Origin of the sequence: Acinetobacter sp. YH12117 (genome assembly GCF_013418865.1) — a bacterium.
GTDB lineage: Bacteria > Pseudomonadota > Gammaproteobacteria > Pseudomonadales > Moraxellaceae > Acinetobacter > Acinetobacter indicus.
This window is the reverse complement of the sequence record NZ_VPBF01000005.1, coordinates 57672-113447: the sequence shown is the minus strand read 5'-3', so window position 1 is coordinate 113447 and position 55776 is coordinate 57672. Positions and strand designations below refer to the sequence as shown.

Below are 55776 nucleotides of genomic sequence, written 5' to 3'. Positions count from 1 at the left end.
TTCTTGACTCAAGCATTAATGCAGTACGATCTTCAAAGCTAAGATGATGGTATGACAATTTTATATACTCCATAAACCCTTTAAATTAATTAGGTGGTTTATGTCGCACTTCAAGTTTTACTCTGCCCGCTGATTTTAATTTGATGATCTTCTGTTATTTTAAGAAAATATTTAAATAAATAAGGGAGATGCTGTATAAAATCATCTGAATTATTTTTTAAAATATTATCTGTTATTTTTTAATGATTGCAAAATTTTCTAATCAAAATAAAGGGAATTATTTTAGCGTAGAACCGTGGTTATTTTAGTGTGTATTTTAAATAAACCTTGTGTTTAGCAAATATAGAGCGTATAAAGCTAACTCTCCTTTGCGGGGTGGAGCAGTCTGGTAGCTCGTCGGGCTCATAACCCGAAGGTCGTTGGTTCAAATCCGGCCCCCGCATCCAACTTTTAATGCTTATAGTGATTGAATATTTGTCCATAATTGTGAGAATTGGGACAGTGAAAAGTTTAAAATAATCAAATTTGATTGTGTTTTTATCCGATTTTTGAAAGATGAAATTTTAATAAAATTGAACAGCTTTCTTAAATGATCACCTAAGCTCATATAATGAGTCAGTTATGTTGAATAATGTAGAAAATTGGCAGTTGGCCACTGCAGTCAATGGTCAGGAAATTTTTGTAAAAGTAATGCCGCTGAAAAAGAAGCAGCGCTCGAGCCAAGGTTTTATCTGGGTGGAAGTCGGTAAAATGATTGAGCTTCAGTCCGGCCAGCAGGTGGAATTTAACCTGGATGGTAAAAGTTTTTATATTGCTTTAAATCAGTTATATAAATTGAATTAATTTATTTTTATTGCATTCAGAACAGAAGTCTGTATAGTGGTCCTTAACTAGAAGAATTACTATTGTTTCAGCAAATCTTTTCCCTCCGTCGTTTTTTAATATCCTTCGTAGTATCAGATTTTTAGTTTCAAAGTCATTTTCCAGTTAATTATTGGTTTATCTATGACCAATTTAAAAGTTTTTTAATACAGGATTATCTTATGTCAAATACAGTTACTGGTACTGTGAAATGGTTTAATGAAACTAAAGGTTTTGGTTTTATTCAGGCAGATTCAGGTCAGGACGTTTTTGCTCATTACAGCGAAATTACCAACCAGGGCTTCAAAACTTTACATGAAGGCCAGCGCGTTGAATTTACCATCGTAGCGGGTAAAAAAGGCGACCAGGCCAGCGGTATTACTGCAATCTAATTGCCGGTTTCGCTGCAAAAAGCTCATCTTCTGATGGGCTTTTGTTTTTTTAGCATCTGCTAAAAACAGATGTGCTGTGGTCGGTACAGATGCATAGAAATTTTGGTCAGAAGGCTTTAAACTAGCCCGGTTTTTAGCGCCGTATCCGATTTTCTCCCCTATGAAAGATTCGCTGCGCATTTTCTGTTTCCCGAGGTTCCTACATTGAGTTCACATCCTGTCATTCAAGAACTGTTTGATCGTCCTATTGAGCGAAAGCTGTGGGTGGCACCAATGGCAGGCGTCACGGATCGGCCGTTTAGAACACTGTGCAAATATTTTGGTGCAGGCCATGCAGTCAGTGAAATGATGACTTCGGACAAGACGTTGCGCATGAGCAAAAAAAGTCTGTATCGGGCCAACTTTGATGGTGAAATCGCGCCGATTTCTGCACAAATTGCCGGTTCTGATCCGGCTGATCTGGCTGAAGCTGCGCGTTATCAGGTGGCCAATGGCGCACAGATTGTCGACATCAATATGGGCTGTCCTGCCAAAAAAGTATGTAACAAGCTGGCGGGTTCGGCGTTGTTACAAGATGAAGATCTGGTCGCCCGGATTTTAGATGCAGTGGTGGAAGCAGTCGATGTGCCGGTAACCTTAAAAACCCGACTCGGTTTTTTAAACGGTCAGGAAAATATTCTGCGTGTGGCCAAGCGTGCTGAACAGGCCGGTATTGCAGCGCTGGCCCTGCATGGTCGTACCCGCGAAGATATGTACCTGAACACGGCGCGTTATGAGTTAATCAAGCAGGTTAAGGCCGAGCTGAATATTCCCCTCATTGCCAATGGCGACATCGACAGTCCGGAAAAAGCTAAAATGGTGCTGGATTATACCGGTGCAGATGCGATTATGATTGGCCGTGCGGCACAAGGCCGTCCCTGGATTTTCCGTGAAATTGCCCATTATCTGACGATCGGTGAACATTTGGCTGCACCGAGTATTGAAGAAGTCAAACAGGTATTGCTTGGGCATTTATCTGAACTTTATAGCTTTTATGGAGAATATTCAGGCTGCCGTATTTCACGTAAACATATTGCCTGGTACACCAAAGGACTGCGTTCTAGCAATGAATTCCGCCAGAATATGTACCGTGTGGAAAGCACGGCCGAGCAGTATCAGGTGGTGGAAAACTATTTTAATCAACTGTTAGAACATGGCAACATCATGAGTGATGTGCAGGTTGAACAGGTGAATCTGTTAGAAACCAAATAATTAAATATCTATCATAATTGTGGCGCATTAGAGCGCCATTTTTTATCCCCGATTTTATCCGTTTACAATCTCTACAGACCTGAACACAGGGCAACATACGCTCACTGAACACGGACAGGACTTGGACATTGCAGGGCTTGGCTTGCTCTATGCTAGGTAAGTCTTCACTTGGCAAGATGATATTCCAGTCTTGTTAATAACAATGATCCAGGGAGTTTCAACATGACCAATACTAATCGTCCTGTGACTGAATTTAGCCATAAGACCTCAACAGAATTACCACAAGAACGAAGCCAGGGTTTAAATGTCGACCCGACCGATGTGAATGCACGTCCTGATTTGGACACCAATCGTGTCCCGGATATGAATGAAGCAGGCGATCATCCTGTGGGTACTAGTGTCGGTGTATTAGGGGGGCGGCAACCGGTGCTGCCGTCGGTGCTGCAGCTGGACCAGTCGGTGCCGTAGTGGGTGGTATTGCCGGTGGTGTAGTGGGTGGATTGGCCGGTAATGAAATTGCCGATGCGATTGATCCGACTGCAGAAGATGTGTACTGGCGTGATCAGTACCAGAACCGTCCATATTATAATGAAACCCGCAGTGTTTATGCCGATGTCGACTATGACCGTGATTATCGAGGGGCCTATCGTCTGGGCTATGAAAACCGTCCTTTATATGAACAAAATGTCGATTTTGACCGGGCCGAGCCAGAACTGCGCACCAAATGGGAACAGATGAAAGGCGATTCCCGTCTAAACTGGGAAGAAGCTAAATTTGCAGCCAAAGATGCCTGGCAACGTGTCACCCGTTAAAGTATTCAAGCCATTATTAAGCCAATAAAAAAACATCTCCGCGGAGATGTTTTTTTATTGTTCTCGCTTAGTGACTGGTCATTTCCAGCACCAGTTGATTAATTAAATCACCGGCTTCCATGTCACGAATCAGACCGACATTGGCACCGGCCCAGAATGCACCGAATCCCTGTTCGCCTTGCTGGCTGGCTGCGGCATGTAACTGCTTGCCAATATCATAAGTATACGGATAGGTCGGTACCGCCGGACGGTTTGGTGTATCCACCAAACGGTGCCATTGATTGACCAGACCACGTGCCGGACGGCCGGAAATTGAATCGGTAATTTGGGTACAGCTCTGGCTAAATAAAGCCTTGCGATACGCCTCATTGGCATTGGAAGATTTACATTGCACAAAGGCGGTCCCGAGCTGCACCGCAACTGCGCCAAGGTTCATGACACGTTGTGCATGTTGACCATTCATAATTCCACCAGCCGCAACCACCGGAATCTGACAGTGCTGGGTCAGTAAAGTCACTAAATCTACCGTGCGGATACCGCCATCAATAGCGGCATTAAACAGGCCACGATGACCGCCAGCCTCTACGCCTTGGGCAATAATAATATCAATACCCGCCGCTTCAATGGCTTGTGCTTCGGCCAGATTGGTGGCAGAGACCATGGTGATAATCCCGGCCTGTTTTAGCGCCTGAATCTGATGCGCGTGCGGAATACCAAAATGAAAACTCACCGCCTGAGGGCGGGTTTCCAGCACCAGATTCAGATAATCATCATTGCTTAAAAAACTAGGATACAGATTTTTGAGCTGGGTCGGCAGCGCTACGCCATAATGGACAAAATGCGGACTTAAATAATCCAGCCAGACCTGAGCAGCAGCTTCATCCAGCGGCTCGGGTTGATGACAGAAGAAATTGACCTGAAAAGGGCAGTCGGTCAGGTCCTGGGTTTTTAAAATCTGTTCTCGGGCAGACGCCACTGAACTGGCCCCTAAACCTAGTGAACCCAAGCCGCCCTGGTTGGAAACTTCGGCAGCCAGTTCAGGTGTCGAAACACCGGCCATCGGCGCTAAAAAAATAGGATGTTTAATGCCGAGCTGTTCCAATATAGACATGCGATTTCTCCTTATTCTTCCTACACTTTGCCCAAGCTGAACAAAATTAGCAAATCATAATCATTATTTATTTTTTAAATAATCTGCCGGTTCTTACACAGCAGTTACATTCGTTGCGACAAGCTGGGTCGTGCTAACGCATCGGCTTGCTAGGCGCAACATTTTCGCTTTTTTATAATCAGCTTATCTCCTGATTTCTGCTGAAACGCATGTCTGAACGTATCCGTGAAAAACTGCAAATTTTAGCCGATGCTGCCAAATATGATGTGTCCTGCTCATCGAGTGGCAGTCGGCGCAAAAATAAAGACCAAGGGCTGGGCAATACCGGTAATGGCATCTGTCACAGCTATACCGAAGATGGGCGCTGTGTTTCGCTGCTTAAAATCCTGTTCTCCAATGTTTGCATTTATGACTGTGCCTATTGCGTGTCGCGGCGTTCCAATGATGTGAAACGCGCAGCCTTTACCGTACAGGAAGTGGTCGATCTGACCATAAATTTTTACCGGCGCAATTATATTGAAGGGCTGTTTTTAAGTTCCGGTATTTTTAAATCGGCCGATTACACCATGGAACGAATGCTACAGGTGGTGAAAAAGCTGCGGCTGGAAGAAAACTTTAATGGATATATTCATTTAAAAACCATCCCGGGCGCATCTCAGGAAATTATTACCGAAGCCGGTTTATATGTTGACCGGATGAGTATTAATCTGGAAATGCCGACCGAAGCCGGACTACAGCAGTTTGCCCCGGAAAAAAGTCATGCCGAAGTGCAGAAGGATTTGGGTATTGTCCGCGATCGCCTGATTCAACTGAAAGATGAATCGAAAATCATCAAATCGGTACCGAAGTTTGTTCCGGCCGGACAAACCACGCAGATGGTGGTGGGTGCACATAATGAAACCGACCAAGACATTATTATGATGGCCGATCGGCACTACAAAGAATTCAAGCTAAAACGGGTTTATTTTTCTGGTTATATTCCAATTAATACACAGGAAAAGGCCTTGCCCGCTGTCGGTTCAGCGCCGCCGTTGCTGCGTGAAAACCGGCTCTATCAAAGTGACTGGTTAATGCGTTTTTATGGTTTTGCTGCGCATGAACTGGTGGATGATCAACATCCCAATTTAGACCTGGATGTCGACCCGAAATTGGGCTGGGCACTGCGTCATCCAGAGGCTTTTCCGGTAGATATCAACCGTGCCGACTACCAGTTGATTTTACGGGTGCCGGGTATAGGCGTGCGTTCGGCGCAGAAAATTGTGCAGGCGCGCCGGTTTGGGCACATTCATATAGATCAGCTAAAACGCATGGGCGTGGCCTATAACCGTGCCCAGCATTTTATTCGCTGTGCCGACAGCCCGAAATTTAAAAAAGAGCCGCCAGCGCAGCAGATTCGCCAGCAGATTTTACAGTCGGGGCAATCCAAATATCAGCAGCAGCTCTCGCCACAACTGGGCTTTGCTTTTTAATGGCCACCTACTGCTTTGATGGCACGCTCACCGGCTTGCTTTGCTGTGTGTTTCGGGCATTTCGCTTTCAAGAGTTTGATGTACACATTACCGCCAATCCGCAGTCCCAGCATGGCCTGTTTGATGAGTTTATTGTCGTGTCTTCACAGGATGTGCAGGGGCGGCGGGTCTGGCAGGGCTTGAAACAGAAAATCCAGCCCGGCAGCTTGCGTCAGTTTTATCTGTGCTTTTTGTCGGAGCAGGAACAGGCCTTTCAGCATCTGTTTGATTTTTGCATTTATGTTTTTCAACACGGCCATGCGGTGGATGGTAATTATGGCCATCCGGCGGTGTTGGGCATGGCACAGTGGGCCAAGCAGGTGGGCCGGGAAAAACATCGCATGGAAGCTTTTGTACGCTTTAAAAAATGTCAGGATGGTCTGTTCTTAAGTCTGGTGCGGCCAGATTTTAATGTATTACCGCTGATCGAGCGGCATTTTAAGGCGCGTTACCAAGATCAGCGCTGGCTGATTTATGACGAACAGCGTGATTACGGCATTTATTATGATCTGGATGATGTGCATCAGGTTCAGATGAATGCCCGGCAGCTGGATCTCCAGCTGGGCAGTGGCCACAGTCAGGCCTTTAGTATCGAGCTGGATGCTGAAGAATTTTTATATGACCAGCTGTGGAAAGATTATTTTCACAGCGTCAATATTCAGGCACGGCAGAACATGAAGCTGCATATTCAGTATGTACCGAAACGTTACTGGCGCTATATGAATGAAAAGTCGCTCTAACTTTCATCCCGGCCGGTTTCATCAGTATAATGCCCGGGTTGTATCGTGGAAAAGGTAAAAGCATGAAGGGGTATGTAGGGGCTGTTTTGCTCACAATAACAGGTTTGACAGCATGTGGACCACATGAGGCAGAGCAGGTACAGGTCCAGCCTGAACAGTACCAGGTGGCCAGTGCAGAGCAGCTACAGCAGCGCTTTAGTGCCTTAAACCGTCAACTGGAAGCCGATTTTCAGCAGTTTAAGCAGCTGGAAAGTATTGCCTTTGCCCAGCAGTTTCCTTTAGATGCCGATAATCTGATGACCTTGAACCAGCATCTGGTCAGCAGTACCGCCTTAAAGCCGACCAAAGCCGGCTATTGCGATATGATGAATGGCTATTTTGCCGAGATGTATCGTCTCGGACATTATAATCTGGAACTGCTTGATCAGATCCAGCTGCCCCAGGCTCAACAGGAAAATTTAAAGCAGAATTTTGCCAATGCCGACAATTTTTACGATTTTATTTTAAACCGCTATACCAGCTATCGTCAGGTGCAGCAAACCATGAATTATGGCTGTAACCTGAAAGCGGCTTTACAGTAAACACAGCCCTAAGGTAAAAAAACCGCCCGATTTGCTTGGCGGTTTTTTTATAAAGGTGTGACATGGAACAACGAGCCAATCCAGTGTGCGAATAGCATGGCCACCACGCCCCAGACCGTGACCCGCAAGCTGCCTCTGAGCATGGAGGTGCCGGCAAAATAGCTGGACAGGGCACCGAGTAAGGCCAGCGATAAGACACCTACAATCACAATGCTTCGGTCCAGATATTCCACCGGACTAAAGACAATGGTCAGTAAAGGCAACAGCGCCCCTAAAGAAAATGCAATCGCCGAGGATGCCGCCGCCTGTACCGCATTGGCGGCAGTATTTTCATGAATGCCGATTTCATCGCGGGCGTGGGCGGCTAGGGCATCTTTGGCGGTCAGCTGTACCGCCACTTCATGCGCTAGCTCAGGCGTCAGGCCGCGCAAGGTATAAATATGGGTCAGTTCTTTTAGTTCCAGATCGGGGTTTTTACGCAGTTCTCTGGATTCCATGTGCAGATCAGCCTGCTCGATATCTTCCTGGGATTTGACCGAAATATATTCGCCGGCAGCCATGGAACTGGCGCCTGAAATCAGGCCGGCAATACAAGTAATCAGCAGGGTCTGGCTGGAAGCACCACTGGCCGCCATCCCGATCACCAGACTGGTCACCGAAATAATCCCATCATTGGCTCCCAACACCGCAGCACGTAACCAGCCCGTTCTTAAAATATAATGTTTTTCATGATGATGTGAATAACTCATAGCCCGCCTGATTTTTTATTGTATGCGGCTATCTTAACCCAGAGATGAAAAAAGCCCCAACTTTTGGGGCTTTTTGAACGGCAAGTCAGGAATTAACAGCCGGTCAGCTTTTCCGGTTGTGGGCGTTCTTCCGGGAAGAAGAATGGACGCAGTTTGACTCCAATGCCATTGCCAATAAAGGCAAATACCAGCCACAGCCAGCCATGTAAACTGCCAGAGGCAATACCACTGAAATAGGCACCAATATTACAGCCGTAGGCCAGACGTGCGCCATAACCTAACAGCAAACCGCCAACGATTGCCGCCATCAGGGAGCGTTTTGGAATATTAAAGTTCGGTGCGAATTTGCCGGCCAGACTGGCTGCCAGCAGGGCGCCGAGCATAATCCCGAAGTTCATCATCGAGGTAATATCAAACCATAACGACTCTGTCAGTGCTTTGGCATTGGCTGGTTGCTGCCAGTAGCTCCAGGAGGCTACATCAACACCCACAAAACTGGCCGATTTGGCGGCCCAGACGGCCAGCGCAGAGGTTACGCCCCAAGGACGTCCAGCCAACGCAAGAGTAGCGAAGTTCAGCAGGGTCAGGATGATACCGCCCCACACCAACGGCCACGGGCCACGTAAGAAGCGTTTCCAGCCCTGATACTGTGCAGCCGGTTCAACCTCCAGACTGCCATGACGTTTCTTTTCATACCATACGGTAACCAAGGCAATCAGGGCAAACAGCACAAAGTTCAGCAATAACGCCGGCATCACACCTAAGCTGGTGACCAGTGAAATAGGTGCCAGATGCGGCAGGTTAAACCACCAGTCTAAATGCGTGGTGGCAATCAGTGAGCCTAAGCAGAAGAATACCAGTGTTACCAGCATGCGTGCGCTACCACCACCCACGGTATACAGCGTACCAGAAGCACAGCCGCCGCCGAGCTGCATGCCAATACCAAAAATAAAGGCACCAATCATCACCGACATTGACACTGGGCTAACAAAACCATTGACCGGATTGCCAAACAGTTCACCTGCACCTAAGGCTGGGAAAAACAGCAGTACTGCCAGACCAAGCATGATCATTTGTGCACGCAGACCGCGACCACGACCTTGCTTGATAAACACCCGCCAGCTTGAGGTAAAACCAAAAGAAGCATGGTACAGGGTCATCCCCAGTGCACCACCAATCAGGAATAATAGTGCCTGGTTAATGCCCACCACCTGATAGGCGCCAATACAGCCAATAAACAATAACACCAGCGCGACCCAGATCGAGCGATTCGACCGGTCGGCTTTTGCAGCAATAATAGACATAGACAATAACAGGGAGAGAAATCAGAATCCTGAGTATTTTAGTGGAAATTTAAACTTTTAACCTGACAGAAACAGTCATTTAAGCTATTTTTAATTTTAAATTTCTAATTTCAAATATTAGTAAAATGAATAATAAAAAAGCTCCCGGAAGGGAGCTTTTAGCGAGGAAGTGAATTTTATTGCTGGGCTTCTTCACGCACGTTCGCAGCACCTTGTTCAACAGCACCGGCTGCGGTTGCAGTTGCATCTTTGGTGGCTTCCTTGGTTTCATCCCAAGCCTGACTGGTTGCCGCAGCGGCATTATCCGCGGCCTGATCTAACTCTGCAGCAGCTTCATCCGTTGCAGCATCCATTTCAGCTGAAGCTTCTTCAGCAGCACCGGAAATATCATGACCTGCCTGTTCAGCAGCATTTTCCAGATGCTCGCCAGTGGTTGCACCTGTTTCAGGCGCCTGATCACGGTTACAGCCCACTAAAGCAACGGTAGCAGCAAGACCTAAAGCAACAAGTAATTTATTCATTGTCATATTCCTTTTAATTCTATTCTCAAGGCAAATATCCACAACAGCAGTGAATATTCAAAAATATAAACCAGTTCTGATCTGGCAATAGATAACAAATTGTTGATTAAATGTAAGAAAATGAAATACAAAAAAAGCCTATAGGGTAGTGCACGCTATAGGCTTGTGGCGTTCTAGAGTTAATTCAGCAGAATTATTGCCCTGAACGGATGATGTAGTCAAAGGCAGATAAGGATGCTTTTGCGCCTTCGCCTGTAGCAATAATAATCTGCTTATATGGGACTGTAGTACAGTCACCCGCCGCAAATACACCTTTGACGTTGGTTTCGTTGCGGTCGTTAATCACAATCTCACCACGGTTGCTCAGCTCAACTGCTGTTTCTTTCAAGAAATCGGTATTTGGTAATAAACCGATCTGTACAAAGATCCCTGCCAGTTCAACCGTATGCTCTTCGTCTGTTGCACGGTCTTTATATTTCAGCGCTGTCACTTGTGAACCATCACCCACGACTTCTGTTGAAAGCGCATTTTTGATGACAGTCGTGTTTGGCAAGCTGTTCAGTTTATCTTGCAATACCTGATCGGCACGTAACTTGGTATCAAATTCTACTAAGGTTACATGCTCAACAATACCGGCCAAGTCAATTGCGGCCTCTACACCCGAGTTACCCCCACCAATGACTGCAACACGTTTGCCTTTGAATAAAGGACCATCACAGTGCGGGCAATACGCCACACCACGGGTACGGTATTCTGCTTCACCTGGGACATTCATCTCTCTCCAGCGTGCACCGGTTGAAAGCACCACAGTTTTCGATTCCAGCTTGGCACCGTTTTCCAAGGTCACTTCAACTAAACCGTTGGCGGTTTCATCTGCACCTTTAATGTCAGATACACGTTGTAGGTTCATGATGTCGACACCGTATTCACGTACGTGTGCTTCCATTTCAGCGGCAAATTTTGGACCTTGGGTTTTCTTGATTGAAGTGAAGTTTTCAATGTCCATGGTGTCCATCACCTGACCACCAAAACGTTCTGCCACGATACCGGTGTTAATGCCTTTACGTGCTGCATAAATCGCTGCAGTATTCCCGGCAGGACCACCACCAATCACCAGTACATCGAACGCAGCTTTGGCATTCAGCTTTTCCGCTTCTTTGGCTGCAGAGTTGGTATCCAATTTGGCAATGATTTCTTCCAGCGTCATACGACCCTGACCGATGTGATTGCCGTCCTGGAACACCATCGGTACCGCCATGATCTTACGTTCTTCCACTTCATCCTGGAAGAATGCACCATCAATCATGGTAGCAGTAGTGCCGGGGTTATAAATCGCAATCAGGTTCAATGCCTGCACCACATCTGGACAGTTGTGACAGCTTAACGATACGAATACATCGAAATCCGATTGGATACCCAAGTCTTTAATAGAAGCTAATACTTCATCAGACACTTTTGGTGCATAGCCCGAAGTTTGTAACAATGCCAGAATCAAAGAGGTGAACTCATGGCCCATTGGCAAACCTGCGAAGAATACACGCGGTTGCTCACCGGCTTTGGCGACACCAAAGCTTGGTGCACGTTTGTTGTTACCATCGAAGCGTGCAGTCACCTGATCAGACAGGGCGGCAATTTCAGTTACCAGTTCTTTGATTTTGTCTGATTTGTCAGAGCTATCTAAAGTGGCCACTAATTCGATTGGACCTTCAAGGCGTTCTAACAAGGCTTTTAATTGGGCTGTGGTATTTTGATCTAACATTGCTAACGTCTCCAGAGGAGTAAAATGTATTTGATAAAGACATGATAGGAGAAAATATTTAATTGGTGAAACGGTTTGTTTTTATCAAAACAATCGGTTTTTTAAATCAAATAATAAAAATCATGTATTTATGCAGAAGTTGCACATAAAAATGTATGGCTTTATCTTCTAAGATGTGGCTTGTCACTGGAATTTTCAAGAATTGACAATAAGAAAATCAAAGATTTGCTATTTGTGACTAAAACTAGGCATTATCCTGAGCAATGGCATTTAAAATTACAAAGGTGAGTATCAAGATGAGTTTAAGCCGAGGCATTTATCAGCATTATAAAGGGCAGTTGTATCAGGTGTTGCATGTGGCCACGCACAGTGAAACCGAGGAAAAGCTGGTGGTCTACCAGTGTTTATATGGTGATTATTCCATTTGGGTTCGACCACTGAGCATGTTTACCGAATCGATCAGTCTGGAAGATGATCGTGAATTACCGCGTTTTAAACTGGTTCAGGAAATGATGTGAGAGGTGAAATTGCTGCACCTCAATTCAAGGTCGCAACGAGACCTTGTTAAAGTGTAAATCGTACTCCAGATATTTTTGCACAAAAGCAGCTTTATCATGACTGCGTAGCAGATTGTTATAGATAAATTCTGGCACAGGATGATAAAGCTCTGCCAACCCATTGTTATAAAATATTTTTAAGTAGCGTGTTGAAGTATTGTATTTGCAGAAGGTTACAGTCAGGACAGTTCCCATTAGCCATTCCTCCTTTATTGTGTTTGGAATCGTTATAGTTTGACCATATGCCAAATGCAGAGCCGGATGTATTACTGATTTGTAAGAATTTTCAACTTTATCCGCGAAAGTCGAGTGTTGTGTGCCAACACTCCCGGTCAAAGCGCAGCGTATGGGGACAATCTGCACCACGGTTGCAGCAACACTAAACATTCACTGCAAAAAACTACACTCAGAAAAATCAGAATCTTCTAAGCTTAGCGGCATCTCTGTAATAAAAACAATCGACTGAGCCATTCTCATGCAACTTTTTCAGTGCAGTTATTGTCAGCATCCGATTTATTTCGACAATACCCAGTGTACCGTGTGCCAGCATTATTTAGGTTTTGATGCGCAATATATGCATATGCTGGCGTTGCAACCGGGCCCGCGAGCAGGGGAACTTGTTGAAGTGGTCACGCAAAAGGCTTACCGTTTTTGCCAAAATCATCAGCATCAGGTCTGTAACTGGATTATTCCGTTTGACAGTCCGGAGCAGTTTTGTCCGGCCTGCCGTTTAAACCGGATTATCCCGGATTTAAACCAGCCGCAATATTACTGCCGCTGGCAAAAAATCGAGTTGGCCAAGCATCGCCTGGTCTATGCCTTGCTGCGCTGGAATTTGCCTTTACTGAGCAAGCTGGAAAGTCCTGAACGTGGGCTGGTGTTCGACTTTAAGGCCAATCCGAATGATGATCGTGCTCCCAAAGTCATGACCGGCCATGCCAGCGGGGTGATTACTTTAAATATTGCCGAAGCCGATGATGTCGAGCGGATGATGGCCAAGCAGAATATGGCCGAAGTGTACCGGACTTTGCTGGGGCATTTCCGGCATGAAATTGGCCATTATTATTGGGATGTTCTGGTGGCGAACAGTGATTATCTGGCACGCTTTCGGCAACTTTTTGGGGATGAGCGCGCCTGTTATCAGCAGGCGGTGAAGGACTATTATCAGCACGGCGCACCAAGCAACTGGATGGATGCCTATATTAGTGCCTATGCCACCATGCATCCGTGGGAAGACTGGGCGGAAAGCTGGGCGCATTATTTACATATTGTTGATGTGCTGGAAACGGCAACTTCTTTTGGCATGAGTATTCATCCGCAAATTGTGCATGAAGAGCAGCATTTTATGTACTTCAAGCAACGTGAAAATCCGTATTTTTTGACCGACTTTAACGAGATTTTTCAGGCCTGGTTGCCAGTGGCTTTTGCCATGAATAGTGTGAATCGGAGTATGGGGCAGGAAGATTTTTATCCCTTTGTGATTAGTCCGAAGGTGATGGAAAAATTACAACTGATTCATCAGGTGATCCATGGTTTGCCGCCAGTTTCGGACAATCCAATTCCTGTAGATGGTTAATGCTTGATCCATCTTCAAACCCTCATCTATCATAAAACCATCCCACCTTATAAACGGCGGCATTGTCCTGTTTTATCGCCCTGTACCGTGTTACGTCCGCCCACCGGTGGTGTCGCGTTATTTTCACATTCCAGATTGCCATCGACCTGATTACGGCTAATATTCAGCGTACCCCGATTGTTTTTGAGCTGGATATTGCCATTTACACGGTTATTGTGCAGCTGGGTCAGCTTGCCGCGTTCCAGTTGAATATTGCCTTCAATGCGGTTATTGGTCGCCACCAGCTGTGCAAAACGGCCTTTGGATTCCAGATTGCCATCAATATGGCTGTTTCGGAGAATGGCTTTGGCACCATCGGCCAGCATGACATTGCCATCGACCTGCACATTAGTTAAGGTGCATTGCTTGCCAACGAAAATATTGTCGGAAATCGAACGATCTTTTAAGCTGCCGCTACACTGCACATCAGCCCAGGCCGGCAGGGACAGGGTGGTGAATAAGGCTGCAATTAATAGGGTTTTCATCGGTCTATCCATAGCGCATTTTTCAGTAGCTTAATCAACGCAGATGAAAATAAAAAGAATCTACAGCAGCTAAAATTGAGTAAAAATGTAAGCGCATCAATAAAAAAACCACGCGATCAAGCGTGGTTTTTTTCAATCAGTTTAATCTAATACAGATTAGATTTTACCAACTAGGTCGATTGAAGGAGCAAGTGTTGCGTCGCCTTCTTTCCATTTTGCTGGGCAAACTTCACCTGGGTGAGCGTGAACGTATTGAGCAGCTTTTACTTTGCGAAGAAGTTCTTGCGCGTCACGGCCGATACCACCCGCGTTGATTTCGATGATCTGGATTTTGCCTTCTGGATCGATGACGAAAGTACCACGATCAGCAAGACCGTCAGCTTCAATTAATACTTCGAAGTTTTTAGACAGTGTCCAAGTTGGGTCGCCAACCATTACGTATTGGATTTTTTTGATTTCTTCTGAAGAATCGTGCCAAGCTTTGTGCGTGAAGTGAGTGTCAGTAGAAACTGCATAGATTTCAACGCCTAATTTTTGGAATTCAGCGTAGTTGTCAGCAAGGTCACCAAGCTCAGTTGGGCAAACGAAAGTGAAGTCAGCTGGGTAGAAGAATACAACTGACCATTTGCCTTTAAGATCAGCTTCAGTTACTTCAACGAATTGACCGTTGTGGTAGGCATTTGCTTTAAATGGTTTAACTTCAGTATTAATTAAGCTCATCATTGTCTCCATGATTGAGGTTTGTTTTGAATTTCAATTAGATTATAGAAATTTGCTTTATTGCTGAAATGGTATTTTTACATTACCACCATCGGAAAAACCGAATTGATGATTGTTTAAGCCATATTCAGGCGGTGTGTATTATTATGTAGCCGAAAAATATGATGACCACATGACAATTAAAAAGTACACCTTTTTCATTCCTCATCAAACATGATGTCAAGCTCGGTAAAATTCAAGGGTAAAGCAAAAATATTTTTTATTTTTAGGCAGACTGCTTGGAAATGTTCGTCATCGTCACAATCTAGAAGCCACCGTACTCAGTTTGCGGACAGCGGATTCGCTGCAAAAGCAGACAGGCTGGAGGGTCTGTTCGTTCATTTCATGGGCGGATTCTTCCGCTGGCTGTCATTACAGCGTAAAATAGCCGATTGATATTTTTTTATTTAAATTAGGAATCTTGTTCTGTGCAGAGTCATTTAAATGTAGATCAACTCGTTATGGCGCGTGACCGTCATCGTTTAAATCGACTGCGTAAAGGAAAAGATGCAAATGAAAAACAATATTCTGAGCTATTTGAAAAATCCAATCTGAAAGTTCGGGAACGCCTGGGCCGTATTCCAAACATCAAACTGAATCAGGATTTGCCGGTCACCCAATACGCCGACAAGCTGGTTGAGGCAATTCAAAAACATCAGGTGATTATTGTGGCGGGGGAAACCGGTTCGGGGAAAACTACCCAGTTGCCGCAAATTGCCATGCTGGCCGGGCGCGGTTTAACCGGTCTGATTGGTCATACCCAGCCGCGTCGTCTGGCCGCGCGCAGTGTCTCGCAGCGGATTGCCGAAGAAGTCGGTGAAAAACTTGGTGAATCCATTTCCTTTAAAGTCCGTTTTAATGAACAGGGCTCGCAGGATTCGCTTGTCCGCTTAATGACCGATGGTATTTTATTGGCAGAGCTGGCCAATGACCGTTACTTAAGCAAATACGACACCATTATTATTGATGAAGCGCATGAACGTTCCCTGAATATTGACTTCATCATGGGTTATTTAAAGCAGCTGTTGCCACGGCGTAAAGATCTCAAAGTCATCATTACCTCAGCGACTTTGGACGTAAACCGTTTCAGCAATTACTTTAATGGCGCGCCGATTTTTGAAGTCGAAGGGCGCAGCTATCCGGTTGAGGTACGTTACCGTCCCATTTCCGAACTGAGCATTGGCGGCAGTGATGATGATGAGTTTGATGACTTTGAAGAAAACCTGCCGCGTGCAGTGGTGCAGGCGGTGGAAGAATGCTTTGCCGATGCACAGGAAAAAGGTCATCCTGAACATGCCGATATTCTGGTGTTTGCCAGCACCGAGCAGGAAATTCGTGAATTACAGGAAACCTTAATCAAGCATGGCCCGCGCCATACGGAAGTGTTGCCGCTATATGCACGTCTGGCCCTGGCCGAGCAGCAGAAAATCTTTAATCCATCGGGCGGTGGCCGACGGATTATTATTGCTACCAACGTCGCGGAAACGGCGTTAACTGTACCGAATATCCGCTATGTGATTGACAGTGGTTTTGCCCGGATTTCACGTTATAACTATCGTTCACGTGTACAGCGTCTGCCAATTGAAGCAGTTTCGCAAGCCGCAGCCAACCAGCGTAAAGGCCGTTGTGGCCGTATTGCACCGGGTGTCTGTATCCGTCTGTATTCGGAAGAAGATTTCTTAAGCCGTCCGGAATTTACCGAACCGGAAATTAAACGCACCAACTTAGCTTCGGTGATTTTGCAGATGCAAAGTCTGGGCCTCGGTTCGCTGGAAGATTTTGATTTTATCGAGCCCCCAGATCATCGACTGGTCAATGATGGTCGCAAGCTTTTGATTGAGCTTGGCGCAATGACGGAGAAGAAAGCGAATCCGTCTAAAGCGACTGACGAAAATAATAATCTCCCTCTGTCTAAAAGAGGGGTTGGGGGAGATTCCTTAACCAAAATTGGCCAGCAAATGGCAAAAATGCCGATTGATCCACGTCTGGCACGAATGATTCTGGGCGGGGCACATTTTGGTGCCTTAAATGAAATTCTGGTAATTGTGGCGGCACTGGCGGTGCAGGACCCACGGGAACGCCCGGCCGACAAACAGATGCAGGCCGATCAGAAACATGCCTTGTTCCGTGAAGCCGATTCCGATTTCCTGTTTTATCTCAAACTCTGGGATGCCTTGCTGGCCAATCGTGACTTGAGTGAAAACAAGCGCCGAAGCTTTGCCCGTAACCATTTCCTGAGCTGGTTACGTTTACGTGAATGGAAGAAAACCCATGAGCAGCTGGTCGATCTGGCACAGGGGTTAAAACTGTCTTTCAATGAAAAGAAAGCCAGTTATGAAAATCTGCATCGGGCTTTATTAACCGGACTGTTATCGTTTATTGCCAATAAAACCGATGAACGTAATGTGTTTATGGCAGTGCGTCAGCAAAAAGCGCGGGTTTTCCCGGCCTCAACCTTGCATAAGACCAATACCCCGTGGGTGATGGCTTTTGAGATGGTGGAAACCTCGCAGGTGTATTTGCGGACCCTGGCCAAAATTGAGCCGGAGTGGATTCTTCTGGCGGCGCGTGATCTGTTAAAACATCATTATTTTGAACCGCACTGGTCGAAAAAAGCCGGAGTGGTCAATGCCTATGATCAGATTTCACTGTTTGGTTTAATCATTGAACCGAAACGTCAGGTGAATTATGAAAAGGTCGATCAGCCGGCGGCGCATGAGATTTTCCTGCGCGATGCCTTGACTACCGGTAACTTGGGAATTATGCCGCCGTTCTTAAAGCATAATTTACTCAAACTGGAAGAAGTGGAGCGGGTCGAAGACAAGCTGCGCCGCCGCGATCTGGTGGTAGATGAAGAAACCATCTATCAGTTCTATGCCGCAAAAGTGCCGACAGATGTGGCCAGCCGCCGTGCTTTTGAAGACTGGCGCGCGACCGTCGAGCCGAAAGAGCCACGTTATTTATTTGTTGATGATGATGCCTTGTGGCTGAATGATCGCCCGACCACGCAGCAATTCCCGGATTATCTGCGTAATGGCGAATTGCGTCTGGCGGCCAGCTACCGTTTTGATCCGAGCCATGATGAAGATGGTGCGACGGTAAAAATTCCGGTTCAGGCCCTGCCACAGGTCGATGAAAACATCTGGTCCTGGGGGATTCCGGGCTGGCGTGAAGAGCTGATTGAAGCGCTACTGAAAGCCTTGCCGAAAGATAAACGCCGTAACCTGGTGCCAATTCCGGATACCGCGCGCAAACTGAGTGCACGAATTGATGCGACGCATCTGCGTGAGCATATTTTCAGCTTCCTGGCTTTTCAGCTGCGCGGCGATCAGATCACTGAAAAAGACTTTAGCTTTGAACGGGTCGATCAGTATTTGCTGCCGTTTATTAAAGTGATTGATGAAAAAGGCCGAGTCATCGAACAGGGACGTGACCTGAGCGAGCTGAAAGCCCGCTGCCGTACCGAAACCCATAGTCCGGTGAAACAGCTGAAAGGTGAATTTAAAACCTTCCCGGACAACTTTGTGTTTGAAGCCTCGCAAAAAGTCACTGGTGTGGTGGTCAAGCAGTATCAGGCGCTGGTACCGACCAAAGACTTTGCTGCGCTGGAACAGAAAGATGAATCGGGTGTGGTGATTCAAACCTTTAATGATCAGGCAGAGGCAATTAAACAGCATCGGGCCGGCGTGATTCGCCTGATTCATATGCAGCTGGGTGATTTAATCCGCCAGCTGAAAAAACAGATTTCTAAACCGCTGGCGCTGGCTTATTCTCCGTTGGGCGATAAAGCACAGCTGGAACAGATGCTGGTCTATGCCACCTTGCAGATGTCAATTGATGACTTGCCAGTCAACGCTGAACAGTTCCAAACGCTGCTACTTGAGGTAAAAAAATCATTCCTCAGTCATGGACAGAAAGCGCTGTTCAGCTTTAATGAGATTTATATTCAATGGCAGGATATCCGCCGTAAACTGCTGATGCTGGATGAGTCGGTCTTTGCCAAAAATATGGATGATATTGAAGATCAGCTGGACCTCATGAACCTGGCCGATTTCGTGTATAACAAGCCAGCAGACGTCTGGAGCGAATATCCACGTTATCTGAAAGCGCTGGTGCTGCGTTTGGAACGTTTGCCGAATAACCTGCAACGTGATGATGCCGCCATTGTGCAGATTGACCCGTGGATGGACAAACTGTTCAAGTTTAAAAATGACAGCCGCTTGAAAGAATTGTACTTTATGGTGGAAGAATTGCGCATCTCGTTATTCTCGCAGCCAATGAAGACCAAGATGCCAATTTCGCCAAACCGGCTACAAAAAGTATGGGAAAAGCTGGGAATCGGTTAAGATAGAGAGAATTTCAAAAAGGAGTTTTACATGGGCATTCGCATTACCGGTACGGGCTTATTCCATCCTGAAGATGTCATTACCAATGAAGAGTTAGTTGAAAGTTTAAATGCTTATGTGGAACAGTATAACTCGGCCAATGCTGACAAAATTGCAGCGGGCGAGTTAGAAGCACGCCGTGGCTCAAGTGCAGAATTTATTGAAAAAGCCTCTGGCGTGAAACGTCGCTACGTGTCAGAGAAAACCGGTCTGCTTGATCCAAACCGTTTACGTCCACATTTAAAAGAACGCGCTGATGATGAAATCTCGCTTCAGGCCGAGTGGGGCGTAATTGCAGCCAAACAGGCAATGGAAAATGCCGGTGTCACGGCTGAAGACATTGATGTGGTGATTCTGGCCTGCTCGAATATGCAGCGTGCCTATCCGGCGGTGGCCATTGAAATTCAGACTGCACTCGGGATTCAGGGCTATGCCTATGACATGAACGTGGCCTGTTCAGCAGCAACCTTTGGTTTAAAACAGGCGTATGATGCCATTAAAAGCGGTGCGCGCCGTGTCTTGCTGGTGAATGTCGAAATTACATCGGCACACAATGATTTCCGTTCGCGTGACAGCCACTTTATTTTTGGCGATGTTGCCACTGCGTCAATTATTGAAGACACCGACAGCAAAACCGGTTTTGAAATTGTGGACACTCAGTTATTTACCCAGTTCTCGAACAACATCCGTAACAACTTCGGTTTCCTGAATCTGTCTGAAAATGCCGATATTGATGACAAGCGTTTCCGTCAGGACGGCCGTAAAGTCTTTAAAGAAGTGTGTCCACTGGTTGCGAAAATGATTACCGCGCAGCTGGAGAAAAATGCGATTGCACCAGCCGATGTAAAACGTTTCTGGTTGCATCAGGCCAATGCCAGCATGAACGAACTGATTCTGAAACTGGTGGTTGGTAAAGCGGCTGCGGAAGCAGATCCGGCGTTGGTGCCAATTATTCTTGATGAGTTTGCCAATACTTCATCTGCCGGGGTCATCATTGCCTTGCATCGTACTGCGCATGAAGTGAATGATGGCGAATATGGCGTGTTATGTTCATTTGGTGCCGGCTACTCGGTGGGCTGTATCCTGGTACAAAAACACGTGGTTTAAGGGGCAGAGATTGCAGGTCCAGCATGATGCAAAATGGATCAAGACGCTGAGCGCCTTATCTAAACGCTATTTCACGCCGACCTTTTTAGGCAGTGAATATATTGATGCATCCCGACCTGCCATGTATGTGGGCAATCATTCCCTTTACGGGATTTTTGATGCCCCCGTTATTATTGATTATCTGTTCAATGAACATCAGGTGGCTGTGGTTAGTATTGCCGACCACAGCCATTTTTATTTGCCAATCTGGCGCGATATTGTCAAAAAGTTCGGCGCAGTCGATGGCCAGCGTGAATATGTGCGTGCCTTGATGCAGCAGGGCTATTCGATTCTGGTCTTTCCGGGTGGCGGACGTGAAGTGCTGAAACATCCGGGTGAGCAGTATCAATTGATCTGGAAACAGCGCTACGGCTTTTTACAGTTGGCACAGGAATTTCAGTACGACATTATTCCTTTTGCTGCCTTTGGCCCTGATGATATTTTCGAGTTTGGTTTTGATGCCAGAACCGTGGTGCAGCATCGTCTGTTTCAGAAACTGCTCAAAGTCCCTCAACTGGATAAATTATTACGTCATGGCGATGTGATTCCATCATTACCGAAACACCTGATTCCCAAGCGGGTACCTTTTTATTTTCAGTTTTTGCCACCGGTAGAGGTCGGGCAGAGATTAGGTTCTGAAGATTTGACCACGCTGCGAGAGGAAATCGCTCAGCAAATTTACCAGAGCTTAGCGCAGCTAAAAGCCCGTTCAACTAGGCATTCATCCTCATAATAGCCGGGTTGTGCCTGAGTTTAAGCCCGCATAAGTGATTTTTGATAAAAATAACGAGAAAACTTTATGAAAAATAATGCTTAGGTTAAGATGAACCATCCTTTTATTTGAAGTCTTTTGAACAGCTATGCAACCATTTGTTCTCTATAACTCAGAGCAGCGCAAAAAAGTAGAATTCGTGCCACGCGTCGATGGACAGATCGACATGTATGTCTGCGGTATGACCGTGTATGACTACTGTCATATTGGTCACGCGCGTGTCATGGTTGCATTTGACTACATCATCCGTTTCTTGCGGAGTCAGGGCTGGAAAGTCAAATATGTACGCAATATCACCGATATTGACGACAAAATTATCAAACGTGCCAATGAAAATGGCGAGAGTATTACCGCTTTAACCGACCGCTTTATTCAGGCCATGAATGAAGATGCAGAAAACCTCGGCTGTCTGGCTCCGGATGAAGCACCGCGTGCCACTGACTATATCGACCAGATGCAAAACATGATTGGCAATCTGGTTGACAAGGGCACCGCTTATCCGGCTTCAAATGGTGATGTTTATTTCCAGGTTGAAAAATTTGCAAAATATGGCCGTTTATCCGGTCGTAAACTGGAAGATATGCAGGCTGGTGCTTCAGAGCGTGTCGATGTCGAAGTAGAGAAAAAACATCCATTTGACTTTGTGCTCTGGAAACATGCCAAAGAAAATGAACCGGCTTGGCCATCACCGTGGGGCAAAGGTCGTCCGGGCTGGCATATTGAATGTTCGGCGATGTCGACCTGCTGCCTGGGCAATCATTTTGATATTCATGGTGGTGGTTCAGACCTGATGTTCCCGCATCATGAAAATGAAATTGCCCAGTCTGAAGCCTCTACCGGTGAGCAGTATGTTAATTACTGGATGCATGTGGGCTTTATTAATGTCGATGGCGAGAAAATGTCAAAATCGCTCGGCAACTTCTTCACCATTCGGGATGTGATGGAGAAATTCCATCCGGAAGTGATCCGTTATTTCATCGTGTCTTCACACTATCGTAGTCCGGTGAACTTCTCGGATGTAGCACTAAAAGAAGCCAAGACGGCGCTGTCCCGTTTCTATCATTCATTTAAAGCCTATCAGGCCGTGTATGGCGACAAGCTGTTAGAAACGCTAGATGACACATTGGTCGAACGCTTTAATACCGCAATGCGGGATGATTTTAATACCGCGGAAGCGATTGCAGTGCTGTTTGAAGTCAATAAAGAACTGAACCGCGCGGTGAAAGAAGAAAATGCCGAACAGGCAGCAATCTTCTATGCTACCTTGCGTCATCTGACCAATATTCTTGGTTTAGTACAGCACAATGTCGATGAATTCCTGAAGTCAGACATTGGCCAGGATGCACTTGGTTTATCTGAAGAACAGATTGAAGATCTGATTCAACAGCGTAAAGATGCCAAAAAAGACAAAAACTTTACCCGTGCCGATGAAATCCGTCAGTCTTTGCTCGATCAGGGCGTAGTGCTGGAAGATACCCGTCAAGGTACCGTTTGGCGTCGTGCTGATTAAATCGCCACTTGGAAGCATAAAGAGTTGACAGTTGTATGAAACTCTCTATAATGCACTTCCATATTGCGGGAATAGCTCAGTTGGTAGAGCACAACCTTGCCAAGGTTGGGGTCGCGAGTTCGAGTCTCGTTTCCCGCTCCAAAATTTTAAAAGCCTCAGTCAAATGATTGAGGCTTTTTTTATGCGCTTTTATCCAGATATGAAACATTATCCATTATCTACACTCAAACTTAGCTTAACTGCCTGAGCTAAAAAATGAGACTCATGTTCACCATCTTCCTGTGCTGTGGTTTATCAACAACAGGCGGAATCATGAAGAAATCGTGTGAAATCTTATACATTTAAAAACGTGACATTTGCATAGATATGCTAAAATTGCGAAAATTAATTTCTGCTTGAATGAAGACCGTTCAGCCCTGAACGAAGGTTAAAAATTTGAATTCTGAAAACATGTCAAACCCGATTGATTTTCAAGGTGTGGCGCTCAGTACCTTGCGTATAGAAGAACAAGCTCTGCAAACACTGGCTACACAAATTGACGAGCGCTTTAGCCGCGCCTGCGAAATTATTTTGCAATGTAAAGGCCGTGTGGTGATCACCGGTATGGGGAAATCCGGGCATATTGGCCGTAAAATGGCGGCGACTTTTGCCTCGACCGGTACACCTTCATTCTTTATGCATCCGGGCGAAGCAGGACATGGCGATTTAGGCATGCTGGTACGGGGTGATGTGCTGATTGCCATCTCCAATTCTGGCAAAAGTGATGAAATCATGATGCTGATGCCGCTCATCAAACATCTGCAAGTGCCGTTAATTACCATCAGCGGAGATGACAGCGGCCCAATGCCACAAAATGCCGATGTGGCTTTAACTTTAGGGAACATTCAGGAAGCCTGCCCACTGGGTCTGGCACCGACCTCGAGCACCACCGCAACATTGGCCTTAGGGGATGCACTGGCTGTGGCCTTACTTGATGCGCGTGGGTTTACCGCAGATGATTTCGCCCGTTCCCATCCTGCGGGTGCTTTGGGTAAACGCTTGCTGTTGCATGTCAAACACTTAATGCATACCGGCGCCGAGCTGCCAAAAGTCGCGCCAGAAACCCCAATGAACAAAGTGCTGTATGAAATTTCCGACAAGCGTTTGGGGCTGACCACGGTGGTGGATGAACAGGACACCTTATTGGGAATTTTCACTGATGGTGATTTGCGCCGTTTAATCGACAAACAGCAGGGCTTTGATATTCATCTGCCGGTGGCTGAAGTCATGATCAAGCAGCCTGCGACCATTTCTCAGGAAGCCCGTGCGGTTGAAGCACTGGCACAGTTACGCGATAAAAAAATTAATCAATTTGTAGTGGTCAATGATGCACATCAGGTGATTGGTGTGATCAGTATGCATGACCTGATTCAGGCCGGGGTAAATTAAAAAATGGCATCGTATATTTTATTGGAACAGGCACGTCACGTTGAGGCTTTGGTTTTAGATGTCGATGGTATTTTAAGTGATGGCTTTGTTACCTTAACCAATAGCGGTGATGAAATTAAAAACTTTGATATTCGTGATGGTCTGGGCATGAAACTGGTGCAGCAGGCCGGGGTGAAAGTTATTATCATTACCGGACGTACCAGTCATATTGTTGAAAAACGAATGAATGCCTTGGGCGTTGACCTGATTTATCAGGGTCGTGAAGATAAAGGCGTGGCTTTACGTGAAGCCTGTGCCCAGCTGAATCTGGCACCAGAAGACTGCCTATATATGGGTGATGACTGGCCAGATTTATCTGCCTTTGCCATTGCCGGGATGAAAGTCACGGTGCCGAATGGTCATGTTGAAGTGCGTCGTCGTGCTGATCTGGTGACTCAGGCGCAGGGTGGCCGCGGTGCGGTACGTGAAATTTGCGACATGATCTTGATGTCAAAAGGCGTATACGAACAGTTACTTGAAAAGTATACCGCGATCCCTCATTAATAAGATATTCCTCTGATTGAGTTGAGTTAAAACCCCACTTATGGATACCCGAGTTTTATATATTACTGCGATTGCAATTGCAGCTGTAAGTGGTGGTTATTACTATTACAGCGGTAAAGGCAATAAACTGGATACCGAGGGTTCCAGAAGTATGACCTATACGGCGGAGCAGATTAACCTGACTCAAACCGATGAACAGGGGAATTTATATGTTCGCGCTCAGGTTGACCGTTTAGAGCAGGATATGCAAAAGCAGACCTCTCAATTACAGAACCTGAATGCGTCGATGTATAAAGAAGGGAAAGTTGATGCCACTTTTTATGCCAAGCAGGCGCATGGCTATAATGACAATGAAAAAGTGGTGTTATCTGACCAGGTGCGTGCCACCAAAATCTTAGCGCAAGGTCAATTAGAACTGCAGACGACAGAATTGACGGGCTATCCGGACAGTCGGGAAATTGAAACCGATAAACAGGTGATGGTGCAGTCTCCACAAGCTGAATTTGTAAGCCAAGGACTGAAAGCCAATTTGAATGATGGTCAATACGAATTTTTTAATATTCGAGGAACATATGAACGTTAATCCGAAGCTTGCAACACCTCGTACTTTCCTGCAGAAAGCCGCGCTTGTAGGTTTGGCAGTATTGTCCTCAGCTACAGCTTGGGCCTTGCCTTCAGACCGGAACCAGCCAATTACCCTGGTGGCCGACCGTGCGACATTTAATGAGCGTACCGGCATTACCACCTATACCGGTAATGTGATTATCGAGCAGGGCACAATGCGCTTGCAGGCCAATTCAATTGTGGCCAATCTGAACAGTAAAAAAGAAATCAGCACTATTACCGCCAACGGCAGTCCGGCACAGTTCCAGCAAAAGACTGACCCGAATAAAGGTCTGGCCAAAGGTCAGGCGCAGAAAATTGTCTACAATGCGGAAACCGGTATTATTACCTTGTCGGGCGGGGCATTTTTACAGCAGGATGGGGCCAGCATTCGCGGCAATACCTTGCGTTATAGTATGAATAAAGGCGATATTGAAGCCATTGGTACGCCAAACAACACCGGATCATCTTCAGGTCGCGTACAGATTGTGATTCCACCATCCAGTTCAAAATCATTCCCGGGAGCACGCGATTAATGGATCAGGTCGTACAGCCACAAACTCTGACAATCAAACACCTGGCCAAAAACTACAGTAAGCGCTGGGTGGTGAAAGATGTTTCTTTCTGCATGCAAAGTGGCCAGATTGTTGGACTGCTTGGCCCAAATGGTGCTGGTAAAACCACCAGCTTCTATATGGTGGTTGGCTTGGTACGTATGGACAAGGGGGAAATTCATCTGGATGAACTGGATTTATCTGACCTGGCCATGCATGAACGTGCGCGCAAAGGCATTGGTTACCTGCCACAAGAGGCGTCAATTTTCAGAAAACTGACCATTGCTGAAAATATCATGTCGATTCTGGAAACCCGTAAAGACTTAAACAAGCAGCAGCGTCAGCAGCGTTTAACCGAACTGCTGGCTGATTTTAAAATTACCCATATTAAAGATTCACTGGGCATGAGTGTCTCCGGTGGTGAGCGACGTCGTGCGGAAATTGCCCGTGCTCTGGCTGCCGATCCGAAATTTATGTTGCTGGATGAACCTTTTGCCGGGGTGGACCCGATTTCTGTCGGGGATATTAAAGATATTATTAGCACCCTTAAAGATCGCGGAATTGGTGTATTAATTACCGATCATAACGTGCGCGAAACATTGGCAATTTGTGAGCGTGCCTATATTGTCAGTGAAGGTGCAGTGATTGCCGAAGGAACCCCACAGGAAATTCTGGAAAATGAAACTGTGAAACAGGTTTACCTGGGCGAAGACTTTAAGGTGTAGTTGGCGAAAAAACACATATAATTGTTATTTGTTGTATGTGTTTTATCCTGAAAGCGTTTTATAATTAACAAAAGTATAAAAAACTAGCTTAAAAACATTTACAATTTTAAAAATATTAGTTTGAATGACGACAATGATGGGTTGCAAGAGTTTAACAGTTCATAAAAATAAATTATTCAGGCAGACGCTACTGTGGCAGGCTTTATGGCTGAGTGGACTGCTGAGCCAGTCGCTTTATGCCGAAACGACGACTTCAGAACGGCAAACGCTTCAACAGAGCGTGGCGCGTTTATTTACCCCGCAATCTGACCAGAATTTTACTCGTGTCCGTATTAGTGAACTGAGCCAGTTTCAGCTCGATACACAAAATATTCAGGAAATGCCCCGGGCAGTACCAGTATCATCTGTTTCAGAAACAGCGGCATCAGCCCGATCCTCTGTGCAACAGCCTTTAAGTTTTAATGACACCATTCGGACCGCTGTTCAGCGTCATCCTGAAATTTCCCAGGCCATTTCCACTCTGGCAGCCCAGAATGCCAGTATTGATGTGGCGAAGTCCGGTTATTATCCGCAATTATCTGGTGGTATTTCTACAGCAGACCTGACCAAAGGCGAGCGCGGCCGTCAGCTGCTGAGCCTGAATGCCACGCAAATGCTTTATGATTTCGGCAAGGTCAAGAGTAGTGTCAATCTGGAACAGGCCCGTTTGGCCGCAGAGCAGGCCAATGTGCTGGTCAGTATTGATGATATTGCTTACCAGACTGCCAATGCCATGATTAATATCAAACGCTATCAGGAAATTACCCGTATTGCCGAAGAGCAGATTCAGGGGATTGCCCGCATTGCGGAAATCACCAATTTACGTGCTGAGGCTGGAATTAGTACCCAGGCCGACCCGATTCAGGCCCGTTCCAATCTGGAAGCTGCGGAAGCCAATTTAATTGTGCAGCAAACCCAGCTGCGCCAATTTCAGCAAAAGCTGCGTACCCTGGTCGGGTTTGAGGTTCATCAGCGCAACTGGCAGATTCCAGAGCGGCTGGTTAAAGAAGCGCAATTATATTCAGAGCCGGTTTTTCAGCAGATTCCCGGGCTAATGGCGGCTCAGGCTGAAGTTGAAGTGGCCAAATTACGCAAGCAGCAATCACGTTTAAGTGCCTATCCTACTTTAAATGTGAAAGGCTCTGTAAGTCAGGCCATCAATGGTCGTAATCCAAATAACAATGAAGATGATGGCCTCTATAACTCGATCATGCTGGAAGCGAATAGCAACTTTTATCAGGGCGGCGCAATTGCGTCACAAACCCGGGCGGCCAGTTATGCAGAAGAAGCGGCCAAGGCACGGGTCAATAGTGTGTATTTAGAGGTGCTGGACGAAACCCGCATGCTGCGTGAAGAAATCCAGAACAAGCAGCGCCAGATGAATATTCTGGTCAAGCGTCAGGCCACCACCATTCAGACCAAAGAGCTGTATCAGGAACAATATAAATTAGGCACACGCTCAGCCGTCGATTTACTGAATGCCGAACAGGCAATTCATAGTGCCGCCCAGGAAATTGAAAATACGCGTTTTGATATTTATGCCGCCATTGCGCGTTATATCTCCATTACCGGACGGACACGCGATATTTATGATTTAAACCATATATCCATTCAGGGGTTTGAAGTTCAGCCATGAGTACTAAAATAAATTATCAACCGTGGCTTCAAGCAGTGCTGAGCATTGCCAAGCATTACCGGATTGAACCATCCGCAGAACGTATCCGCTTGCAGCTTGACTGGAATCCGAACCAGAACATTGATGATATTTTAAATCTGATTGCCCGTCAGGTGGGCTTAAGTCTGCGTAAAACCGACTTTAGCGCCGAGGTGATCAATCCCTGGCGTTTGCCGATACTGGTTGAATTCCAGGATGGTCAGGTGGGCGTAATTGACAAGGTCGATGCCGAAGGTAACTTGAGCATTCAGTTCAGTGGTGATCAGGGTTTGTCACAAACGCTGGCCAGCGATACTTTGGCGGAGCATGTGCGGCATGTCTATATCCTGCGCCCGGAAAAATCGGTTCCCGATGCGCGGGTAGATGAATATGTCAAACCCTATGAAGATAACTGGTTCTGGTCAATTGTGCTACGGGACTGGAAACGTTATATCGATGTAATGTTTGCCTCCCTGATGGCCAATATTCTGGCACTGGCCACCATCCTGTTTTCGATGAATGTCTATGACCGGGTAATTCCGGCGCAATCGGTTCCAACCTTGTGGGTATTGGCAGGCGGGGTGCTGATTGCGGCCATTTTCGAGTTTAGTTTAAGGGTCGCACGGATTTATCTCTCCGATATTGTCGGCAAGCGCGCTGATCTGCGTATTTCAGACCGGGTCTATGGGCATGCGCTACGGATTAAAAACAGTGAACGCTCCAAATCGACCGGGACCTTTATTTCACAAATCCGTGAACTAGAAGGGGTGCGTGAACTGGTGACGTCGACCACCATTTCTGCAATCGCTGATTTGCCTTTCTTCCTGCTGTTCCTTGGCGTGTTCTGGGTGATTGGTGGGAACCTATTCTGGGTGATGCTGATTGTGGTACCGCTCATGATTATTCCGGGCATTCTGGCGCAAAAGCCTCTGGCTAAACTGGCCAACGAGGGGATGCGTGAAGGCGCAATCCGCAATGCCATGCTGGTGGAATCGGTACAGGGCATTGAAGACATCAAGTTATTACGCGCCGAAGCCCGCTTCCAGAATCAGTGGAATCATATGAATGAAGTTTCCGCCGATATTGCCATGCGTCAGCGTAAAATTGTCGGTGTCATGACCGCCTGGACCCAGAAAATTCAGGGGCTGACCTTTGCGATTGTGGTGCTGGTGGGATGTTTTGCGGTGATGGATGGGGAAATGACCACGGGTGCTCTGGTGGCCTGTTCAATTTTATCTTCACGGATGTTGGCGCCAATTTCACAGATTGCCGGCGTACTGGGCCGTTTGCAACAGGCCAAAGTGGCGAAACAGGGACTGGATGAATTAATGAAAAAACCGGTTGATCAGCCGGAACATAGCCACTTAATTCATCGTCCGGTGTTAAATGGTCATTATGAATTAAGCGGGGTCAGCTTTAAATATGGCGAAGATGATGCCAAACCGACCTTGATGGTGGCCAAGCTCGAAATTAAAGCCGGTGAAAAAATTGCTATTCTGGGCCGGAATGGTGCCGGGAAATCTACCTTGTTGCAGCTTTTTTCCGGCATGCAAACCCCGAATCAGGGCAAAATTAAACTCGATGGCGTAGAACTGGGCCTGATTGATCCTGCTGATGTACGTCGTGATATGGGCCTCTTGAATCAGAATGCGCATCTGTTTTTTGGCACGGTACGGGAAAACCTGACTTTGGGTGCACCATTGGCCAATGATGACGATATTTTGCAGGCACTTCGAATTACCGGTGCGCTGGCCTTTGTGCAGGAAAAGAAAGAAGGGCTGGACCATCTGATTCTGGAAGGTGGTGTGGGGTTCTCTGGCGGCCAGAAACAGGCCTTGCTGCTGGCACGTTTGCTGCTACGTCAGCCGAATATTTTATTGCTGGATGAACCGACGGCTGCAATTGATGATGTCTCCGAGAAACAGCTGATTGATCATTTGAAAATGTGGCTTGGGCACCGGACTTTGGTGGTGGCCACCCATCGCCGTGCAGTGTTAGAGCTGGTGGACCGGATTATTGTGGTCAATGATGGAAAAATTGTGATGGACGGGCCACGAGATCAGATTCTTAATCAGTCTGCATCTCAACCACGTCAGATGGCAGGAGCGAAGTCATGAGTGAACAATTAAGCAAACGTTCAATGCAGGTGACCGAGCTGGAGCCACCTTTACCTAAAGCCAGTCTGTTTATCTGGATTATCTGTATTGGACTGGCAGTTTTGCTACTCTGGGCCTGGCTGTTCAAGCTGGAAGAAGTATCCACCGGCACTGGTAAAGTGGTGCCATCTTCGAAAGAGCAGGTGGTACAGTCTTTAGAAGGCGGGATTCTCACCACCTTGAATGTCCGTGAAGGGGAAATTGTCAATCGGGGTCAGGTGCTGGCCCAGCTGGACCCGACCCGGTTTGCTTCTAATGTGGGTGAATCGGAATCTTTACTGGTATCTTCCTTGGCCACTTCGGCCCGGTTACGCGCTGAAGTAAATGGCACGCCTCTGGTTTTTCCTGAAGAAGTGCTGAAAGAGCCAAAACTGGTACAGCAGGAAACTGCTTTATACAATTCGCGCCGGGCCAACTTAGAAGAATCGCTGGCCGGTTTACGGCAGGCTCTGGTGCTGGTCGAGCAGGAATTGCGTATGACTGAACCCTTGGTGGCCAAAGGTGCGGCCAGTGAGGTGGAAGTGCTGCGTCTGAAACGCGAGGCCAATGACCTGCGTAACCAGATGAATGATATTCGTAACCAGTATTATGTCAAAGCGCGTGAAGAGCTGTCCAAGTCCAGTACCGATGTACAGACCCAGCAACAGGTGGTACGTGGCAAGTCCGACACCTTGAACCGCACAGTCTTCAAGTCGCCGGTACGGGGTGTGGTCAAGGAAATTGATGTGATGACCATTGGCGGGGTCGTACCGCAAAATGGCAAGTTAATGACCATTGTGCCTTTAGATGAACAGCTGTTAATTGAAGCGCGGATCTCGCCGCGAGATATTGCATTTATTCGCCCAGACCAGGAAGCACTGGTCAAAATTACCGCCTATGATTATTCGATTTATGGCGGTTTAAAGGGTAAGGTCACGGTGATTTCACCGGATACCATCCGTGATGAAGTCAAGCAGGACCAGTTTTATTATCGGGTCTATATCCGGACTGATACCGATAAACTGACCAATAAATCTGGCCAGCAGTTCAGTATTACCCCCGGAATGGTGGCCACGGTTGATATTAAAACTGGTTCTAAAACCGTACTGGATTATCTGATTAAACCGTTTAACAAGGCCCAGGAAGCATTACGCGAGCGTTAATCGTCAACTCAACATAACCTCCCAGTTTGGGAGGTTTTTTATTGCCAAAATTTGCCTGAAAATACGTTATAATTTCAGAGATTATTGCATTTTAGCTGTGTTATGCCATTTACCATTGCCTCCCTTGTTCGCTTTGAAGAAGATATTAAAAAGAGCCGTTTTGAGGCCATTGCCGTACCGGTAGAAAACGAACAGGCGGTTAAAGATTTTCTGGAAGCCAACAAAGACCTGACCACTACCCATCAATGCTGGGCATGGAAAATTGGCCATCAGGTGCGTTTTAATGATGATGGTGAACCTTCTGGCACTGCCGGCCGACCTATTCTGGCTACCATTGAGGGCAATGAGCTGACCAATGTGCTGGTGCTGGTCAATCGCTGGTATGGCGGGATTAAACTTGGCACCGGTGGCCTAGTGCGTGCCTATGGCGGTTGTGCCGGGCAATGCCTGCTGCTGGCAGAAAAAATTGAACTGATTGAAAAGAAAAAAGTCGAGTTTCAGTGCCGGTTTAATGAATGGGCCATTTTTCAATATGAACTGAATAGCCAGAATATCGAGTTTCAGGAACAGTACGGGGCAGATGGCGTGCAGGTCAATGCCTTATTACAGGTGCATCAGATTGAGCCTTTGGCCTTAAAAATTCAGGACGTTACCCGTGGCCGGGAACAGCTCAAAGTCATGGAGGAGCCAGCAGATGACTGAACATGATCCTTTGCTGAAATATCGGGAACAGCATAAACATCGGCTGAATTATATGCCATGGTTGTACTGGTCGCTGAAACCGAAAAACCGGGTTTGGGCCGAAGCCTGGCAAAAAGACTATCAGGCCTATTTGATGGAGATGGAAACGGTAGAAATTGGCGAGAACTGCTTTATTTCACCGTTGGCACATATTTTTGCCGAACCGGGACGTAAAATTATTATTGGGGATAATACCTTTATTGCCGCAGATTGTACCTTGCATGGCCCGTTGGACATTGGCAGTGAAGTGGCAATTAATCATCATAGTATTCTAGATGGTGGCCGGGTCGGCATTAAGATTCACGATCAGGTGCGTATTGCCGCCTATTGCCATTTATATGCCTTTGATCATGGCATGGATTTGGCTCAGCCGATTTACCAGCAGCCGGTGCGTTCGCAGGGCATCGAAATTGAACGCGATGTCTGGCTGGGTGCTCATGTCGGCGTTAAGGATGGTATTAAAATTGGCGCCCATGCGGTTGTCGGCATGCACAGTATGGTCACCAAAGATATTGAAAGCCGGGCCATTGTCGCGGGGAATCCGGCACGTTTGATTCGTTATCGTGATTAATCTCATACATAGCTCTCTATCTTCAAATGTCTGTGTTTTATTTACATTTTGTCATGTCATCCGCTGAGGACTTATGCTAAGTTTTAGATAACAATTAAAACGAAAGCCTGGCAGACAGGCAACAAGAGAGGCGACAATGAAACGAGTAATTGCCTGTATTGATTCTTCACCCTGTATCAATGCACTCGCGGAAGCCGCAGCGTGGATAGCCAAGCAGACCCAGCGGGAACTGGTGCTGTTACAGGTGCTGGACTATTATCCGGCCAGTTATCACTTAGGTGAAATTAGCGGGGTCATTGGTTTTGAAAGCAATGCCATGTTATTGAAGGAACTGGCCGAGCTGGAACAGAAGCAGAGCGACATTGCGCTGGAATATAGCAATAATCTGCTGCGTCATATTTCCGAGATGGTGCAGCAAAAATATAATATCGTGCCGACCCAGATTCAGGAAAAAGGCGATTTTCTTGAACAAAGTTTTAATGTCTTGCAAGAAGATGATATTGCGGTCATCGGCCGGGTTGGGGAGCGTTCCGCCGAACGCAATAAAGCCCTGGGCAGTAACGTCGAAAACTTTATCCGCGGGGCCAATTGTGCCGTTATGACCGTGGGCGAGCAGTTTAAGCCGCCAACCCGTTTTATTTTCGCTTATGAATATTCACCAACCTGCTTAAAAATCATGAAGCGCATCACCCAAAGTGATTTGCTGCGTCTGCTGCAATGTCATTTGCTGTATGTGGGTGATCATCCGGAAATATTAAATGAACCGACCCAGTATTTAAAAGCCGCTGGTTTAGATGTGGTGGTGGAATATCGTTATGGAGATGTGGCGGAGAATATTCTGGATTATCAGCGTGAACATGGTATTCAGCTAATTTTGCTTGGGGCCTTTAGCCACAGCAAAATCCATCAGTTTTTCTTAGGCAGTATTACCACCACCATTTTCCGGAATTCCAATGTGCCGTTACTGGTGGTGAAATAAAGCCCAAATATCTTACACGCATCTGATGAATTACTGTCCAAGGTTATCCGCATTTATTGTGGATAACTATATGGACAGTATATGTAAGTTTATAAAAAATAAAATAAATATTATTTTGTGTGTTTTTTGTTCTGTTTGGGCCTTATTTAACGATGGCCAAGGCAAAGCCATCATGCCCTTTGCTGCCTACCGTTTGTAAGGCAGTTGAAGACAATAAACGTGGATGCTCCTGCATTAGCTTAAACATCTCGCGAATGCCTTCAATGCTGGGCTTGTGATTGTCCGGATTGATGATGTCACCGGCGCGAATTACATTGTCCAGAAAAATTAAGGTGCCGGAGCGTGACAGATTCAGGCTCAGTTCCAGATATTCCGGATAGCTCTGTTTATCCGCATCAATAAAAATAAAGTCAAACGGGGCAGTATCAGCTGGCAGGCTTTTTAAAATATCGGCGGCGCGGCCCACACGCAAATCAATAGTCTGTTTCAGCTTGGCCTGATCAATATTTTCCTGTGCCACGGCGGCGTGTGCATCACGACCTTCAATAGTCAGAATATAGCCATCTTCCGGCAAGGCACGCGCCAGCCACATGGTGCTATAGGCAGCAAAGGTACCAAGTTCCAGAATACGTTTACAGCCGTTCATCTGAATTAACATCTGTAACAACATGCCCTGGTTGGGCGCAACAGCAAGGTGATCCGGATACCCCCGATCATCGGTATGTTTTAAGGTTTGGGTCAGAATCGGATCTTCAGGAATTAAATGTGTTTCGATGTAGTGGTCGAGGTCGGTCCACATTTGTTTCATAGTCGGGGGCACCTTTGTTGCAATGCATGCATTTTAAACTTTTCCCCCTAGAGTGCAATTTTTATCGGGAGAGTTGCAGAATTAATAGACATAAAAAGAGGTGCCGCAGCACCTCCGTATTCAGATCCGGATTTATTCGTAATAGCACATTGACGAATAGCGGCTTAAATCCGGTCCCCAGGTACGATAGCCCTGCGTATCAATATGGATTTGCCCTGAAGCATACAGTCCCAAGCCCATATTCAGGCTTTGACCATACTGGGTCCAGAACTGGCACAGTCTGAACTTGGTATTTTCAATAAAGGCATAATCTTGCGGCTGTGGAAATTCCGGCCCAATCCGGAAATCAATAGCGGAATTATATAAATGCCGTGAGGAACTGGCACCACCAGCGCACTGGTTCAGCGGTAAATCGCGATAGACTGAAGTGACTTCAAAATCGGTCAGGACTTTGGAGGCAACCAGATATTTAAAGACTTTTAAGGTTGGAATCTGATTGCGCCATAATTCGCGGTTGGGCACCATGTATTGCGAGCGGCCACATTTTTGCCAGTCACGTGCGGTGCGCAGTAATTCAAAACTTGGAATAATATTGCCGACGCCTTCAGCATTCAGGAATTTTTCATATTCGCGGACCTGGCGCAGGTTATCGGTCACGGCAATCCAGCTGTTATAGGCATAGGGCACCACTTTTGGTGCGACCTTGCGTTCATAGCTGATTTTTTCTTGTGGGATATAAATCCGTTTTCCATCAGGCGAATGAATCGTTTTCCCTTTCTGCGGTGTGGTTGTACATCCGAGCATGATCAGGGGCACGATGCTGAGCGAGAGCACCGCCTTGAGAAATTGCGTCATTATGCAAATCAAACGTTTACTAAAATCCTAAGCATTCTAATCTAAAAGCTTCGGTAAAAATTGAAAATATTGCAATCAAATGTGTGTTTTAGGTATAAAAAAAGATCAGCTTTTGCTGATCTTTTTAAAATTACTTTTCTAAGTATTGTAATTTGTCCGGCTTGCCATTCCATTCTTCACGGTCAGCAGGCTGTTCACCAATTTGCGTGATATTTGGCCATTTTTCTGCCAGTTCAGCATTCAGCTCGATAAATACTTCCTGACCTTCTGGTAGCTCATCTTCCGAGAAAATCGCATTGGCTGGACACTCAGGTTCACATAGTGCGCAGTCGATACATTCATCCGGGTTAATCACCAGGAAGTTTGGACCTTCATAGAAACAATCTACAGGGCATACTTCTACACAGTCTTGATATTTACATTTAATACAGTTTTCAGTGACAACAAATGTCATGGCGACAGCTACCTAAAAATATGGTTCTAATAACTAAGCTGTATTTTAGGCAAAAATGATGTGAACTAACAATTGCTTTTACTGATATTTGATATAGACAGTGCTACTAAATTTGATAAAAGTGCTATAAAACCATCAAAAAAACTTATAAATGAAAAAGACTCTCAAATGAGAGCCTTTCCATATATGAGATTCAAGTCTTGAATCAGGTGTTTAGCTGCTCTTTCAGGGCATACAATTGTTCTAGAGCCTGACGTGGAGTGAGATTATCGACATCCAGTTGGCGTAAGGCTTCGAGGGCCGGTGATGGTTTTTCAACTTCGACAATCCGTTCAATCACTTCAGTTTCTACCACCGGTTCACTGAATAAATCATGCTGGACCGATTTTTGTACCGACTGATGTGACTGCTTTTCCAGAATCTTCAGGCGATTTTGTGCTTCTTTAATCACATTGGCAGGAATACCGGCCAGTTTGGCCACCTGCAAACCATGACTCTGGCTGGCCGGACCCTGCTGGACTTTATGCAGTAAAATCAGGTTGCCATTGAGTTCTTTGGCCGTAACATGATAATTATCAATACCTGATTCTTTGCCCAGCTCGGTCAGCTCGAAATAATGCGTAGCGAACAGGCATAAGCATTTGATCCGTTTGGTTAAATCCAGCACACAGGCCCAGGCTAGGGACAGGCCATCATAGGTACTGGTGCCACGGCCGACTTCATCCATCAGCACCAGTGACTGATTGGTGGCATGATGCAGAATTTGCGAGGTTTCGGTCATTTCCACCATAAAGGTTGATTTACCGGTAGACAGGTCATCGGCCGAACCAATCCGGGTGAAAATCCGGTCAATCGGACCTAGCACCGCAGCTTGAGCCGGCACATAACTGCCACAATAGCCAAGCAGGGCAATTAGTGCGGTCTGGCGCATAAAGGTCGATTTACCGCCCATATTCGGCCCGGTAATAATTGCCATACGATGGTTAAAATCCAGTGTGGTGTCATTTGGGGTAAATGCGGTTTTGCTCAAGGCTTCCACCACTGGATGACGGCCGGCGACAATCTTGACTCCAATTTCCGGTGAAAATTCCGGACGGGTCCAGTTTTTCAGGCGGGCCTGATGGGCAAAGTTGGCCAGCACATCAATCTGGGCAATGGCGCTGCTCATCATCTGCAAATTGCCAATGTCCTGACGCAGCTCATCCAGCAGCATTTCAAACAGCATTTTTTCCCGTGCCAGCGCGCGTGATTCACTCGATAATACTTTGTCTTCAAAACTTTTCAGTTCTGGGGTGATATAACGCTCGGCATTTTTTAAGGTCTGACGGCGAATATAATGCTCCGGTGCCTGTTCAGCCTGCGCACGGGACAGTTCAATATAGTAGCCACTAACGCGGTTATAGCCAATTTTAAGCGTGTTGATGCCAGTACGTTCACGCTCCTGAATTTCCAGATCAATCAGGAACTGGCCGGCATGATCACGGATTTGACGTAACTCATCCAGCTCGCTGTCAAAGCCTTCGGCAATGACATTACCATCACGCAGCAACACCGGTGGCTGTTCCACAATGGCCGCCATTAAACGCTGGTAAAGGCCCTGAAAATCGCCCAGTTCTTCATTCAGCTGTTGTAAATATTTGGATTGGCCGGCACTGACAATCGGCTGCACGGCATGACGTAAATACGGAATCTGGGCACAGGCCTGACGCAGCTGCACCAGATCACGTGGGCGCGCACTGCCTAAAGCGACCCGGCTCAGCACACGTTCAATATCACTAATTTCTTTCAGTACCAGACGAATTGGTGCATCGTGATAACCGGTTAAAATCGCTTCGGTCGCATCCAGCCTTGCATCCAGCAGTGCGGTATCACGTAGCGGTTGCATTAAGGTGCGGCTAAGTAGACGACCACCCATCGCGGTCTGGCAGTCATTAATCAGCTGAAACAGTGAGGTGCCGTGTTCAAATAAAGGTTCAATCAGTTCCAGATTACGCCGGGTCACCGGGTCTAGCGCAATAAAATCGCTACTTTGTTCCAGCTGAATCGAGCGGATATGCGGCAACGCCGTTCTTTGGGTTTCTTTGGCATAGTGAATCAAGGCGGCGGCGGCGGCTTTGGCCAAAGGCAAATGATCAATCCCAAAGCCAGATAGGGTAGCTACGCCTAGCTGGTCACACAGGGTTTTCTGGGCATTATTCAGGTTAAAATCGACATTTGGACGTTTGGTAACCGGGCAATCCAGCTGTTTTTTAACAGACTCGATGATATTCGGATCGACAATATCTTCATCGACCACAATTTCGCTTGGCATGAGACGCGACAGTTCAATCGCCAGCTGTTCCGGTTGATACTCCTGCTGCTGGACCTTGAAAATACCGGCACTTAAATCTAGCAGTGCAATCCCGATCTGGTTCTGCTGTAAACAGAGCGCGACCAGATTGGAAGATTGATAGCTGTTGAGCAGCGCATCGTCGGTGAGTGTGCCGGGGGTAATAATCCGTACTACGCCACGTTCCACCGGGCCTTTGCCAGTTACCTCGCCAATTTGCTCGCAGATCACCACAGTTTCGCCTTTTTTGACTAGTCGCGCCAGATAACCTTCGGCAGAATGATAGGGCACGCCGGCCATCGGAATTGGCTGGCCATTGGCCTTACCGCGATGGGTCAGGGTAATGCCTAACAGTTTGGCCGCCTTGTGCGCATCATCAAAAAATAATTCGTAGAAATCACCCATTCGATAAAACATTAAAGAATGTGGATGTTGCATCTTCACTTTTAAATATTGTTGCATCATCGGGGTATGCGAAGATAAGTCAGCCACAATTTCTTGCATGTTCATGTACATTCAGTTCCTTCAATTAACGCATGGGTGTTGGAATGGCTTTCACCGCGTGGATGTCATTTGGGCCAGCTGGAGCAGATAAAACATCGTGTTTAAATCCTGCACGTCGATGCTGTTGACGACCCAACAAGCGCTTCATCTTAACAAATTTAGCTAGGCGGAAAAAACCGATTCTGGAAAATCTGTGCTGAAACTGAGCAGCTTATGGCGGAGAAAATTAAGCGAGCAATACAGCTGATGAAGATTGCAGCAGAGAAGACCAGGAAATATGGAAAGCAGCGTTGCAGCAATGCGCTCGAAGCAGCAGGAGAGGCACTCTATACTGGGGTAAAGAACAACATGAAGATGAGCCCATGATGCCCAAATTCTATTATCAGGCTTTGCCAGTACAGGTGTATTTTGGTGCGGGGGAAGCCAAGCGCACGCAGGATATTCTCAAGCAGGCCGGTTATCACAAGATTCTGCTGATTGCCACGCCCGGCCAGCAGAAGGCCGCTGAGCAGCTGGCCCGGCAACTCGGTGATTTGACCGTTACGGCTTATGCACATGCGGTAATGCACGTGCCGGTAGAGGTGGCACGACAGGCGATTCAGGCCGCCCAAGAATTGCAGGTGGATTGCTGTCTGGCGTTTGGTGGCGGTTCGGCTATTGGTTTAGCCAAAGCCATTGCTCTGAACACCCATCTGCCAATTGTGGCAATTCCGACCACCTATGCGGGCAGTGAAATGACCCCAGTATATGGTATTACGGAAAATCAGCTGAAAACCACCGGCAAAGCTGCACAGGTGTTACCGAAAATCGTGATTTATGATCCAGCGCTTAACCTGAATCTGCCGGCAGAGATTTCTGCCTGTTCGGGCATGAATGCCATGGCGCATGCAGTGGAGGCCTTGTATGCAGAAAATAAAAATCCGGTGATTAGCCTGATGGCGCTGGAGGCGATTCGTTGTCTGGCCACCGCTTTACCGGAACTGGTACAGCATCCGAACGATATTCAACTGCGTGAACAGGTCAGCTATGGCGCGTGGCTGGCTGGGATTTGTCTGGGTTCGGTCGGTATGGCGATTCACCATAAAATCTGTCATAGCCTAGGGGGCACCTTTAACCTGCCTCATGCGCAAACCCACGCGATTATGCTGGCCTATTCGGTGCACTATAACCGCCATGCCGATGTACAGGCGATGGATCAACTGGCCGCTGCACTGGGTGTTGACAGTCGGGAGGAGCTGGGCCGCTTTATCTATCAATTAAACCAGCGCCTGCAGATTCCTCTGGCTTTAAAAGACTTAGGGTTACCGGAACACGCCCCGGCGGACATTGCCCGGATGATTTGTGATTCGCCGTATTATAATCCGCGTGAATATGACGATGATGAATTAAAGCAGCTGTTGCTGCAGGCTTATGCCGGTTTGCCTCCTGCCACACTTTAATACATAGCAATATGTAGCCATCTTCCAGAGATAAAAAAACCGAAGCGGTTGAAGGCTTCGGTTTTTTATTGGCAGGTTAAGGTTTATATAAACCCAGCTCCTGCAAGTGTAAGCGTAAAATCCGGCGCAGTTCCAACACTGCTTCTGGAGTTTCCTGAATCGAGTGGCCGCCGGTAATAATTTTTTCAGACTGGGCCTGTTTCAGATGCGCACTTTCATAGGCCACAATATCATCGGTGATGAGAGCAGGGTCGTTACTCTGACTGGTATTGCCCATAATACTATGATATTTCAGTCCTTTACGTGGCTGAATATCTTGAGTTAAGGCAATAAATTTGGACTGATGGCTTAAATCGCTCGGGCCATTTTGAATCAGGCCTTTATCCAGCTCATTGACCAGATCTTTCAGGCTCGGATCTTCATTTAACAATGAATCGGTGGCCGCATTTAAAAATGCCCCCGGTAAACGGATAATTTTACGCGCCACTTTGGTAAACCAGCGGTCGGCATATTCGGTGCCGCGGTGCGGAGCGGCCAAGAAAATCGCCCGGTTAAAGTTAGGAATATCCTGCATAATCAGGCGCTGCTGAATCACGGGAATGCGGCGGTATTTGGCCAGTTGCCGGCCACTCATCATCGACAGGGCTTCTTTGGATACATCGGCATCACTGACCAGGAGTCGGGCAATAATCCCGCCCATACTGTGGCCGACCAGCACCGCATCTTTTTTTGCTGCGGCTTTAGGGTTGACCTGCTGGAAGGCTTGGGTCAGCAGGGCATGAATCTGGAAACGGCTTTCAATAATTGGCATATTGGTCGAATAAAACACCTGCCAGACCTGATAATGCTCGCGTAACACTGGATCACCCATAATATCGTTGGTTAAGCGAATCCAGGCTTCCGGACTACTGGCCAGACCATGCACCAAAACCAGCACTTTTTTATTCGGATTATATGGTTCCAGAAAATATAAATGCGGCATGGTCAGCTTGTCATCACGGTCAATCAGTGACAGATAAGCCGATTTCAGCAGATTATTTTCCGCCAGCCACAGTCCATAAGGCGCAGAAAAATTAGCCGCCAGCGGATAGTTTTTATTGGCAATGCGGGCCTGTTCATATTTATAGGGATCATAGGCGCGCAGGCGAAAATCCTTGTTCAGGATATCCTCTACATTGCCAAACTGCTGCGGTTCAGCCACCAGGGTTGCCGCCAGATAACGGGCCTGATGGATATTCGGATTCTGATTGTTTGGATAACGATGGCTTAAAGGATCAATAATATAACGGGCTTTCTCTGGCTGATCTGCGCGCTGCTCCGGCAGAATGACCAGAAATTCCGAGCCAAAACCATCACGACGGGTAATGGAACGTAAACCTGAAAAGTTCAGGTCATAGGTGGCTCTTAACTGCTCGATTTTTTGCTGTTTTAAGGTCGGAAAATAATTGAAGTCAATATGATAGGTGTTTTCACCGACCTGAATCTGGCTGGCCACTACATCTGGTTGATAGCGCAGGGTATAGCTGGACACCAGTTTGGCAATGGCCTGATTATAAAAGTCGCGGATTTGTACCTGACGGTTGTCAAAAATCCGGTCTTGTGGTGCCCGTTCGGTTTTGAACATATAGGCATAGCTATAACGGATACTTTTATCCAGCATAAACAGCTGCTGGTCGAGGCATTTTTGATAGTTCTGCTGCTGTAATTGCTGTTTTTCTTCAGACTGGTGTTTGCTTAAAATTCCGATTTTACAATTGGAAGAATCGGCCAGTTGCATGGCTTTGGCCAGATAAACTTCGCTGGCAGTGGACAGCAGCTGTTCATCCAGAATTTCCGGAATCTGCTTCAGTTCATCAATACACTGTTTCGGGTTTTCGGTACAGATTTGCGCTTCACGGCCAGTCATGGACAAGACATTGAGGCTGGCCTCGCTCAAGCGGTCACGAGATAAAATACTTTCCCGTTCGTTGGCAATGCTGACATTTAATGCTTGCTGTTTAACACTGACCGTTTGGCAGCCAACGAGAATGGAACTGCTGAGCGCGGTGGCCAGCATCATCTTATACGTCATAGTGGTCATGTGAATTCGCATCGTATTTTATAAGTTTTTTTTAATCATACTGAATTTCTTGGTTTTTTCAATTGACAAAAAAATAGGCCATCTAACATGACCTATTTTTTCTTGCACCGGGCTTAAGCCTTCGGTGTCATGATTTGCCAGACATTCCAGCGGCCCTGTTTTTCAATTTCAGTAATTAAACGGTCTGCCACAGCTGCTTCTTGCGGATACTTGATCTTGTAGTTTTTCAAGGTCTGTACCGCATTTTTCTTTTGCTCTAAAGCAATATAGTTGTTGGCAGCAGCCAGATAGGCTTCCTGTACGCCGGCTTTCATGGCTTTATCTAAATAAGAAATTGCTTCACGATGACCGCCACCTTCAGACAGGGCAAAACCAAACCAGAAATTGGCTTCGGCATCTTCCTTGTTAATTTTCAGGATGCGCTGCGCATAAGCCAGAGAACGGGTGGTATAAATTGAACCCAAGTCCAGGTTACGTGCCATTACGCTGGCTTTAAAGGCACGAATCAGCACATCAAAAGAGGCATTTTCCTGTACCGCCAGGCTGTCCAGTTGTTGGGTGACTTCTTTGAGTTTAGCTTCAAAACCGCGGCGTTCCTGACGGTCAGTAAAACGTGGTGGATAGTGACGTGCTTTACCTTCGACCATCTGTAAAAAGTCATCAATTTCGGTGATGTCAATTTCATTTTCACCGGCCAGCACCGCAAACTTCAAGCTGCGCTGGTTGTTGTTGATGGTCGGAATAATCAGACGGTTGGTGTCTAAAGTAATTTTTTTCGATGGATTATCCGGGGCAGTTACTTCCATTTTAGTCACTGGCTGGGCCGCAGCCTGTTGCAGGTTCAGTTCAAATGGAGGAGGTGCATCATAATTAAACGGATTTAAAGCATAAAATGGAGGGGTCAGATCAGGCTCGGTAAACACAATTGGTGCATTGGCTGGGTTTTGTTGTTTTGGTGCAGTGGAACAGGCTGAAACTAAAGTGGTCGCAATCAGAGCAAATGCCAAAGGCTTAAGCGTCATAATATTCATCCGTTAATTTATTTTAAAATGGCTGAGCATGTTCGTCAGTCTAAAAAATCTGTGACGAACATGCAAGAGAAGGCAAGAAGTTTGCTGTTACCGTGTTGTTAAGCTTTGGACTGGCTGCTTTGTGCTTCACATTCACGGCGCACATCTTCAATAATTTTTAATTCTTCAGCACTAAACGGCTGTTCGTTTTGCTGCTGCTTTTTAAAGCTTGGGTCGAGTAAAGACAGACGCTGGCATAAGGTATTCATGCGTTTTTCATTGTGCTGAATACGGTCTAGCAAGACCCGCATGCCGTCTAGAATCGGATCGGACTGATCCTGGGTGGCCGCATAGGGCTGGAAACCGATGCTTTCAGCATAGTCACGGCGACGTGCTTCGGCTTCATCTTTCGGCTGATCTTTGGTAATAAAACGCGCCGGATTGCCGACCGCGGTGGTATTGGCCGGTACCGCTTTGGTTACCACTGCATTGGAACCGACTTTGGCATTTTTACCCACGGTAAATGGCCCGAGAATTTTCGCGCCAGCACCAACAATCACGCCATCTTCTAAAGTCGGGTGACGTTTGCCTTTGTTCCACGTGGTCCCCCCAAGGGTCACGCCATGATACAGGGTCACATCATCGCCAATTTCGGCTGTTTCACCAATCACCACACCCATACCGTGGTCAATAAAAAAACGGCGACCAATTTTCGCACCTGGATGAATTTCAATACCGGTGGCAAAGCGGCTAAATGAAGACAGCAGGCGCGCCGAACCCTTGCAGTCTTTGTTCCAGAGTTCATGTGCAACCCGATGCATGATCAGGGCATGAATGCCGGGATAGGTGGTTAAGACTTCCAAGGTATTGCGTGCAGCAGGATCGCGCGCAAAGACAGCTTGTATATCTTCTTTGAGCTGTTTAAGCATTATCTTGATCCTCGTCCTGTGTCGATGTTGTTGATGATTTTTTCCATGAACCGTTATTCAATGCCTGTACGCGACTAAAAATGCCACGTAATAAGTGATATTCCATACGATCTAATTGTATACGTCCAAAAAGCCGACGCAAGCGCAAAGGTAATAATCTTGGATTTTTCGGATCCATAAATTCAATCTCGGCCAGCATTTTTTCAATATGCGGATAGAACTGTTCCATCTGGGCATGGGTCACTAAAGGTTCATCCCATTCCATTTCAATGCCATCAAGAACCTGCATGGTGGCTTTAGGGTCTGGCTGCTGTTCTACCCGGGCCATGGCTGCCATCCGCATTTCATAACAGATAATCTGAATGGCCTGGGCCACGTTTAACACGCCGTAATCGCTATTCACCGGAATGGTGACATGGTAATTGGCCAGGGCCAGTTCTTCATTGGTCAGACCACGATCTTCACGGCCAAAAATCACCGCAATTTCCTGATGCGATGCTGTCACGGCCTGCATGGCTTTTTCCGCAGCCGGGCGGACATCCAGCAGCGGCCAGGGAATGGTGCGGCTGCGCGCACTGGTACCAAACACCAGATGACAGTCCTGAATGGCCTGTTCCAGGGTGTCGACAATTTCAATCTGTTCAATCAGATCGGTGGCACCGGCCGCCAGTGCGTCAATATCCGGATGCGGATAGGTCTTCGGTGCGACCAGCACCAGTTTGGACAGGCCCATGGTTTTCATGGCGCGTAAGGCGCTGCCGATATTGGCGGGCAGAGTGGTATTGACCATGACAATACGCACATGGGAGAGATGTGCTGACAAGGCAGCATTGTCGACTTGACTCATACAAGGTCCAGAATAAAGAAAATTTTAAATTAAGAATATTGACCCATTTCGGCCTGATATAAATCGAGCGCATCATCCATGCTCATGTCCGCTGGAGGTGCCGGAACGTGGGCAGGCTTGGGCTCATGCGCCACCGCTTGGGCAGCTTTAGATTTCACCTGATATTCGATATGCAGAGCATCTTTACCAAAATAATCACGTAGCTTGATCAGCAGTTCATCCATTGGCGCGACTTTCCATTGCACGCCTAAATGCAGTTCAGCAGTGGCATAACCATAATCTACATACAGAATCACAGGAATATGCGTGCTCATATCAATATTGGTATACGGCATCAAAATCTGCTGTACATCACGACTCAGCGTTTTACTGTCATGTTCGGCAGATAGCGTAATCTTGATACTGTTAGCACGTTTCTGACGGATTTCATTTAGGCTAAAGGCTTTGGTCAGACGCCCCATTGGACGGTCAAAACCTTCGCGCTCATAAATTTCGCCTTCAATCACCACCACTTTTTCAACCTGGATGATGTCTTTAAAGCGCTGGAAACGCTCGTGATTGGCTGATACTTCAATTCGTGCGGTGCCATCATCTAAGGTCACCACCACCCGGTTCGGGAAGTTGGCCACATCCAGCACCAGTCCGGCAAAGACTGTGGTGACCCCACGGCGGGTCGGACTCAGTTCATTAATTCGCGCCGGAATAAAGGATTTCAGCTCAGCCCGGTATACATCAATCGGGTGGCCGGTCAGGTACAGGCCTAAAGTATCTTTTTCACCTTTTAAGCGGACTTCATCGGACCACGGTTTAACCGGTTTGGCCGGTTTGCGCTGCACTTCTTCGACTTCACCAAACAGGTCCATAATCCCGGTTTCACGGTTAGAACGGGCCTGTTCTGCAGCTTGCACCGCTTCTGGTAACTGCGCCATCAGGCTGGAACGTTCAATGCCTAAACAGTCTAGCGCACCGGCACGAATCAGGGCCTCTAAGGTGCGTTTATTGATTTTTTTCAGGTCAATCCGGTGACAGAAATCAAACAGGTCTTTATATGGTCCTTGCTGGATACGCGAATCAATCACCGATTGCATGGCCTGTTCACCCACGCCTTTAATTGCGCCTAAACCATACACAATGGTTTTGTCATCGGTGGCATGGAAATGATACAGCGACATATTCACCGACGGTGGTAATACTTCCAGACCATTGTGGCGGCAGTCATCAATCAGGAACACCACGTTATCGGTGTTCTGCATTTCCGAGGACATGACGGCAGCCAGGAACTCAGCCGGGTAATGGGCTTTGAGCCAGGCGGTCTGGTAGGCCACTAACGCATAGGCAGCCGCGTGTGATTTGTTAAAACCATAGCCGGCGAACTTTTCCATATAGTCGAAAATATGGTTGGCGGTGGCTTCATCAATATCTTTTTGGGCCGCACCTTCAATAAAGATTTTACGCTGCTTGACCATTTCTTCGGGTTTTTTCTTACCCATGGCACGGCGCAGCAAGTCTGCACCACCAAGCGTATAGCCGGCACAGTACTGTGCGGCCTGCATCACCTGCTCCTGATACACCATAATCCCGTAAGTTGGCTCTAGTACGCCTTCGAGCAGCGGATGCAGGTATTCAAATTCACCGCCATGCATACGATGAATAAAGTCCGGAATCAGGTCCATTGGACCCGGACGATACAAAGATACGAAAGCAATAATTTCTTCAAATTTACTCGGGCGTGCTTCTTTCAGCATCTTTTTCATGCCCACGGATTCAAACTGGAATACCGCGGTGGTATTGGCATTGGCAAAGACCAAATAGGCATCTTTGTCATCCAGCGGAATATGGGCAATATCCAGCGGGATCTCGGGTTTAACCCGTTTATTAATATTCTGCACCGCATCTTCAATTACAGTCAGGTTACGCAGCCCCAGGAAGTCGAACTTGACCAGACCGGCGGCTTCAACGTCATCTTTATCGTATTGGGCCACCCGGCCGGTGCCATCGGCATCGCACAGTACCGCAGAGAAGTCGGTAATTTTGGTCGGTGCAATGACCACACCACCGGCGTGTTTACCGGTATTTCGGGTAATGCCTTCGAGCTTTAATGCCATTTCCCAGATTTCAGAAGCATCGTCATAGTCCGGGTTACCCGGATTGGTGACAATATCTTTTAACTGCGGTTCAGCCGCCAGCGACTCTTCCAGACTCAGACCCAAAGGTTTGGTCGGAATCATTTTGGAAATACGGTCGGCCAGACCATAAGATTTACCCAAAACCCGGGCCACGTCACGAATCGCGCCTTTAGCGGCCATGGTACCGAAGGTGGCAATCTGCGATACCGCATCACGGCCATAGGTACGGGCCACGTAGTCAATCACGCGGTCACGGCCGGCAATACAGAAGTCGACGTCAAAGTCGGGCATCGAGACACGTTCCGGGTTCAGGAAACGTTCGAACAGCAGTTCATAGCGCAGCGGATCCAGATCGGTAATTTTTAAACTGTACGCCACCAGCGAGCCGGCACCCGAACCACGACCCGGACCGACCGGCACGCCGTTATTCTTCGACCACTGAATGAAGTCCATCACGATCAGAAAGTAACCCGGGAATCCCATCGAGTTAATAATATTAATTTCGTATTCAATCCGCTCATCATACGGTTTGCGGATTTCAGGCCAGTCTTCATCGCGCTGCGCTACCGGATAAAGATGGTTCAGGCGCTCTTCCAGCCCTTCCTTGGATAAATGCGCAAAGAAGGTTTCAATGGTATGGCCTTCCGGAATCGGGTAATCCGGCAGGAAGTATTTGCCCAGTTGCAGCGTCACATTACAGCGCTTGGCAATGTGATAGGTGTTTTCAATGGCAGACGGAATGTCGGCAAACAGCTCGGTCATTTCTGCAGCGGTTTTAAAATACTGCTCCGGGCTGTAGTTTTTTGGTCGGCGGCTATCGCCCAAAACATAACCATCGGCAATACAGACGCGCGCTTCATGCGCTTCAAAATCTTCACGGCTGATGAAGTGCACATCATTATGTGCCACCACGCCAATATTATATTTTTTCGCCAGCTGTACCGCTTCATAAATGAAGTCTTCTTCATTCGGGCGATTGGTGCGGGTCAGGGCCAGATAAACCCGGTTTCCAAACTTGGCAATCCATTCTTCAAGTAAAGGTTCGGCTTTTTGCGGGTTCGAGGTACAGAGCATTTTACCGACATCGGAGTGAATGCCGAGCAGGGCGATTAAATCGTCATGCTGCTCCAAGACCCAGTCTTTCTGTACGCAGGGAATATCCAGCTGCTGGCCTTCAATAAAACCGCGCGACACGATTTCGGTCAGATTACGCCAGCCATGATTGTTCATGGCCAGTAAGGTCATGCGATGTTCGGCATCATTCAGGCGGATTTCCGAACCCATGATCGGCTTGATGCCTTTGCCCAGACATTTGCCATAGAATTTGACGGCGGCATGCAGGTTGGACAGGTCGGTGATGGCCAGGGCAGGCATTTCTTCACTGGCTGCGGCTTTGACTAAATCAGGTATACGTACGATAGATTCTGTAATCGAAAATTCAGTATGAATACCAAGATGAACAAAGTGCATAAATCAGTCCCTGCAAAAACCACTGCACATTTTAGCACGGGATTTTGGCTTTCAGTTTGAAATTAAGGGGAAATGGCGAAGTTTTAGATATGTAAACCAACGTAGCGGATTGGTTTCTCATCACTTGAACAGTAATCTGAATGGGCTGAAAACCGGCGTTTCCGGGCTGCCATGAGGGTGATTAACAGCCAAAATAAAACCCTCCGTAGAGGGTGATTGATTTGAGGACGAGTAATCTATCTCGCTTTGGATAGAGAATAGAGAGGTGAACCCTTATCTGAGTTTAGCCAGCCATTCACCCAGCATCTGCACAATTTGCACCAGAATCAGCAGCACAATGACGGTCAGAATCACCACGCTGGTATCAAAACGCTGGTAACCGTAAGAAATCGCCAGATCACCAATCCCGCCGGCACCGACGGCACCGGCCATTGCAGTTGCACCAATCAGGCTGATGGTGGCGGTGGTCAGGTTTAGAATCAGCGAGCTACGTGCTTCCGGCAAAATAAACTTGAAAATAATCTGCAGCGGTGTCGCACCCATGGCTTGTGCTGACTCAATAATCCCTTCATTCACTTCCAGCAATGAGGTTTCCACCAGACGGCCAATATATGGACCCACATAAATGGTCAGCGGGACAATGGCAGCCCATGTGCCAATTGAGGTACCGACCAGAAACTTGGTTAAAGGAATAACGGCAATTAACAGGATAATAAACGGCAGAGAACGTAGCGCATTTACAATCGGGTTCAGGCTATGATAAATCGTGCGGTGTGGTAAAATCCCGCCCGGACGGGTAGCGACCAGGATAATCCCCTGAATAAAACCCCAGATGCAGCCAAACAGCATGGCAAAAAACACCATGTGGAAAGTTTCTTGTAAGGCTGTGACAAACTGGTCCATCGACAGGGCGCTTTTCCAGAACGGCGCGGTCAGGCTGGTGAGCCACTGGACAATTAAATCTCTCATCCTTGTACTCCTGCTTGTTCAACCTGAACCCCATTTTGTTCGAGGAACTGAAGTGCTTGCTGAATAATGGCCGGGTCCCCTAGCAACTGAATAAACATCTGCCCAATCACCGCGCCATTAATTTCAGTCATGTTAGCAAATAAAATATTCAGGCTTAAATCAAACTGTTTAATTACTGCCTGAATCACGGTTTCCTGCGCCGATTTCCCTAAAAATTTCAGGCAGTAAATACTGTGCTGATTCTGGTTTTCCAGATTGTTTAAAATATTCACCGGTAACTGCTGTTGCAGCACGGTTTGAATAAAATTCTTGGTGGTTGGATGCTGCGGCTGGCTAAAAATGTCCAGGGTAGAACCGGTTTCAATCACCTGGCCATGTTCCATAACGGCCACATAATCACAGACTGATTCAATTACATCCATTTCATGGGTGACCATGACAATGGTAATGCCTTGTTCACGATTAATTTTTTTTAGCAGTTCCAGCACCGATTGCGTGGTTTGCGGATCCAGCGCACTGGTGGCTTCATCACAAAGTAAGATTTTAGGATGATTGGCCAGGGCACGGGCAATCCCGACCCGCTGTTTTTGACCGCCAGACAGCTCATCTGGATAGGCATCTTTTTTATGTTTCAGATCAATAAATTCGAGCAGTTCATTCAGGCGTTTTTCACGCTCTGCCGCCGACCAGCCGAGCAGTTTCATCGGCATTTCAATATTGGCCGCTACGGTTTTGGTTTGCAGCAGGTTAAAGTGCTGGAAAATCATGCCGATATTGGCACGTTCCTGACGCAGCGCCTTGGCACTTAAAGCGGTAAAGTCGGTGTTATTGATGATTACCTGACCTTCATTCGGGCGTTCCAGCAAATTAATCAGGCGAATGAGGGTACTTTTTCCTGCACCACTATAACCAATAATTCCAAAGATACTGCCATCTGGAATTTGCAGATTGACCTGATCCAGCGCGCGAATGGTCTGGCCTTTAAGCTGATAATGTTTGGAAATATTCTTAAATTCGATCATAGCGTCAAGAAACTGTACAAAAATGAAAAACAGGCAAAGTACACTTTGCCTGTTTGTTAACTCAGCATTATATGCTTAATTGGTTTCAGTTAAATAGCTGACAGGTTTATTTACCGCAACTTTTGTGCCACCGAAGTTTTGATCTACATACTGTTTCACCGCTTCAGTGTGATAAAGCTCACCGACTTTTTTCAGGATCGGGTCATCTTTACGTGCTTCTGCAACTGCCAATACGTTGACGTTCAGCTTGGTGCTCTGGTCAATTGGTTCGTAGAAGATTGAATCTTTCAGTACGTTTAAACCGCCTTCCATCGCTAGGGTATTGCCTAGCACAATGGCATCCACTTCATCTTTAACACGAACTGCAGTCGCCATTTGAATTGGCTTGATGACAATTGCTTTGGCATTTTCAGTAATGTCATTTGGAGTGCCCGTTGCAGGAGAGAAGCCTGCTTTCAGCTTGATCAGACCTGCAGATTGCAATAACAGCAGGGCACGCGCTTCATTGGCTGCATCATTCGGAATAGCAATGGTCGCGCCGTTCTGGAACTCTTCCACTTTTTTCACTTTGCTTGAGTAAATACCCATTGGCTCAAGATAGGTGGTCGAAACCGGCGCAATCTTCTGCTCATTGTTGGCATTGTAAGCCACCAGATAAGCATAAGACTGGAATGCGTTCACATCAATTTCGTTGTTTGCCACAGCGGTGTTCATTGAAACGTAATCGGTGAAGTTTTTCACTTCCAGCTTGATACCCGCCGCTTCAGTTTCAGGCAAAGTCGCAATATAGCGCCAGATGTCAGCATCGGAACCGGTAGATGCCATGGTGACGGTTTGTACAGTTGCAGCATCAGTTTGTGCGGCGTCAGTTGCCGGCGTTTCCTGTTTTGCACAGCCAGCTAAACCAACAGAAAGACCTAGAACCAGGCCAAGGAACTTTTTCATGTGTCCATCCCAAATAAAGTGAAGCAGCCAAGCTGTTACTTTATTGATAATTTTAAGCGCCGGGATTTCACTTGAGCCGAAATTCAAGTCCATCCAGTGCGCGAATTCGTTTAGGCTTTCAGCTATCTGCTGTATTTTTCAATTGACTTTAAAAGCGCTTAAAGCCATGTAATTGAAAACTTTATTTTTAGAAGATAGCGAAAAAATGGTCTACATCATAACAATAAATTGATATACAAAATAGTGTATAGAAACTAGACCTTTAGCCGTATTCCTGCATAAGTAAAGTTCATGAAATAAGAAAAGAATAAATAAATCAATTTACTATTTTGAATTGAAAGGGCTAAATCTATGAAAAAATCTTATAGATGTTTATATAAAAAATTATCCAATCTAAATCGTAAAAATAGATATAGCACAGATGGGGTAGGATGATAGATCTTTATAATGATTATTTCCTTCAATCCTATGACAGTTTTCATCCAAACTTGAGATTTTTAATGCACTTGCAGATAGCTTTGGCGATCAATTTGATAGAGCACATGCATGAGTAAAGGATGATCTGCCGGCACCAGCGGATGCGCAAAGGTTTTGACTTTGCTTAAGCCAATTTTTTGCATGACTTTTTCCGAGGGCGTGTTGAGCACGGTAGTAAAGGAAACTACGTTGTCCAGCTGTAGCTCACGAAAAGCATAATCCAGTACGGCTTTTGAGCCTTCGGTGGCATAACCGTTGTGCCAGTATTGCTTGGCTAGTCGCCAGCCAATTTCAATACATGGGGCAAAATCATAGTGTTCTAGATGCTGATGTAAACCAATAAACCCGATAAATTCACCGCTACTTTTTAGTTCGACAGCAAACAGGCCCCAGCCGTGTGTGGCAATAAAATTCTGGATGCGTTGCATAAAAGCCAGACTTTGCTGCTCGGTCAAGGGATTGAGGAAATAACGCATGACTTCAGGGTCGGCACACATTTGGATAAATGGGGCAGCGTCGCTGTCTTGCCATTGGCGGAGGATCAGGCGAGGGGTTTGCAGGTGGATTTTCATGTTAAAACGATTAATAAGCTCTTGATGCATCATAAATGCATTTATCAAGAAAAGAATGATAATTTCCGTAATGAGATAAGACATGAAATCCCTTCTGCCTTTAGGGTGAGGGTTTTCACCTCTCCCTGACCCTCTCCTGAGAGGAGAGGGAAACTTTCGAAGCATAAAAAACCCCGCACTCAGCGGGGTTTTTTAATACTTAAACTGAATTAAGCATTTTCACGAGCAATCGCACGGTAACCAATATCTTTACGATATTGAACGCCGTCAAACGTTACTTTTTCACAAAGCTCTAACGCTTTTGCCTGCGCTTCACCAATCGTATTACCAAGAGCAGTCACGCAAAGTACACGGCCACCAGCAGTCACAATGTCGCCATTCTCAAGCGCTTTAGTACCTGCATGGAACACTTTCGCATCTGCCATTTCAGTGTCTAAACCAGAAATTACATCGCCATTGCTAGACGTTTCTGGGTAGCCTTTAGATGCTAAAACAATACCGACAGTCTTACGCTCATCCCATTCAGCTTCTGCTGGCAAGTTACCTGCAATACCAGCCTCAACCAGATCAACCAAAGATGATTTTAAACGCATCATGATTGGTTGAGTTTCAGGGTCGCCGAAACGACAGTTAAACTCGATCACCTTTGGTTGACCTTGTTCATCAATCATCAAGCCAGCGTACAAGAAACCGGTGTATACGTGACCATCTGCTTTCATACCGTCAACGGTTGGGCGCATTACTTCTTTCATCACGCGCTCAAATACGTCTGCAGTCACCACAGGCGCAGGAGAGTAGGCACCCATACCGCCTGTGTTTGGACCTTGGTCGCCTTCAAAAATACGTTTATGGTCTTGAGAAGTGGCCATTGGCAAGATGTTGTCGCCATCAATCATACAAATGAATGATGCTTCTTCACCTGCAAGGAATTCTTCGATGACTACGCGAGAACCGGCATCACCAAATTTGTTGCCTGCCAGCATGTCATCAATGGCTGCAAATGCTTCTTCGTTGGTCATCGCCACGATTACGCCTTTACCTGCAGCAAGCCCATCCGCCTTGATCACAATCGGCGCACCATTTTTTTCAACAAAGGCTTTGGCTGCATCAACTTCAGTGAATACGTCATAGAATGCAGTTGGAATGTTGTGGCGTTTTAAGAAATGCTTGGCAAATGCTTTAGAGCCTTCAAGCTGCGCTGCAAACTGGGTTGGACCCCAGATTTTTAAACCTGCTTCACGGCAAGCATCCACCACACCATTGACCAGCGGTGCTTCAGGACCAACCACGATTAAATCTACCGCATTGTTTTTTGCAAAGTCGATAATCGCCGCATTGTCTAAAATGCTTAAATTGATGTTTTCACATTTAGCTTCGGTTGCTGTACCTGCGTTGCCTGGTGCAACAAAAACTTTAGCAACTTTTTCATCTTGTGCGATTTTCCATGCCAATGCATGTTCACGACCGCCATTACCCAAAACTAAAATGTTCATTTAAAAAATCCCTCAAAATTGAATCCCTCCCAACCTCCCTTTAAGAAAGGGAGGGGAATCGCGAAAAACACTGTTCTCTTACGCGAAAAGTCCCCCTTTTTACAAAGGGGGATTTAGGGGGATGATTAAATACGACTTCTAATTAATTTAGTTAATTAGTGACGGAAGTGACGCATGCCAGTGAACACCATGGCAATACCAGCTTCGTCAGCTGCTGCAATGGTTTCTTCATCACGCATAGAACCACCCGGCTGGATAATGCATTTGATCCCTGCTTTCGCAGCGTTATCAATACCATCACGGAACGGGAAGAATGCGTCAGATGCCATCACTGCACCTTCAACCACGAGGCCTGCATGTTCAGCTTTAATTGCTGCAATACGCGCAGAGTTTACACGGCTCATTTGGCCTGCGCCCACACCGATGGTTTGACGGTTTTTCGCATACACAATCGCGTTAGACTTCACGTATTTCGCCACTTTCCAGGCAAAGATCATGTCGTCAATTTCTTGCTCGGTTGGAGCACGTTTGGTCACCACTTTAAGATCATCTTTGGTGATCATGCCCAAGTCTTGGTCTTGCACCAGCAAACCACCGTTGACACGTTTGTAGTCCATTTGTGGCGCACGTTCGTCAATTGCTGGTAATTCGCCACAGACCAGTACACGTACGTTTTTCTTCGCGCCAGTCACGTCCAAAACACCTTCAGCAACGCTTGGTGCAATAATCACTTCAACGAATTGACGGTCAACAATGGCTTGTGCAGTTGCAACGTCTAATTCACGGTTGAATGCAATGATGCCACCGAATGCAGATTCAGGATCGGTTGCATAAGCCAAGTCGTAAGCCGCTTGAATGCCGTCTAAAGATACCGCAACACCACATGGGTTGGCGTGTTTTACGATCACACAAGCAGGTTTCGCGAATGATTTCACGCATTCAAGCGCAGCATCAGTGTCGGCGATGTTGTTATAAGAAAGTTCTTTACCTTGCAGCTGTTTAGCTGTTGAAACAGATGCTTCAGTTGCCGCTGGGTCTACATAGAATGCAGCCGATTGATGCGGGTTTTCACCGTAACGTAAATCTTGTGCTTTGTTCAATTGTGTATTGAACGTACGCGCAAATTTGTCTGCTTCGCCTTGTTCTTTACCTACGCGAGCGCCTAAGTAAGATGCGATCATGCCGTCGTATTGTGCAGTATGTTCAAATGCTTTCACTGCCAGGTCAAAACGGGTTGCGTATGACAGGCTGCCTTCAGCTTTAAGCTCGGCAATAACAGTCGCATAGTCAGATGCGTTGACGACGATACCGACAGACGCATGGTTTTTCGCCGCAGCACGAACCATGGTTGGACCACCGATGTCGATGTTTTCAATCGCATCTGGCAGGGTGCAGTCAGGTTTTGCAACCGTTGCTGCAAATGGATAAAGGTTCACTACCACCAAATCGATTGCATCGATGTTGTGTTCTGCCATTACAGCTTCGTCTAGACCG

The 55776-nt window shown here is 46.7% G+C and carries 48 protein-coding genes, 2 tRNA genes and 1 pseudogene (1 of these 51 cut by a window edge); 28 read left to right on the top strand and 23 right to left on the bottom strand.

Annotated features, from left to right (window positions below; genetic code table 11):
• Positions 1–369 precede the first annotated feature (369 nt).
• The 5 genes and pseudogenes from FTU55_RS03645 (at position 370) to FTU55_RS03625 (ending at position 3316) form a co-directional block, all read left to right on the top strand.
• Positions 370–446, top strand: a tRNA-Met gene (locus FTU55_RS03645).
• A 175-nt stretch (positions 447–621) separates the two neighbouring features.
• A complete protein-coding gene (locus FTU55_RS03640; protein ID WP_005178882.1) occupies positions 622–843 on the top strand; it encodes a hypothetical protein in 222 nt (73 codons plus the stop codon).
• A gap of 200 nt (positions 844–1043) precedes the next feature.
• The gene (locus FTU55_RS03635; RefSeq protein ID WP_005178879.1) at positions 1044–1253 is read left to right on the top strand and encodes a cold-shock protein; all 210 of its coding nucleotides are present in this window, start codon (positions 1044–1046) and stop codon (positions 1251–1253) included.
• A gap of 231 nt (positions 1254–1484) precedes the next feature.
• Positions 1485–2504, top strand: a complete 1020-nt coding sequence (gene dusB / locus FTU55_RS03630) for a tRNA dihydrouridine synthase DusB (protein ID WP_257223323.1) — start codon at positions 1485–1487, stop codon at positions 2502–2504.
• A 222-nt stretch (positions 2505–2726) separates the two neighbouring features.
• Positions 2727–3316 (top strand): annotated as a pseudogene (locus FTU55_RS03625) (hypothetical protein).
• Positions 3317–3383: 67 nt separating this feature from the next.
• Here the strand turns inward: FTU55_RS03625 and FTU55_RS03620 are convergent.
• Positions 3384–4427 carry a nitronate monooxygenase family protein gene (locus FTU55_RS03620; RefSeq protein ID WP_168408863.1) on the bottom strand — a complete coding sequence of 348 codons (1044 nt, stop codon included), beginning with the start codon at positions 4425–4427 and terminating at the stop codon, positions 3384–3386.
• 209 nt (positions 4428–4636) lie between these two features.
• Here FTU55_RS03620 and FTU55_RS03615 point away from each other — a divergent pair, with 209 nt between their 5' ends.
• From FTU55_RS03615 to FTU55_RS03605, 3 genes are all read left to right on the top strand, one after another.
• Positions 4637–5896: a putative DNA modification/repair radical SAM protein gene (locus tag FTU55_RS03615; protein WP_005178869.1), complete on the top strand. Its 1260-nt coding sequence runs from the start codon at positions 4637–4639 to the stop codon at positions 5894–5896.
• Positions 5896–6675, top strand: coding sequence for a TIGR03915 family putative DNA repair protein (locus FTU55_RS03610; RefSeq protein WP_180046204.1), 780 nt, complete (start codon positions 5896–5898; stop codon positions 6673–6675). The genes FTU55_RS03615 and FTU55_RS03610 overlap by 1 nt, the downstream gene beginning before the upstream one ends.
• Positions 6676–6737: 62 nt before the next feature.
• Positions 6738–7256, top strand: a complete 519-nt coding sequence (locus tag FTU55_RS03605) for a hypothetical protein (RefSeq protein ID WP_005178855.1) — start codon at positions 6738–6740, stop codon at positions 7254–7256.
• A 47-nt stretch (positions 7257–7303) separates the two neighbouring features.
• Here the strand turns inward: FTU55_RS03605 and FTU55_RS03600 are convergent, their stop codons facing one another.
• The 4 genes from FTU55_RS03600 to ahpF all read right to left on the bottom strand — a co-directional run bounded on the left by FTU55_RS03600 (position 7304) and on the right by ahpF (position 11589).
• Complete coding sequence (locus FTU55_RS03600; RefSeq protein ID WP_005178853.1) at positions 7304–8005, bottom strand: VIT family protein; 702 nt, start codon at positions 8003–8005, stop codon at positions 7304–7306.
• 92 nt (positions 8006–8097) lie between these two features.
• The gene (locus FTU55_RS03595; protein ID WP_005178851.1) at positions 8098–9309 is read right to left on the bottom strand and encodes a YeeE/YedE family protein; all 1212 of its coding nucleotides are present in this window, start codon (positions 9307–9309) and stop codon (positions 8098–8100) included.
• 176 nt (positions 9310–9485) lie between these two features.
• Positions 9486–9830, bottom strand: coding sequence for a hypothetical protein (locus FTU55_RS03590; RefSeq protein ID WP_005178845.1), 345 nt, complete (start codon positions 9828–9830; stop codon positions 9486–9488).
• Between the two features lie 193 nt (positions 9831–10023).
• Complete coding sequence (gene ahpF, locus FTU55_RS03585; protein ID WP_005179083.1) at positions 10024–11589, bottom strand: alkyl hydroperoxide reductase subunit F; 1566 nt, start codon at positions 11587–11589, stop codon at positions 10024–10026.
• Between the two features lie 296 nt (positions 11590–11885).
• On the opposite strand from ahpF, the gene FTU55_RS03580 reads away from it, so the two are divergent.
• Complete coding sequence (locus tag FTU55_RS03580; protein ID WP_005178842.1) at positions 11886–12107, top strand: DUF1653 domain-containing protein; 222 nt, start codon at positions 11886–11888, stop codon at positions 12105–12107.
• A gap of 24 nt (positions 12108–12131) precedes the next feature.
• On the opposite strand, the gene FTU55_RS03575 is transcribed toward FTU55_RS03580, so the two are convergent.
• On the bottom strand, positions 12132–12341 hold the full coding sequence (locus tag FTU55_RS03575; RefSeq protein WP_016659128.1) for a KTSC domain-containing protein: 210 nt from the start codon (positions 12339–12341) through the stop codon (positions 12132–12134).
• Positions 12342–12621: 280 nt separating this feature from the next.
• Here FTU55_RS03575 and FTU55_RS03570 point away from each other — a divergent pair, with 280 nt between their 5' ends.
• Positions 12622–13722 (top strand): putative zinc-binding metallopeptidase, encoded by a 1101-nt coding sequence (locus tag FTU55_RS03570; RefSeq protein ID WP_163141722.1) that lies wholly within the window; start codon positions 12622–12624, stop codon positions 13720–13722.
• Between the two features lie 47 nt (positions 13723–13769).
• Here FTU55_RS03570 and FTU55_RS03565 read toward each other — a convergent pair whose 3' ends face one another.
• Both FTU55_RS03565 and ahpC read right to left on the bottom strand, forming a co-directional pair.
• Positions 13770–14246 (bottom strand): hypothetical protein, encoded by a 477-nt coding sequence (locus tag FTU55_RS03565; protein WP_016659126.1) that lies wholly within the window; start codon positions 14244–14246, stop codon positions 13770–13772.
• Positions 14247–14402: 156 nt separating this feature from the next.
• Positions 14403–14966, bottom strand: a complete 564-nt coding sequence (gene ahpC, locus FTU55_RS03560) for an alkyl hydroperoxide reductase subunit C (RefSeq protein ID WP_005178834.1) — start codon at positions 14964–14966, stop codon at positions 14403–14405.
• 467 nt (positions 14967–15433) lie between these two features.
• On the opposite strand from ahpC, the gene hrpA reads away from it, so the two are divergent.
• The 16 genes from hrpA to FTU55_RS03480 all read left to right on the top strand — a co-directional run bounded on the left by hrpA (position 15434) and on the right by FTU55_RS03480 (position 33953).
• Positions 15434–19351 carry an ATP-dependent RNA helicase HrpA gene (gene hrpA / locus FTU55_RS03555; RefSeq protein ID WP_180046202.1) on the top strand — a complete coding sequence of 1306 codons (3918 nt, stop codon included), beginning with the start codon at positions 15434–15436 and terminating at the stop codon, positions 19349–19351.
• 30 nt (positions 19352–19381) lie between these two features.
• Entirely contained in the window at positions 19382–20497 is a 1116-nt protein-coding gene (locus FTU55_RS03550) for a beta-ketoacyl-ACP synthase III (RefSeq protein WP_016659123.1), read from the top strand.
• A gap of 10 nt (positions 20498–20507) precedes the next feature.
• Positions 20508–21269, top strand: coding sequence for a lysophospholipid acyltransferase family protein (locus FTU55_RS03545; RefSeq protein ID WP_180046200.1), 762 nt, complete (start codon positions 20508–20510; stop codon positions 21267–21269).
• 127 nt (positions 21270–21396) lie between these two features.
• A complete protein-coding gene (gene cysS, locus FTU55_RS03540) occupies positions 21397–22818 on the top strand; it encodes a cysteine--tRNA ligase (RefSeq protein ID WP_016659121.1) in 1422 nt (473 codons plus the stop codon).
• Between the two features lie 65 nt (positions 22819–22883).
• A tRNA-Gly gene (locus FTU55_RS03535) sits at positions 22884–22959 on the top strand.
• Positions 22960–23268: 309 nt separating this feature from the next.
• Positions 23269–24246: an SIS domain-containing protein gene (locus FTU55_RS03530; protein ID WP_005178820.1), complete on the top strand. Its 978-nt coding sequence runs from the start codon at positions 23269–23271 to the stop codon at positions 24244–24246.
• A gap of 3 nt (positions 24247–24249) precedes the next feature.
• The gene (locus FTU55_RS03525; protein WP_005178818.1) at positions 24250–24789 is read left to right on the top strand and encodes an HAD family hydrolase; all 540 of its coding nucleotides are present in this window, start codon (positions 24250–24252) and stop codon (positions 24787–24789) included.
• A gap of 40 nt (positions 24790–24829) precedes the next feature.
• Positions 24830–25372, top strand: a complete 543-nt coding sequence (lptC, locus tag FTU55_RS03520; RefSeq protein ID WP_005178816.1) for an LPS export ABC transporter periplasmic protein LptC — start codon at positions 24830–24832, stop codon at positions 25370–25372.
• Complete coding sequence (gene lptA / locus FTU55_RS03515) at positions 25362–25928, top strand: lipopolysaccharide transport periplasmic protein LptA (protein ID WP_045794900.1); 567 nt, start codon at positions 25362–25364, stop codon at positions 25926–25928. The genes lptC and lptA overlap by 11 nt, the downstream gene beginning before the upstream one ends.
• The gene (gene lptB / locus FTU55_RS03510; RefSeq protein WP_005178814.1) at positions 25928–26671 is read left to right on the top strand and encodes an LPS export ABC transporter ATP-binding protein; all 744 of its coding nucleotides are present in this window, start codon (positions 25928–25930) and stop codon (positions 26669–26671) included. Before lptA ends, lptB begins: the two co-directional genes overlap by 1 nt.
• Before the next feature lie 133 nt (positions 26672–26804).
• Positions 26805–28346 carry a TolC family outer membrane protein gene (locus FTU55_RS03505; protein WP_180046198.1) on the top strand — a complete coding sequence of 514 codons (1542 nt, stop codon included), beginning with the start codon at positions 26805–26807 and terminating at the stop codon, positions 28344–28346.
• Entirely contained in the window at positions 28343–30481 is a 2139-nt protein-coding gene (locus FTU55_RS03500; RefSeq protein WP_180046196.1) for a type I secretion system permease/ATPase, read from the top strand. The genes FTU55_RS03505 and FTU55_RS03500 overlap by 4 nt, the downstream gene beginning before the upstream one ends.
• Positions 30478–31662 (top strand): HlyD family efflux transporter periplasmic adaptor subunit, encoded by a 1185-nt coding sequence (locus FTU55_RS03495; protein ID WP_005178811.1) that lies wholly within the window; start codon positions 30478–30480, stop codon positions 31660–31662. Before FTU55_RS03500 ends, FTU55_RS03495 begins: the two co-directional genes overlap by 4 nt.
• A 102-nt stretch (positions 31663–31764) precedes the next feature.
• Complete coding sequence (locus FTU55_RS03490; RefSeq protein ID WP_180046194.1) at positions 31765–32364, top strand: YigZ family protein; 600 nt, start codon at positions 31765–31767, stop codon at positions 32362–32364.
• A complete protein-coding gene (locus FTU55_RS03485) occupies positions 32357–32974 on the top strand; it encodes a DapH/DapD/GlmU-related protein (protein ID WP_005178809.1) in 618 nt (205 codons plus the stop codon). The genes FTU55_RS03490 and FTU55_RS03485 overlap by 8 nt, the downstream gene beginning before the upstream one ends.
• Positions 32975–33110: 136 nt before the next feature.
• The gene (locus FTU55_RS03480) at positions 33111–33953 is read left to right on the top strand and encodes a universal stress protein (protein WP_005178808.1); all 843 of its coding nucleotides are present in this window, start codon (positions 33111–33113) and stop codon (positions 33951–33953) included.
• Between the two features lie 142 nt (positions 33954–34095).
• Here FTU55_RS03480 and FTU55_RS03475 read toward each other — a convergent pair whose 3' ends face one another.
• The 4 genes from FTU55_RS03475 to mutS all read right to left on the bottom strand — a co-directional run bounded on the left by FTU55_RS03475 (position 34096) and on the right by mutS (position 38909).
• Positions 34096–34761, bottom strand: a complete 666-nt coding sequence (locus FTU55_RS03475) for an O-methyltransferase (RefSeq protein WP_005178807.1) — start codon at positions 34759–34761, stop codon at positions 34096–34098.
• A gap of 132 nt (positions 34762–34893) precedes the next feature.
• Entirely contained in the window at positions 34894–35616 is a 723-nt protein-coding gene (locus tag FTU55_RS03470) for a D-Ala-D-Ala carboxypeptidase family metallohydrolase (protein ID WP_005178806.1), read from the bottom strand.
• A 130-nt stretch (positions 35617–35746) separates the two neighbouring features.
• Positions 35747–36070 (bottom strand): ferredoxin FdxA, encoded by a 324-nt coding sequence (gene fdxA / locus FTU55_RS03465; protein ID WP_005178805.1) that lies wholly within the window; start codon positions 36068–36070, stop codon positions 35747–35749.
• 205 nt (positions 36071–36275) lie between these two features.
• Positions 36276–38909, bottom strand: a complete 2634-nt coding sequence (gene mutS / locus FTU55_RS03460) for a DNA mismatch repair protein MutS (protein ID WP_168400064.1) — start codon at positions 38907–38909, stop codon at positions 36276–36278.
• A 207-nt stretch (positions 38910–39116) separates the two neighbouring features.
• On the opposite strand from mutS, the gene FTU55_RS03455 reads away from it, so the two are divergent.
• Together FTU55_RS03455 and FTU55_RS03450 are read left to right on the top strand one after the other, a co-directional pair.
• Positions 39117–39269 carry a hypothetical protein gene (locus FTU55_RS03455; protein WP_155756624.1) on the top strand — a complete coding sequence of 51 codons (153 nt, stop codon included), beginning with the start codon at positions 39117–39119 and terminating at the stop codon, positions 39267–39269.
• Positions 39269–40342 carry a maleylacetate reductase gene (locus FTU55_RS03450; RefSeq protein ID WP_160243025.1) on the top strand — a complete coding sequence of 358 codons (1074 nt, stop codon included), beginning with the start codon at positions 39269–39271 and terminating at the stop codon, positions 40340–40342. Before FTU55_RS03455 ends, FTU55_RS03450 begins: the two co-directional genes overlap by 1 nt.
• 76 nt (positions 40343–40418) lie before the next feature.
• Here the strand turns inward: FTU55_RS03450 and FTU55_RS03445 are convergent, their stop codons facing one another.
• The 11 genes from FTU55_RS03445 to purH form a co-directional block, all read right to left on the bottom strand.
• The gene (locus FTU55_RS03445) at positions 40419–42422 is read right to left on the bottom strand and encodes a triacylglycerol lipase (RefSeq protein WP_218949081.1); all 2004 of its coding nucleotides are present in this window, start codon (positions 42420–42422) and stop codon (positions 40419–40421) included.
• Between the two features lie 113 nt (positions 42423–42535).
• A complete protein-coding gene (locus FTU55_RS03440) occupies positions 42536–43444 on the bottom strand; it encodes an ABUW_2363 family tetratricopeptide repeat lipoprotein (RefSeq protein WP_005178801.1) in 909 nt (302 codons plus the stop codon).
• A gap of 107 nt (positions 43445–43551) precedes the next feature.
• Positions 43552–44361, bottom strand: a complete 810-nt coding sequence (gene cysE / locus FTU55_RS03435; protein ID WP_005178800.1) for a serine O-acetyltransferase — start codon at positions 44359–44361, stop codon at positions 43552–43554.
• A complete protein-coding gene (locus FTU55_RS03430; protein ID WP_005178798.1) occupies positions 44354–45208 on the bottom strand; it encodes an RNA methyltransferase in 855 nt (284 codons plus the stop codon). Before FTU55_RS03430 ends, cysE begins: the two co-directional genes overlap by 8 nt.
• A 29-nt stretch (positions 45209–45237) precedes the next feature.
• Positions 45238–48804 carry a DNA polymerase III subunit alpha gene (gene dnaE, locus FTU55_RS03425; RefSeq protein ID WP_045794911.1) on the bottom strand — a complete coding sequence of 1189 codons (3567 nt, stop codon included), beginning with the start codon at positions 48802–48804 and terminating at the stop codon, positions 45238–45240.
• A 273-nt stretch (positions 48805–49077) separates the two neighbouring features.
• Positions 49078–49773: a methionine ABC transporter permease gene (locus FTU55_RS03420; protein ID WP_180046193.1), complete on the bottom strand. Its 696-nt coding sequence runs from the start codon at positions 49771–49773 to the stop codon at positions 49078–49080.
• Complete coding sequence (locus FTU55_RS03415; protein ID WP_075174374.1) at positions 49770–50795, bottom strand: methionine ABC transporter ATP-binding protein; 1026 nt, start codon at positions 50793–50795, stop codon at positions 49770–49772. Before FTU55_RS03415 ends, FTU55_RS03420 begins: the two co-directional genes overlap by 4 nt.
• A 75-nt stretch (positions 50796–50870) precedes the next feature.
• Positions 50871–51740, bottom strand: coding sequence for a MetQ/NlpA family ABC transporter substrate-binding protein (locus FTU55_RS03410; RefSeq protein WP_075166892.1), 870 nt, complete (start codon positions 51738–51740; stop codon positions 50871–50873).
• Between the two features lie 497 nt (positions 51741–52237).
• Positions 52238–52789: a GNAT family N-acetyltransferase gene (locus tag FTU55_RS03405; protein ID WP_180046208.1), complete on the bottom strand. Its 552-nt coding sequence runs from the start codon at positions 52787–52789 to the stop codon at positions 52238–52240.
• Positions 52790–52998: 209 nt separating this feature from the next.
• A complete protein-coding gene (gene purD, locus FTU55_RS03400; RefSeq protein WP_180046191.1) occupies positions 52999–54282 on the bottom strand; it encodes a phosphoribosylamine--glycine ligase in 1284 nt (427 codons plus the stop codon).
• A 155-nt stretch (positions 54283–54437) separates the two neighbouring features.
• On the bottom strand, positions 54438–55776 hold the 3' portion of the coding sequence (purH, locus tag FTU55_RS03395; RefSeq protein ID WP_005178775.1) for a bifunctional phosphoribosylaminoimidazolecarboxamide formyltransferase/IMP cyclohydrolase. 236 nt of this gene lie beyond the right edge of the window; only the last 1339 of its 1575 coding nucleotides appear in the window; the start codon falls outside the window, past its right edge; it ends in the stop codon at positions 54438–54440.

What these genes read in the sequence shown, in the direction of transcription:
- FTU55_RS03640 (WP_005178882.1), top strand. Translation starts at nt 622, where the DNA reads ATGTTGAATAATGTAGAAAATTGGCAGTTGGCCACTGCAGTCAATGGT.
- FTU55_RS03615 (WP_005178869.1), top strand. Translation starts at nt 4,637, where the DNA reads ATGTCTGAACGTATCCGTGAAAAACTGCAAATTTTAGCCGATGCTGCC.
- FTU55_RS03450 (WP_160243025.1), top strand. Translation starts at nt 39,269, where the DNA reads ATGCCCAAATTCTATTATCAGGCTTTGCCAGTACAGGTGTATTTTGGT.
- FTU55_RS03590 (WP_005178845.1), bottom strand. Translation starts at nt 9,830, where the DNA reads ATGAATAAATTACTTGTTGCTTTAGGTCTTGCTGCTACCGTTGCTTTA.
- ahpC (WP_005178834.1), bottom strand. Translation starts at nt 14,966, where the DNA reads ATGAGCTTAATTAATACTGAAGTTAAACCATTTAAAGCAAATGCCTAC.
- FTU55_RS03600 (WP_005178853.1), bottom strand. Translation starts at nt 8,005, where the DNA reads ATGAGTTATTCACATCATCATGAAAAACATTATATTTTAAGAACGGGC.
- FTU55_RS03415 (WP_075174374.1), bottom strand. Translation starts at nt 50,795, where the DNA reads ATGATCGAATTTAAGAATATTTCCAAACATTATCAGCTTAAAGGCCAG.
- FTU55_RS03420 (WP_180046193.1), bottom strand. Translation starts at nt 49,773, where the DNA reads ATGAGAGATTTAATTGTCCAGTGGCTCACCAGCCTGACCGCGCCGTTC.
- lptC (WP_005178816.1), top strand. Translation starts at nt 24,830, where the DNA reads ATGGATACCCGAGTTTTATATATTACTGCGATTGCAATTGCAGCTGTA.
- FTU55_RS03570 (WP_163141722.1), top strand. Translation starts at nt 12,622, where the DNA reads ATGCAACTTTTTCAGTGCAGTTATTGTCAGCATCCGATTTATTTCGAC.
- FTU55_RS03470 (WP_005178806.1), bottom strand. Translation starts at nt 35,616, where the DNA reads ATGACGCAATTTCTCAAGGCGGTGCTCTCGCTCAGCATCGTGCCCCTG.
- FTU55_RS03525 (WP_005178818.1), top strand. Translation starts at nt 24,250, where the DNA reads ATGGCATCGTATATTTTATTGGAACAGGCACGTCACGTTGAGGCTTTG.
- ahpF (WP_005179083.1), bottom strand. Translation starts at nt 11,589, where the DNA reads ATGTTAGATCAAAATACCACAGCCCAATTAAAAGCCTTGTTAGAACGC.
- FTU55_RS03500 (WP_180046196.1), top strand. Translation starts at nt 28,343, where the DNA reads ATGAGTACTAAAATAAATTATCAACCGTGGCTTCAAGCAGTGCTGAGC.
- FTU55_RS03495 (WP_005178811.1), top strand. Translation starts at nt 30,478, where the DNA reads ATGAGTGAACAATTAAGCAAACGTTCAATGCAGGTGACCGAGCTGGAG.
- cysS (WP_016659121.1), top strand. Translation starts at nt 21,397, where the DNA reads ATGCAACCATTTGTTCTCTATAACTCAGAGCAGCGCAAAAAAGTAGAA.
- FTU55_RS03505 (WP_180046198.1), top strand. Translation starts at nt 26,805, where the DNA reads ATGATGGGTTGCAAGAGTTTAACAGTTCATAAAAATAAATTATTCAGG.
- FTU55_RS03485 (WP_005178809.1), top strand. Translation starts at nt 32,357, where the DNA reads ATGACTGAACATGATCCTTTGCTGAAATATCGGGAACAGCATAAACAT.
- FTU55_RS03455 (WP_155756624.1), top strand. Translation starts at nt 39,117, where the DNA reads ATGGCGGAGAAAATTAAGCGAGCAATACAGCTGATGAAGATTGCAGCA.
- FTU55_RS03620 (WP_168408863.1), bottom strand. Translation starts at nt 4,427, where the DNA reads ATGTCTATATTGGAACAGCTCGGCATTAAACATCCTATTTTTTTAGCG.
- FTU55_RS03605 (WP_005178855.1), top strand. Translation starts at nt 6,738, where the DNA reads ATGAAGGGGTATGTAGGGGCTGTTTTGCTCACAATAACAGGTTTGACA.
- FTU55_RS03595 (WP_005178851.1), bottom strand. Translation starts at nt 9,309, where the DNA reads ATGTCTATTATTGCTGCAAAAGCCGACCGGTCGAATCGCTCGATCTGG.
- FTU55_RS03445 (WP_218949081.1), bottom strand. Translation starts at nt 42,422, where the DNA reads ATGACCACTATGACGTATAAGATGATGCTGGCCACCGCGCTCAGCAGT.
- mutS (WP_168400064.1), bottom strand. Translation starts at nt 38,909, where the DNA reads ATGAACATGCAAGAAATTGTGGCTGACTTATCTTCGCATACCCCGATG.
- purD (WP_180046191.1), bottom strand. Translation starts at nt 54,282, where the DNA reads ATGAACATTTTAGTTTTGGGTAATGGCGGTCGTGAACATGCATTGGCA.
- dnaE (WP_045794911.1), bottom strand. Translation starts at nt 48,804, where the DNA reads ATGCACTTTGTTCATCTTGGTATTCATACTGAATTTTCGATTACAGAA.
- FTU55_RS03530 (WP_005178820.1), top strand. Translation starts at nt 23,269, where the DNA reads ATGTCAAACCCGATTGATTTTCAAGGTGTGGCGCTCAGTACCTTGCGT.
- FTU55_RS03410 (WP_075166892.1), bottom strand. Translation starts at nt 51,740, where the DNA reads ATGAAAAAGTTCCTTGGCCTGGTTCTAGGTCTTTCTGTTGGTTTAGCT.
- FTU55_RS03430 (WP_005178798.1), bottom strand. Translation starts at nt 45,208, where the DNA reads ATGAGTCAAGTCGACAATGCTGCCTTGTCAGCACATCTCTCCCATGTG.
- FTU55_RS03580 (WP_005178842.1), top strand. Translation starts at nt 11,886, where the DNA reads ATGAGTTTAAGCCGAGGCATTTATCAGCATTATAAAGGGCAGTTGTAT.
- FTU55_RS03610 (WP_180046204.1), top strand. Translation starts at nt 5,896, where the DNA reads ATGGCCACCTACTGCTTTGATGGCACGCTCACCGGCTTGCTTTGCTGT.
- FTU55_RS03490 (WP_180046194.1), top strand. Translation starts at nt 31,765, where the DNA reads ATGCCATTTACCATTGCCTCCCTTGTTCGCTTTGAAGAAGATATTAAA.
- FTU55_RS03565 (WP_016659126.1), bottom strand. Translation starts at nt 14,246, where the DNA reads ATGAAAACCCTATTAATTGCAGCCTTATTCACCACCCTGTCCCTGCCG.
- FTU55_RS03405 (WP_180046208.1), bottom strand. Translation starts at nt 52,789, where the DNA reads ATGAAAATCCACCTGCAAACCCCTCGCCTGATCCTCCGCCAATGGCAA.
- FTU55_RS03550 (WP_016659123.1), top strand. Translation starts at nt 19,382, where the DNA reads ATGGGCATTCGCATTACCGGTACGGGCTTATTCCATCCTGAAGATGTC.
- FTU55_RS03575 (WP_016659128.1), bottom strand. Translation starts at nt 12,341, where the DNA reads ATGGGAACTGTCCTGACTGTAACCTTCTGCAAATACAATACTTCAACA.
- lptB (WP_005178814.1), top strand. Translation starts at nt 25,928, where the DNA reads ATGGATCAGGTCGTACAGCCACAAACTCTGACAATCAAACACCTGGCC.
- fdxA (WP_005178805.1), bottom strand. Translation starts at nt 36,070, where the DNA reads ATGACATTTGTTGTCACTGAAAACTGTATTAAATGTAAATATCAAGAC.
- lptA (WP_045794900.1), top strand. Translation starts at nt 25,362, where the DNA reads ATGAACGTTAATCCGAAGCTTGCAACACCTCGTACTTTCCTGCAGAAA.
- cysE (WP_005178800.1), bottom strand. Translation starts at nt 44,361, where the DNA reads ATGCTTAAACAGCTCAAAGAAGATATACAAGCTGTCTTTGCGCGCGAT.
- FTU55_RS03480 (WP_005178808.1), top strand. Translation starts at nt 33,111, where the DNA reads ATGAAACGAGTAATTGCCTGTATTGATTCTTCACCCTGTATCAATGCA.
- FTU55_RS03440 (WP_005178801.1), bottom strand. Translation starts at nt 43,444, where the DNA reads ATGACGCTTAAGCCTTTGGCATTTGCTCTGATTGCGACCACTTTAGTT.
- FTU55_RS03475 (WP_005178807.1), bottom strand. Translation starts at nt 34,761, where the DNA reads ATGAAACAAATGTGGACCGACCTCGACCACTACATCGAAACACATTTA.
- FTU55_RS03635 (WP_005178879.1), top strand. Translation starts at nt 1,044, where the DNA reads ATGTCAAATACAGTTACTGGTACTGTGAAATGGTTTAATGAAACTAAA.